Here is a 56,667-nt window from a genome sequence, read left to right on the forward strand (position 1 = left end):
GGCCGGCCGGGTCGGCGGCGGGGGTGGCGCGAGCGGTTCCTCGGGCACGTCGATGATCGGTGTCGCGAATTCCGCGGTGTCCTCGACGTCGACAGCCGTGATGCGACTGCTCTGCACCCGCCCGGGCGCGGCCGGCATCGCCACCGCGACCCGCTCCGACCCCAGAGCCGGGCGGTCAGCGAATTCGGTTCCCAACACGGCTTCCAGGCTGGACCGCAACGACGCGAGTTCGGTGCGCAGGGCGGCCATCTCGTCGGCAGCCTCGGCGCGCAGCTCCCAGGACAGTTGCCGGCGCAGATACGCCTCCACGGACAACTCGTACTCGCGGCGCGCCGCGATCTCCCGGCCGAGTTGAAGGTCGTAGACAAGCTTGAGGTCGCGGGCGCGGACCTCTTCGAATTCACCCTGGCGGCGATAACTCAGCGAGGCGAAGGCCGCGATCACCACCGCCCACAGCGACACGATGACCGCCAGCCGCAGCAACTCCACGCGGTCGGTGAAGACGAGCGTCGAGCTCGCCACGACAGCCAGCACCAGCAATGCCGTCAGCAGACGCCAGCCCGGTCTGCGGCCGCGGCGATTCCTGCCACCGCGCGACACCGTCATGGGCCGACTGTACCGCGTGGTGAGCCCGGTCCCGCCGTGACAAGCTGCGCGGCGGCGGGACTCCAGACGGGGTCGTCAACCCGGCGCCGGCTCGGAGTCGTCGGTCGGTGCCTCGGGAGATTTACAGCAATTCTCCAGCCACAGAGCGGCGACGACGAGCGCCAACGCACTCACAGCCGCGACCGCGACGCCGGGAGTGTCGGCGGCGGCGACCCGAAGTTCGGCCCGGCGAGGCAGCAGGTAGGCCAGCACGGCCAGCCACCAGCCGAGCATCAGCGCGCCGGCCCACGCCGAGGCCTTGGCCACCGCCACGCTGCGCGCCACGGCCAGCGGATCAAGGCGGCCTGCCCCGACTCCGATCTGGCCGTTGCGAATCCGGCTGCGCACCGACACCGCCCAGCCCGCCTCGACAGCCGCCACTGCCAGCAGCCACAGGCCGGTCCAGAGGGTGACCGCCGGGAATTGCCGGTACAGCACGGGTATCAGCACGTAGCCGAGCGCCGCCATGGCGGCCGTCGCCGCGGCCAGTTGCCACCTGGAGGTCGGTCCCATCGCTGCCAAGCCCTGCCCCTAGTCGGTGTTCGTTTCCGAGGTTCGCGCCGGCGGGCTGAGCGACAGCCCGGTCGGTCGAACACCCGCGCGTTCGTCCGGCGCGATGCCGTCGAGCAGATCACGCACCGGCCTGCGGCGGCCCTCGACGCTCAACGCGGCATCCGGCTCGGCGTCGAGCCACGGCACCAGCACGAAGGCGCGCAGATGCGCGAGCGGGTGCGGCAGCGTGAGATCGGTGTCACGGCAGAAGATCTCCCTGCTGTCGTCGAAACAGCAGACCAGGTCGACGTCGAGGGTTCGCGGTCCCCACTTCTGCGTGCGCTCCCTGTGGTTGGCGCTCTCCAGGGATTGCGCCAGCCGCAGCCACCCCCGGGCGTCGATCTTCGGATCGTCGGCGACCACCACCGCGTTGAGGAACGGCCCCTGCTCGACACCGCCCCAGGCGTCGGTCTCGAACACCGCCGACACCGCACGGGTCGCCGGCCCCACCCCGTCCACGACCGCCTGCAGTCGAGCGAGCCGGTCGCCCAGATTGGATCCGATCGACAGCACGACCCTGCTCACGCACGCCCGCCCCGGCGTGAGCGGCGCGCGACGACGGCCACATCGGCGAACTCCAGCGGGATGGGGGCCTGCGGCTTGTGCACCACGACCTCGACGGCGTGCACGCGTTCGTCGTTCATCACGTCCTCGGCGATCTCGGCGGCAACCGTCTCGATCAGGTTGCGGGCGGGCCCGCCGACGATGTCGGCGGCGCGGCGGGCCAGCACGCCGTAGTCGTAGGTGTCGGCGAGGTCGTCACTGGCAGCGGCGCCGGCGAGGTCGATCCAGACGGTGATGTCGACGACGAAGTCCTGACCGTCGCGCCGTTCGTGGCTGAACACGCCATGGTTACCGCGAACCGTCAGGCCGCGCAGATGGATACGGTCGGTCACCGGCACCCCCAGGCCTCGACGACTTTGAGTGCGTCGACGCTGGCGCGCACGTCGTGCACGCGCACACCCCAGGTGCCGCACTGCGCGGCCAGTGCCGAGAGGACCGCGGTGGCCGTCTCACGACCGTCCGGTGGTCTCGGCACGCCGTCGCCGTCGGCGAGCAGGGATCCGAGGAATCGTTTGCGCGACGCGCCCACCAGAACCGGAATCCCGGTCGCGACAAGGGCGGGCAGCGCGCGCAGCAACGCCCAGTTGTGCTGGGCGGTCTTGGCGAAGCCCAGACCGGGATCGATGATCAGATTCTCCGGCCGGACTCCGGCCGCCACCGCGGCGTCGACGCCGGCCATCAGTTCGTCGCGGACCTCGGCCACCACGTCGTGATAGTCGGGCACGTCGTGGGTCTGCCCGGCGCCGATCGAGCGCCAGTGCATCAGCACCCAGGGCACCCCGGCCTCGGCGATCAGGGACGCCATGGCCGGATCGGCGCGGCCGCCGCTGACGTCGTTGACGATGCCCGCCCCGTTCTCCAGTGCCGCCCCGGCCACCGCGGCGTGCATGGTGTCGATGCTGACGGTGATCCCTTGAGCGGCCAGGCCCTTGACCACGGGCACCACCCGCGACATCTCCTCGGCCGCGTCGACGCGGGTGGCACCGGGCCGGGTGGACTCACCACCCACGTCGATGATCGCCGCGCCCTCAGCGGCCAGGGTGGTCCCGTGCTCGACGGCGCGCGCCGGATCAGCGAAACGCCCGCCGTCGGAGAACGAGTCCGGAGTCACGTTGACCACGCCCATCACCAGGGTTCGCGATCGAGGTGAGGGTGTCACTTGCGCAGCATGAGTTCCAGCGCTTCGGCCCGGGAAGCCTCGTCGGTCTTGAACTGCCCCCGTACCGCAGACGTCGTGGTGATCGCACCCGGTTTGCGCACACCGCGCATCGCCATGCACAGATGTTCGGCCTCGATGACGACGATCACCCCGCGCGGGTTGAGTTTGCGCACCATCGCATCGGCGATCTGTGCGGTCAGACGCTCCTGGACCTGCGGGCGCTTGGCGTAGAGGTCGATCAGGCGGGCCAGCTTGGACAGGCCCGTCACCCGGCCGTCGGCACCGGGAATGTAGCCCAGGTGCGCCACACCGTGGAACGCCACCAGATGGTGCTCGCAGGTGGAGTACATCGGGATCTGTTTGACCAGGATCAGTTCGTTGTGCTGTTCGTCGAAGGTGGTGTCCAGCACCGCATCGGGGTCGGTGTAGAGCCCCGCGAACATCTCCCGGAACGCCCGCGCGACCCGCGCCGGGGTCTCCCTGAGCCCGCTGCGGTCGGGGTCCTCGCCGACCGCCAGCAGCAGTTCCCGCACCGCCGCCTCAGCGCGGGTCTGATCGAATTCCGGGGTGTCGAGCGTGATCGAATCGCGCCGCGCCATCGAAGCTCCGTCCGCCTGTCAGCCGTTGGTCGGCGGGGTGGGGCGCCCGCCGTCGCCGGAGTCCTCGTGCGGCGCCGGTGCGGGCTGGGGGCGGTAGCCCGGCTGGGGCGGCGGCTGGTGCTGTTGCGGCCAGCCGGCCGGCGGGGGATACCAGTGGCCCTGCTGATGCGGCGACGGCGGCCAACCGGGCGCGCGCCAGCCGGCAGGCGCACCGTAGTCGGGCTGCATCGGGCCGTTGGGCGCATGGTGGCGCCCCGGCTGGCCCTCGGTGTGCGCGCCGTTGCCCCGGCCGGTGCCGGGGCCGGCCTGCGCGGAGTGCGCCGCGGAGGCTTGCGCGATCGCCTTCTTGAACGCCGGCTCGGGCATCGGCCGGGGCCACGGCTCGCCGCGCTCCACGGCGAGTTCACCCGGAGTCTTGATCGGCGGCTTGTCGGAGGGGGTCCGCCCGCCGAAGTCGTCGAACATCTTCAGCCGCGGACGTTTCTTGACGTCGGTGAAGATGGCTTCGAGCTCCGCGCGGTGCAGCGTCTCCTTCTCCAGAAGCTCACCGGCCAGGACGTCGAGCACGTCGCGGTACTCGCTGAGGATCGCCCACGCCTCGTTGTGCGCGGCCTCGATCAGCTTGCGGATCTCGTCGTCGATGTCCCGCGCCACCTCGTGGCTGTAGTCCGCCTGCAGACCCATCGTGCGCCCCAGGAACGGATCGCCGTGCTCGCTGCCGTAGCGCACCGCGCCCAGTTTGGCGCTCATGCCGTACTCGGTGACCATCGCGCGGGCGATCTTGGTCGCCTGCTCGATGTCGGAGACCGCCCCGGTGGTCGGCTCGCGGAACACGAGCTCCTCGGCGGCACGCCCGCCCATCGCGAAGACCAGCCGCGAGATCATCTCCGAGCGGGTCATCAGGCCCTTGTCGTCCTCGGGCACCGAGACGGCGTGACCGCCGGTACGCCCGCGGGCCAGGATGGTGACCTTATAGATGGGTTCGATGTCGGGCATCGCCCAGGCCGCCAGGGTGTGGCCGCCCTCGTGGTAGGCGGTGATCTTCTTCTCGGTCTCGCTGATCACCCGGCCCTTGCGCCGCGGGCCGCCGATCACCCGGTCGACCGCCTCCTCCAGCGCCGCACCGGTGATCACCGTGCCGTTCTCCCGGGCGGTCAGCAGGGCCGCCTCGTTGATCACGTTGGCCAGGTCGGCGCCGGACATCCCGACGGTGCGTTTGGCCAACCCGTCCAGATCGGCGTCGGGGGCCATCGGCTTGCCCTGCGAATGCACCCGCAGCACCGCGCGCCGGCCGGCCAGGTCGGGCGAGGACACCGGGATCTGGCGGTCGAACCGGCCGGGTCGCAGCAGCGCCGGGTCGAGGATGTCGGGACGGTTCGTCGCGGCGATCAGGATCACGCCCTGCCGCTCGCCGAAACCGTCCATCTCGACCAGCAACTGGTTGAGGGTCTGCTCGCGTTCGTCGTGCCCGCCACCGAGGCCCGCTCCGCGCTGGCGGCCGACGGCGTCGATCTCGTCGACGAAGATGATGCACGGCGAGTTCTGCTTGGCCTGCTCGAAAAGGTCGCGCACCCGCGAGGCACCCACGCCGACGAACATCTCCACGAAGTCCGACCCGGAGATCGTGAAGAACGGCACCCCCGCCTCGCCGGCGACGGCCCGGGCCAGCAGGGTCTTGCCGGTGCCCGGCGGCCCGTAGAGCAGCACGCCCTTGGGGATCTTGGCGCCCAGCGCCTGGTAGCGGCCGGGATTCTGCAGGAAGTCCTTGATCTCGTAGAGCTCCTCGACCGCCTCGTCGGCGCCGGCGACGTCGGCGAAGGTGGTCTTGGGCATGTCCTTGGAGAGCTGCTTGGCCCGCGACTTGCCGAAGCCGAAGCCCATCCGTCCGCCGGTCTGCATCCGGGAGAACAGCACGAACAACCCGACCAGAAGCAGCAGCGGGAGCATGTAGATCAGCAGCGTCCCCAGGATGCTGGGCTGATTGACCACGGTGTTGGTCTTCACGCCCTTGGCGTTCAGCGAGTCGAAGAGCTGGACGGCGTACCCGGTGGGATATTTCGCGATGACCTTGTTCGATTCGGCGGTTTCGCTCTTGGCGTCTTTCAGCTCAAGGCGAAGCTGCTGCTCGCGATCGTCGATCTGCGCGCTCTTGACGTTGTCGGCGCTGATCTGGGCGACCGCCACCGAGGTGTCGATCGGCTTGAACCCGCGGGTGTCGTCGTTGAAATAGAAGAACAGCCAGCCGAGCAGCAACACGAAGGCGATCACCGTCAGCGTACGGACCAGGGATTTCCGGTTCATCGAGCATCGGCCGCGCGCGGCCCGTCCTTCCGATCTGCGCTGCATCTGAGCTGCATGGGCACTGCAGTGGTGTTCCAGGCTACCGCTACCCCAACGTCGGACGTGCCGCTGTAGGTTTCCGTCAGCGTTTAGTTCGGTTTGCGGGCCGCCGCCGCTGTGTTTGGCTGGGGGTGTGGTCCGGGTCGCCGAGCGGTCAGTCGACCTCAGGGACGTCCGGTTGCGGGTGCTCGAGGCCGGCCCGCCGGACGCCCCGGTGGTCCTCCTGGCGCACGGCTTCCCCGAGTTGGCCTACTCGTGGCGCCACCAGATCCCGGTCCTGGCGGCGGCCGGCTACCACGTGGTGGCCCCCGACCAGCGCGGCTACGGCGGATCGACGCGCCCGCAGGCGGTCGGGGCCTACGACATCGCGGCGCTGACCGGTGATCTGGTCGGGCTGCTCGACGTCGTCGGAGCCGAGCGGGCCGCGGTGGTCGGTCACGACTGGGGGGCGGTGGTGGCCTGGAGCACCCCCCTGCTGCACCCCGGGCGGGTTGCCGCGGTGGCCGGCCTGAGCGTGCCGCCGGTGCCGCGCCCGCTGACCCCGCCGACACAGGCGTTCCGCCGGATCTTCGGGGAGAACTTCTTCTACATCCTGTACTTCCAGCAGCCCGGGATCGCCGACGCGGAGATGGGCGCCGATCCGGAGCGTGCCCTGCGCCGGATGCTGGGCGGAATGCGGGTTCCCGCCGACGAGGCCGCCGCGCTGCGGATGCTCGCTCCCGGCCGGCAGGGTTTCATCGACCGGCTGCCGGAACCCGACCGGCTGCCCGACTGGTTGTCGGCCGAGGAGCTCGAGCACTACGTCGGCGAGTTCCGCCGCACCGGATTCACCGGCGCGCTGAACTGGTATCGCAATTTCGACCGCAACTGGCAGGTCATGGCCACTCCGGCGGCCGCGACGATCGACGTTCCGGCGCTGTTCGTCGGCGGCACCGACGATCCGGTGCTCAACTTCACCAGGGCCGACCGCGCGCGCGAGGTGGTGATCGGCCCCTACCGCGAGCGGCTGCTGGAGGGCGCGGGTCACTGGATCCAGCAGGAGCGACCCGAAGAGATCAACGCCGAACTGCTCGACTGGCTGTCCACGGTGCGCTGGGCCTGAGCCCGCCGGGCACCTGACGGCGGCACCGTTCCGGGATACCGGCGCGATACGGTGAGTCCGTGCGCAGCGGCCCAGGAGTGTCGATCGGTGCCGGCATGGCCGCCGCGGTGCTTCTCGCGGTCGCGCTCACCGGGTGTGACAGCCGCCCCTCGGGCGGCCCCGCCGGCGGTTCCTCGGCGGGGGTGAACGCCCGCCAGGTGACGGTGGTCGGCACCGGCGAGGTGCAGGGCGTGCCCGACACGCTGACCGCCGACGCGGCGATCGAGGTCATCGCACCGGACGTCACGGCCGCGATGAACCAGGCCAGTCAGCGCCAGCAGGCGGTGATCGACGCACTCACCGCGCGCGGATTCGACGAGCAAGACATCAGCACCACCGACGTGAGCCTGCAGCCGCAGTACGCGGACAACTCGGTGATCACCGGCTACCGCGCGGGCAACTCGATCCGCGTCACGATCCGCGAACTCGACGCCGCGTCGGCAGCACTGACGACGATCCTCAACGCGGGCGGTAACGCGACGCGGATCAACTCGGTGAGCTATTCGATCGAGGACGACTCGACGCTGGTCCGCGACGCGCGGGCGCGGGCTTTCGGGGACGCCCGAAGCAGAGCCGAGCAGTACGCCGAACTGTCCGGCCTGTCGCTGGGACCGGTGATCTCGATCTCCGAGGCCACCGGCGGTTCGCCGCCGCCACCGCCGATGCCGATGCCCCGGGGTGCGATGGCCGCCGACGTTCCGCTTCAGCCGGGCAAGCAGACGGTGAACTTCTCGGTGACGGTGGTCTGGGAGCTCAACTAGGGCCCGTTGAGGGCCCCGTTGAGAGCCCCGTTGAGGGCTTACGTCTCGTGCTGATACACCCTCGGGTCGAGGGTGCCGATGTAGGGCAGGTCGCGGTAGCGCTCGGCGTAGTCGAGTCCGTAACCGACGACGAACTCGTTGGGGATGTCGAATCCGACGTAGGTGATGTCGACGTCGGCGCGGATCGCCTCGGGTTTGCGCAGCAGCGCGCACACCCGCAGCGAACGCGGGTGCCGGTGGGCGAGGTTGCGACGCAGCCACGACAGCGTCAGGCCGGAGTCGACGATGTCCTCGACGATGAGCACGTGCCGGTCGGTGATGTCGCGGTCGAGATCCTTGAGGATGCGCACCACCCCGGAGGACGACGTCGCCGAGCCGTAGGAACTGACGGCCATGAACTCCAGCTGGGTGGGCACCGGCAGGGCGCGCGCCAGATCGGTGACGAACATCACCGCACCTTTGAGCACCGTGACCAGCAACAGGTCCTCGCCGTCGAGCACGTCGCGGTAGTCCTCGCCCACCTGGTGACCGAGTTCGACGGTCCGGGCCTGAATCTGCTCTCCGGACAACAGGACCGACTTGATGTCCCCGGGATACAGCTCATGCTCCGGCACGCCCCACAGCGTGCCATGCCGGAACCGCCGGTGAAAGACGATCACACCGGTTCGGGGCGCAACGTCAACATCCCGTCGCGCCGCTGGGCGAACAGGCGCGTCCGCGGCCGGTCACAGCCGACCGCCACTCCCCCCTGGCCCCGCCAACGGGTGATCAGGTCGTCGACGGCCCGGATCTGGGTGTCGGTCAGGCCGCTGGCGCCGCCGGCGAGCAGCCATCCGCGCAGCACCCGCCGGCGCAGCGCGGCCGGAAGATCCGCGACGTCGGCTGCGCTCAGACCGCCGCCGGGCCCGGACCGGGCCGCCCGCAACTGCTGCTCGGCCTGCGAGTCCAGCACGTCGGTGTCCTCCCGCAGGGCCGCGGCGGTGCGGGCCAGTGCCTCGGCGACGCCGCCGCCGAGGACGTCTTCGAGCAGTGGCAGCACCTCGGTGCGCAGCCGGACCCGGGTGAACCGGCGGTCGCTGTTGTGCGGATCGTCCCAGGGCTGCAGCCCCAGTTCGGCGCAGGCCGCCCGGGTCTGGGTGCGTCGGACACCCAGCATCGGCCGAAACCAGGGCTCGTCGGCCGCGCACATCCCGGCGATCGAGCGCGGGCCCGAGCCGCGGCCCAGGCCGAGCAGAACAGTCTCGGCCTGATCATCGAGGGTGTGCCCGAGCAGCACCGGCGACCCGGCCCGGGCCGAGTCCAGGGCGGCGTAGCGGGCCGACCGGGCCGCGGCCTCCGGTCCCCCGGCCGTGCCGACCTCGACCCGCAGCACCCGGGCCTCGACGCAGCCCAGGTCGTGGGCCCGGGCGCGTGCGGTTTCGGCCACCGCGGCGGAGTCGCGCTGCAGTCCGTGATCGACGATCAGCGCCGTGGTGGGCAGGATCGGCGCCGCCGCCGCGGTCAGCGCCAGCGAGTCAGGCCCGCCGGAAAGCCCGACGCACCACGACCGTGCCGCCGGGAGGTGTTCGGCGGCGAAGCCGGCCAGCGTCTGGCGCAGCCGGTCTAGAGCACCCGGGTGATCCACTGCTCCGGGTTCCCGATCTCCTCCGAGCGCGGCAGTGTGTCCGGACCGGACCAGACCGCGTTGAACCGCTCCATCCCGACCCGCTTGACCACCGCGTCGACAAACGCCCGCCCGCGGGTGTACTGGCTGAGTTTGGCGTCGACCCCGAGCAGTGCGCGCAGCAGCCGCTGCGGCGCAGACAGCTGTCGCTGCCTGCGGTCGTTGAAGCGCCGCCGGATCTGGTCGACGCTCGGCACAACCGCGGGCCCGACCGCGTCCATCACATAGTCGGCGTGGCCCTCCAATAACGTGCCCAGTGCCATCAGCTGGTCCAGCGCGGCACGCTGCGGCTCGGACTGCAACGCCCGCATGAACCCGACGAGGCCCGGGGTGTGGCTCGTCCGCCGGTCCCTGATCAGTTCGGTGAGCCGGCCCACGACGTCGGTGAGGCCCGGGCCGCCGCCGGAGGTGAGCACGCCGACGCTGCGCGACATGTGTTGGGCCAGCCAGGGATTGGCGGTGAACTGCACGCGGTGAGTTACCTCGTGCAGACACACCCACAACCGGAAGTCGCGGGGCACGACCCGCAACTGGCGTTCCACGGCGAGCACGTTCGGGTAGACGAGCAGCAGCCGACCGCTCCCGGCGGCACCCCCGCCGAAGGGATCGTATTGACCCAGAATCCCCGACGAGACGAACGCGAGGATCGCACCGGTCTGCGCTCCGGTGATGCGGCCGGTGATGAGACTGCCCGAGGCCCCGGCTCCCCCGGCTCCCCCGGTCAGCACCCGCATCGAATCCGATGCCGCCCTGACCCACTCCTGTCGGTCGACGATGCGGGCGTCGGCCACCGGCCCACCGCCGGACAGTCCGGTGACGTCGCGCACGGGACTCTCGGCGGCGTGCGCGGCCTCGGCGAGATCGTCGACGACCTGACGCAGCGTGTACTCGGTCGCGGGCGGGCCGGGCCGGGCCAGCCGCGCCCCGACCGATCCCGCGAAGGCCCAGTCCACCGCGGGCGGGGTCGGTTTCGGGGATGCGCTCACCGCGGGCAGCCGGGCCGACCGGGGCTCACGGGCCGCAGCCGCAGGAGCGCAGTGTGCTGGCCAGCGCGTCGAGCGCGGTGCGGCCCTCCATCCCGGCGTTGTTGGAGATGAAGGCGAAGGTCAGCACCCGGCCGCTGAGATCGGTGACGATCCCGGCCAGCGAGTTGATCCGGGTCAGCGACCCCGTTTTGGCCCGCAGCCAGCCGGCCGGGGATCGGGGGTCGCTGCTGATGAATCGATCGGAGAGCGTGCCGCTGCCCCCGGCGATCGGCAGCAGATCCACCAGCGGGCGCAGTTCGGGGTGGCCGGGGCCGGCGGCGAAGTTCACCACCTCGTCCAGTGTCAGGGCGGTCAGCAGGTTGGCCACCGACAGCCCGCTGCTGTCCACCAGCGACGCCCCGCGGACGTCGATCCCGGCGGCGGCCAGCTTGCTGATCACCGCGTCGACGCCGCCGGCGAAACTCCGCGGGCGACCGGTCGCGGCGGCGATCTCGCGACCGATCGTCTCGGCCATCACGTTGTCGGAGGCGTTCATCATCTGGCGCAGCCGCTCGATCAGCGGCGCGGACTGCACCGAGGCGAGTTGCCTGCCGCCGGCCGGGCCCGGGGCGAACGTCACCCGGGCGGGATCGACCCCGAGCGCGACCGCCAGCGCCCGGCCCGCGTCGAGGGCGGGCGTCGGGGATCGACGCGACTCGAAGGTCGTCGGCTGGATGCGACCGGCGTCGAGCATCACCGACTGAATCGGCGCGATGTCGCCGCCCTCGATGTCGGCGGGATCCCAACCCGGAGCCATGTCCGGCCCGGAGAACAACGAGGTGTCGACCTGAACGGCGGTTGGCGTCACCCCGCTCTGGCGCACCTGGTCGGCCAGATCGGAGATCCGCGCCGCGCCGCGATACCAGGTCTCCTGCCCGGGTGCGGCCGCGGACAGCACCGGGTCGCCCCCGCCGACGAGCACGACGACTCCCGGCAGCAGGGTCTGGTCGGCGGCCTGCACGGTGGTGGTGATGCGGGCGTCGCGATCGAGGGTCAGCAGGGCGGCGGCTGCGGTCAGCACCTTGTTCGTCGAGGCCGGTTGCATCTGCGCATCGGCGCGCTGCTCCCAGACCTGCTGGCCGGTCGCCGCGTCGGTCACCCGGCCGCCCAGGGTGCCGAGGTTGGGGTTGGCGACGGCGGCCGCCAGGGCGGCGGTCATGCCGGCCGTGGTCGGGGCTGCCGCTGACTCGGCCACCGGAACGACCCCGGGCTTGGCGCTGGCGGGCGGGCGCGGGGGCGGAACCTGGGCGTTGCTACTGCTCCCGGCCGTCAGGAAGGCCGCCACCGCGACGACGACGGCGACCACTGCGATCACCGACGCCGCCAACAGCACATGCGAGCGGCTTCGCGAACTGCCCATTCGGGTTACCGCCCCCTTCGGCGTCTGCTGCGTTGTTCGGGCCTCGGCCAGCTTCCATTGTGCCCAACGCGGCCCCAGCGAAGGTTATCGCTCCGTTAGGGTTGACCCCTCGGCGCCACCGGGCGAAGGACAGCGAGAAGGAGTCGCGGGATGCAATTCGACGTCACGATCGAGATCCCGAAGGGCCAGCGCAACAAGTACGAAGTCGATCACGACACCGGGCGGGTGCGACTGGACCGCTACCTGTACACCCCGATGGGATACCCGGCGGACTACGGATTCATCGAAGACACCCTCGGTGAGGACGGCGACCCGCTGGACGCCCTGGTGCTGCTGCCGCAGTCGGTCTTCCCCGGCGTGATCGTCTCCGCCCGCCCGGTGGGGATGTTCCAAATGGTCGACGAGGCGGGCGGCGACGACAAGGTGCTGTGCGTGCCCGCCGGGGATCCGCGCTGGGACCACGTCACCGACATCGGCGATGTGTCCGATTTCGAACTCGAGGCGATCAAACACTTCTTCGTGCACTACAAGGACCTCGAGCCGGGCAAGCACGTCGAGGCGGCGGACTTCGTCGGGCGCGCCGAGGCGGAGGCCGAGGTCGAGCGGTCCCGGCAGCGCTTCGCCGTCGAGGGCCACTAGCCGGGAATTTTCCTGGCCGTAACGTCTCTTAACGCGGCGGTGTTCTTTGGTTTCCCATGATGGGGGCCATGTTGATGCACCAGGGCATCGGCCTGGCGGCCTTCAACCGGCTGCCGACGCGCCGGGCCGTTCACGCGCTCTACGAGTGCTGTAACAGCGTGGCAATGGCCGCCGACCTGGCCCGCGGCCGCCCCTACCCCGACCGCGGCGAGCTCTACCGCCGCGCCGACGGACTGCTCTTCGCGCTGTCGGAGGAGTCCGTCGACGACATCATGCAGGCCTACCCCAAGATCGGCAGCCGGCCGGGCAGCGCGCACTCGCGGGCCGAGCCTTGCTCGATCACCCACGAGCACCCCGAGGTGATGCGGCGCCTGACCTCCGCCGCGCGCGGCTACGCGGAGCGCTTCGGCTTCGAGTTCGTGATGTACCTGGGCCAGCGATGCTCGGCCGCGGAGGTGATCGCCGCGATCGGGGACCGGATGCACCACGACGCCGACACCGAACGCAAGATCGTGCGCAATGAGATCGCCAAACTCAACCGCAGCCGCCTCGAGCGCATGCTCGGGCCTGAGGGCGGTTACGACAACTGGACGTGACGTCGATCCGGATGCTCATCCGGCCGGGGGCTGGGTCATCCGGGTCTTGATCAGGCTGGCCACCATCGTCAGGAACAGGGTCAGCACGATCACCGCGAGGCTGAACAGGGTGGGGATCTCCGGCACGTTGACTTTCTGGCCCCCGTTGATGAACGGCAGCTCGTTCTCGTGCAGGGCGTGCAGCAGCAGCTTGACGCCGATGAAGAACAGGATGACGGCCAGACCCTGGGACAGGTAGACCAGCCGGTTGAGCAGGTCGCCCAGCAGGAAGTACAGCTGCCGAAGTCCCATCAGCGCGAAGACATTGGCGGTGAACACCAGATAGGGCTCTTTGGTCAGTCCGTAGATCGCCGGAATCGAGTCCACCGCGAATAGCAGATCGGTGGTCGCCAGTGCGACGATCACCAGGAACATCGGGGTCATCAACCGCTTGCCGTCGCGTTTGACGTAGAGCTTGAGTCCGTGCCAGGCGTCGGTGGTCTTCAGATGGGCCTTGGCGAAACGCACCACCGCGTTGTCGGCGTCGTCGCTGTGGTCGGTGTCGCGCACCAGTTGAATCGCGGTGTACACCAAAAAGGCGCCGAAAAGGTAGAAGATCCACGAGAACTGCTCGATCGCAACGGCTCCCAGCGCGATGAAGATGCCGCGGAAGACCAGGGCCAGCACGATGCCGACGAAGAGCGCCTGCTGCTGGTGCTTCTTCGGGACCTTGAAGCTGCCCATGATGATGATGAAGATGAACAGGTTGTCGATCGACAGGCTGTACTCGGTGAGCCACCCGGCGTAGAACTCCAGGCCGAATTGGCTGCCGTGGTAGTTCCAGACCCACAGACCGAACAGCACCGCCATCCCGACGTAGAGGGTCAGCGCGATGATGCAGTCGCGGGTGGTGGGTTCCTGAGGACGGCGGGCGAAGGCCAGGATGTCGACGAGCAGGACTGCGAGGGTCACCGCCAGGGTGATCGCCCATTCCAGGGCTGATACGTCCACGCAGCTGGCCTCCGGCCGTCATCGGCGCGGGGTCCCACACGCCCGCGGAACAGACCCCTGTGCGGAGTGTCTCAGGTCCAGGTGGCTCAGGCCACACGGGGGGCTGCGGCGCCGTCGGCACCCTAGGATTCACGGCGTGGCAGTTGCGGTCCCCTCCCAATATCTGCGCTCGGCGCAGGCACCACCGCCTCGAACCCTCCTCGACATCCTCCATGCCACCGCGACCCGCTTCCCCGAGGCTCCGGCCATCGACGACGGTTCGGTTCAGCTGACCTACGCCGAGGTGGTCGCCGACATCGAGGACGGGGCGCGCTGGCTGGCCGAGCGCGGGATCGGGCGGGGCGACCGGATCGGGATCCGGATGCCGTCCGGCAGTTACTCGCTCTACCTGGCGATCCTGTCCACGCTGGCCGCCGGGGCGGCTTACGTGCCGGTGGACGCCGACGATCCCGAGGAGCGGGCCGAGCTGGTCTTCACCGAGGCGGCGGTCGCGGCGATGATCACCCCGGCCGGACTGCTCCGCGGCCCGGGCGCGTCTAGGGGAGCGGGCGCGGGCAGACCGCAACCCGGGGATGACGCATGGATCATCTTCACCTCGGGCTCCACCGGTGTGCCCAAAGGCGTGGCCGTCACCCACCGCAATGCGGCGGCGTTCATCGACGCCGAGGCGCGGATGTTTCTGCAGGACAACCCGATTGGCCCGGAGGACCGGGTGCTGGCGGGTCTTTCGGTGGCTTTCGACGCGTCCTGCGAGGAGATGTGGCTGGCGTGGCGCAACGGAGCCTGCCTGGTTCCGGCGCCGAGGGCGCTGGTGCGCAGCGGGATGGACCTGGGGCCGTGGCTGGTCTCCCGGGACATCACCGTGGTGTCGACGGTGCCGACGCTGGCCGCGCTGTGGCCGGTGGAAGCCCTCGAGGCGGTGCGGCTGCTGATCTTCGGCGGCGAGGCGTGCCCACCGGAGCTGGGCGAGCGACTGGCGTCCGGAGAGGACGGGGCCGCGCGCGAGGTCTGGAACACCTACGGACCCACCGAGGCCACCGTCGTCTCCTGCGCGGCCAGGCTCGGCGACGGGCCGGTCAGCATCGGACTCCCGCTCGAGGGGTGGGACCTGGCCGTCGTCAACGCCGCCGACGGCTCCCCGGTCGCGCCGGGAGAGATCGGCGAACTGGTGATCGGCGGGGTCGGTCTGGCGCGCTACCTCGATCCCGACAAGGACGCCGAGAAGTACGCGCCGCTGCCCTCGCTGGGCTGGGAGCGTGCCTACCGCAGCGGGGACCTGGTTCGCCTGGAGCCCGAGGGCCTGTACTTCCAGGGGCGCGCGGACGATCAGGTCAAGGTCGGGGGTCGGCGCATCGAACTCGGCGAGATCGATTCCGCGCTGCAGCATCTGCCCGGAGTCAGCGGCGCCGCGGCGGCGGTGCGCCGCACGGCGGGCGGCACCGCGATCCTGGTGGGCTACCTGGCCTCGGCGGATCCCGACTTCGACCTCGCCGCCGCGCGCGCCCACCTCGCCGACACGCTCCCGGCGGCGCTGGTGCCGCGGCTGGTGCGACTCGACGACCTGCCCACCCGGACCTCCGGCAAGGTCGACCGCGACGCTCTGCCCTGGCCCCCGCCGGGCTACACCGAGGAGCAGGGACCCGAACTCGCCGGCACCCTGGGCTGGCTGGCCGGGCTGTGGAGTGATCTGCTCGGCACTGCGATCGAGGGGCCCGAGGCGGACTTCTTCGCCCTGGGCGGCGGATCGCTGGCGGCCGCCCAGCTGGTGGTCGCGCTGCGCACCCGCTACCCCACGATGACGGTGGCGCTGCTCTACGACCATCCCCGGCTCGGTTCCCTCGCGGAGTTCCTCGACGAGACCGGGGAACCGGACGCCGCGCCGCAGGCCGGCCCGCCCCGGGTGGTCGCGCCGACCCCGCGCACCACCCGGCTCGTCCAGGTGTTGCTGTCGGTGCCACTGGCCACCCTGACCGCCCTGCAGTGGCTGACCTGGCTGGCGCTGATCAACAACCTCGCCGCCCCCCGGTTCGGCCTGCCGTGGCTGGTGACGCTCGACTGGTGGGTGGTCGCCGCCGCGTTCGTCGTGTTCGTCACCCCACTGGGGCGGATGGGCACCGCCGTCCTGGGCGCCCGGCTGCTGCTCTCGGGACTCAAGCCCGGAACCTACCGCCGCGGCGGGCCCGAGCACATGCGGGTCTGGCTGGCCGAACGGCTGGCCGAGGCCAGCGGCGCGGAGAACCTCGCCGGCGCGCCATGGCTGGTGTACTACGCGCGGGCGCTGGGCAACACCGTGGGCACCGGTGTCGACCTGCACTCGGCACCGCCGGTGACCGGCATGCTCACCCTGGGCCACCGCTGCTCGATTGAGCCCGAGGTCGACCTCACCGGGCACTGGATCGACGGCGACCGCTTCCACGTCGGTCCGATCGCCGTCGGCGACGACGCGACCGTCGGGGCGCGCAGCATGCTGCTTCCCGGCGCGACCGTCGGCAGCGACGCCGACGTCGCACCCGCGTCGGCGGTGACCGGCAAGGTCAAAAGCGGTCAGTACTGGAAGGGCTCGCCGGCGGTCAAGTCCGGCAAGGCCCGCCACCCGTGGCCCGAGCACCGGCCGCCGCGGGCCACCCAGTGGCTGGCGGTCTACGGGCTGTCCTCGCTGCTGCTCGGCGCGCTGCCCCTCGCCGGGCTGGGCGCCGGACTGGCGATGCTGGCCTGGGCCGCGCGCGACGCGGGCACGCTTTCCGACGCGGTCGTCGCTGCGCTGCCGTGGATCCCGGTGGCCACGCTGGCCGCCCTGATCGTCTACGCGGCCCTGACGGTGATCGGGGTGCGGACGCTGGCGATCGGACTGCGCGAGGGCTATCACCCGGTCCGCAGCCGCATCGGCTGGCAGATGTGGGCCACCGAGCGGCTGATGGATGCCGCCCGCAACTACCTCTTCCCGCTCTACGCCAGCCTGCTGACCCCGCTCTGGCTGCGCATCCTCGGTGCCCGGGTGGGCCGCAACACCGAGATCTCCACCGCACTGCTGACCCCGAAATTCACCGTCGTCGAGGACGGCGCCTTCCTCGCCGACGACACCATGGTCGGCTCCTACGAACTGGGCGGCGGCTGGATCCACGTCGCCACGGCGACCGTCGGCAAGCGGGCGTTCCTGGGCAACTCCGGTATCACCCAGCCCGGCCGGCGGGTTCCCGACGACGGTCTGGTCGCGGTGCTGTCCGCCACGCCCACCAAAGCCAAGAAGGGTTCGTCGTGGCTGGGCAGCCCGCCGATCCGGTTGCGCCGCAAGGCCGATGCGGCCGACGTCGCTCTCACCTTCAATCCGCCGTTCCGGCTCAAAGTCATGCGCGCGGTCGTCGAGACCTGCCGGCTGATCCCGGTGATGGTGACCTTCACCATCGGGGTCGGAATGCTGACCGCCCTGCAGGCGCTGGTGCTGCGGTGGGGGTACGGACCGGCCGCGGCGCTGTGCGGTCTGGTTCTGCTGGCCGTGGGCGCGGTCGCCGGCGCCACGGCGGTCGCGGCGAAATGGGTTGTGGTCGGACGGATCCGGGCGGGGGAACGACCGCTGTGGTCATCCTTCGTCTGGCGTAACGAGGTCGCCGACGCCTTCGTCGAGACCGTCGCGGCGCCGTGGTTCGCGCGGGCGGCCGGCGGCACCGCGCTGATGAACCTGTGGCTGCGCGCACTCGGCGCGAAGATCGGGCCGGGCGTCTGGTGTGAGACCTACTGGCTGCCCGAGGCCGACCTGGTCACCCTCGGTGCGGGCAGCACGGTCAACCGCGGCTGCGTGGTCCAGACGCACCTGTTCCACGACCGCATCATGCGGATGGACACCGTCGTGCTGGAGGACGGCGCCACCCTGGGCCCGCACTGCGTCGCCCTGCCCGCCTCCCGCGTCGGCGCCGGGACGGTGATCGGCCCGGTGTCGCTGGTGATGCGCGGCGACGAGGTCCCCGCCTCCACGCGCTGGCAGGGCAATCCCATCGCCCCCTGGCAGGTTCGCCGCACGAGGGATCGCCCCGAGGGCAAGTCGGCTGCGTGAAGCACATGAAAAACGGCAAGGATGCCCTCAAGAAAAGCGCGTCCCCTCCGGTCATCGATCCGTATCTGCCCCACAACGGCAATTTCGGCTACCGGGTGTCCCGCTACGAGCTGGATCTGGAATACAAGATGGCCAGCAACCGGCTCGCCGGTGCCGCAACGATCACGGCCGTGACCCTGGCCTCTCTGCAGTCCTTCACCCTGGATCTCGCCGACAATCTGACGGTCGCCAAAGTGGCGGTCAACGGGCGCAGGCCGCTGCGCTACTCCACCGGCGACGGCAAGCTGCGGATCCGGCTGGCGACCGCTCTGCCGGCCGGCTCGGTGCTGTCGATCGCCATCCGCTACGGCGGGACACCCCGTCCGGTCCCGTCCCCGTGGGGCCAAGTCGGATTCGAAGAGCTGGCCAACGGTGTGCTGGTCGCCGGCCAGCCCAACGGTTCACCGTCGTGGTTCCCCTGCGACGACCATCCCAGTGCCAAGGCCAGCTACCGGATCCGCATCACCACCGACAGCCCCTACCGAGCGGTGTCCAACGGGGAGCTGATCGCGCGGCGGGTGCGCGCGGCGCAGACCGAGTGGACCTACGAACAATCCGAGCCGACGTCGCCGTACCTGATCACGCTGCAGATCGGCCTCTACGAGAGCCACCAGCTGCCCAAGGCGCCGGTGGCCATGCGGGCCGTTCTGCCCCAACGGCTGCGGGCCAACTTCTCCCACGACTTCGCCCGCCAGCCGCAGATGATGAAGGTCTTCATCAAGCTCTTCGGGCCCTACCCGCTGGCCAACGGCTACACGGTCGTGGTCACCGACGACGTGCTGGACATCCCCCTGGAGGCGCAGGGCATCTCCATCTTCGGGGCCAACCACTGCGACGGCAGCCGCGGCTCGGAGCGGCTGGTCGCCCACGAGTTGGCTCATCAGTGGTTCGGCAACAGCGTCACCGTTCGCCGCTGGCGCGACATCTGGCTGCACGAGGGATTCGCCTGCTACGCGGAGTGGCTGTGGTCGGAGAACTCCGGGGGGCCCACTGCCGCGGATCTCGCCCGCCAGCACCATCAGCGGCTGGTGGCCGCGCCGCCGGCCCTGCTGCTCTCCGACCCGGGTCCCCGGCACATGTTCGACGACTGGGTGTACAAACGCGGCGCACTGACCCTGCATGCCCTGCGCGGCCTCATCGGCGACACGAGTTTCTTCGCGCTGCTGCGCGAGTGGACCACCCGCTACCGGCACTCCACGGTCGTCACGGACGACTTCACCGGCCTGGCCGCGAAGTTCGCCGAGGTGCCGTTGCGTCCGCTGTGGGATGCCTGGCTGTATTCGACCGGGGTCCCGCCGCTGTGACCGACGCCGGCGTCCCCGGGCTGAGCCCCGACGACGCCGCCGCCGGTCCGGCGACGCGGGGCAGCGTCGCCCGGGTCGGTCTGGCCACCGTCGTCACCGCGGTGTGCGGCTACGCGGTGCTCTATCTGGCCGCCCGGCAACTCGAGCCGGCCGGATTCGCGGTGTTCGCGGTGTTCTGGGGCGCTTTCGGTCTGGTCACCGGTGCGGCCAACGGATTGCTGCAGGAGGCCGCCCGCGAGGTCAGGCTGGGTGACCGGATCGCCGCCGACGCGCCCCGGCGGACCCGCCCGATGGCGGTGGCCGCCGGGGTCGGGCTGGCGGCGGCGGTGTTCATCGCCGCCACATCCGGCATGTGGGCGCACTACGTCTTCGCCGATGCGCGGTCGCTGTCGGTCGGACTGCTCTCGGCGGGACTTGCCGGATTCTGTTTTCACGCAACGCTTCTGGGAATGCTCGCCGGCACCGGACGCTGGACGTCGTACGGATCGCTGATGGTGACCGACGCGGTCATCAGGTTGACCCTGGCGGCGGTGGCCTACCGCGCGGGCTGGGGTCTGGCCGGATTCCTCTGGGCGACCGTCGGGGGTGCGGTGGCCTGGATCCTGCTGCTGGCGGTGTCGGCCGGGGCGCGGCAGGCGGCGCGGCTGTCGACACCCGTCACGCCTTCGGCGTATCTTCGCGGCGCGTCGCATTCGATCGCCGCCGCCGGCGCGAGCGCGATCCTGGTGATGGGATTCCCGGTTCTGCTCAAGGCGACTTCGGCCCAACTGGGTGCCGCCGGCGGCGTGGTGATCCTGGCGGTCACGCTGACCCGGGCACCCCTGCTGGTGCCGCTGACCGCCATGCAGGGCAACCTGATCGTGTACTTCGTCGATCACCGCCGCGCGCGGGTGCGGGCGCTGCTTCCCCCGGCCGGGGTGATCCTGGCGATCGGGGTGGCCGGTGTGGTCGCGGCCGCACTGATCGGGCCCTGGCTGCTGCGGGTCGGCTTCGGCGCGGACTACTCCGCAGACAGCGCCCTGCTGGCATGGCTCACCGCCGGTGCGGTGTCGATCGCCCTCCTGACGCTGACCGGAGCGGCGACCGTGGCAGCCGCGCTGCATCGGGCCTACGCGCTGGGCTGGGTCGGGGCGACGGTGGCCGCCACCCTGCTGCTGACGCTGCCCGCCGACCTACAGACCAGGACCGTCGTCGCCCTGCTGTGCGGGCCGATGGTGGGAATGGGCGTGCATCTGGCCGCCCTGGCCCGCACTGGCTGAGCAGGGAGATCCGCCGGGACGGGGAACCCGGCGTGTAGTTTGTGGGCATCGACACGGCCAGCGTCTGGATCATCGTCCCGGCTTTCAACGAGTCACAGATCATCGGCGACGTCGTCGGCGAGTTGCGATCGGTCTACCCGCACGTGGTGTGCGTTGACGACGGCAGCACCGACGACACCGCCGACGTCGCGCTGCGTGCGGGTGCCCACGTCGTGATCCATCCGGTGAACCTGGGCCAGGGTGCGGCGATTCAGACCGGCGTCGAGTATGCCCGCGGCCAAGCGGGCGCGGCGGTGTTCGCGACCTTCGACGCCGACGGGCAGCACCGGACGGCCGACCTCACCGCGATGCTCGGCCGGCTGGCACGGGGCGACGTCGACATCGTGATCGGGACCCGCTTCGCCGGGCCGACCGCCGGTGCCACACCGCCGCTCAAGCGGATCCTGCTGCGCGCGGCCGCGGCCTTGAGTGCGAGCAGTCGCCGACTCGGCCTGACCGACGCGCACAACGGGCTGCGGGTGTTCAACCGCACCGTCGCCGATCACCTCAATCTGGCGATGGCGGGGATGAGCCATGCCGGCGAGTTCGTCAAACTCATCGACGAAAACCACTGGCGGGTGGCCGAGGAACCGGTCGAGATCCTCTACACCGACTATTCGCTCGCCAAGGGCCAACCCCTGCTCAACGGAGTCAACATCGTTTTCGACGGATTGTTGCGAAGGAGGATGCGCCGGTGAACTGGATTCAGGTGCTGCTCATCACCGCCGTCGTCACCCTGCTGGTCTACCTGCTGCGGTCGCGCACCGACGCCAAGGCGAAGGCGTGGGTGAAGGTCGGCTATCTGCTGTTCGTCATCGCAGCGATCTACGCCATCCTGCGTCCGGACGACACCACCGTGGTCGCCAACTGGCTGGGCGTCGACCGTGGGACCGATCTGTTGTTCTACGCGCTGATCATCGCCTTCGTGTTCACCACGCTGAGCACCTATCTGCGCTTCAAGGAGTTGGAGTTGCGCTACGCCCGGCTCGCGCGGGCGGTGGCGTTGCAGAGCGCCCGCGTCCCGGAACGCTGAGGTCGGCTGGTCAGCAATCCGCGGTGCGGAAGTACTCGGCGGTGCTGCGCAACCCCTCGGCGAGGCGGATCCGGGGACGCCAGCCCAGCACCATCTCGGCCTTGCGCACGTCCAGGCAGGATCGCCTGAGGTCGCCCAGCCGGGGCGGGGCGAACTCCGGTTCGTCGGCGGCGCCGACGGCCGCGGCCACCGCGGTGTGCAGATCGCGGTCGCTGGTCTCCACCGCGGTGCCGACGTTGAACCGCTGACCGGCCCCGGCCGATCCGGAGGCCCGCACGAACGCGTCGACGACGTCGTCGACGTAGACGTAGTCGCGCGTGTTGCCGCCGTCGCCGAACACGGTGGTGGGTCTGCCGGCCAGCAGGGCCTGGGTGAAGATCGCGACGACACCCGCTTCGCCGTGCGGATCCTGCCGGGGTCCATAGACATTCGCCGGCGCGATATGCGAGCAGTCCAGGCCGTAGAGGTGGCGAAAGGCGTTGAGATACGTCTCGGCGGCGACCTTGCCCGCCGCGTACGGTGATGCCGGGTCGGGCGGAACCGACTCGCTGGTCGGGTAGTTGCGCGGGACGCCGTAGATGGAGCCGCCCGAGGACGTGTTCACCACCTTGCGCACCCCGGCCCGCCGCGCCGCCTCGGCCAGCCGGATGGTGCCCACCACGTTGACCGTCGCATCCAACTCCGGATCGGCCACCGAGCGCCGCACATCGATCTGTGCGGCAAGGTGGTAGACCACCTCGGGCTTGACCTCGGCCAGCAGACCGATCAGATCAACGGTGACGATGTCGGCCTGCGTGAAACTGAAGCCGTCATGGGTGCGGGCGTGGCCGAGGTTCGCCTCCCGGCCAGAGCTCAGGTCGTCCACTCCGACCACCGAGTGCCCGTCGGCCAGCAGGCGGTCGACCAGGGTGGAGCCGATGAAGCCGGCCGCGCCGGTGACCAGGGTCCGCATCCGCTCCACCATACGCAGCGCCGATCACCGCCCGTACAGTCGTGGCGATGGCCGTCCGCACCGCCGCGCGCGTACCCCCGGTCGCCGCGGTCGCGCTGACCGCGATCGGGCTGCAGACGATTCTCCGGGCGTGGCTGGCGTTCGGCGGATACTTCTACTGGGATGACCTGATCCTGGTGGGCCGGGCCGGAACGCACCCGCTGCTGTCGCTGCCGTATCTGTTCGACGACCACGACGGTCACGTGATGCCGGGGGGATTCCTGCTCGGCGGACTGATCATCCGTGCGGCCCCGCTGGTGTGGACCTGGCCGGCGGTGAGCATGGTGGTGCTCGGGCTCGCGGCATCGCTGGCGCTGCTGCGCGCGCTGTACGTGATCCTCGGCTGGCGGCCGGCGCTGCTGGCGCCGCTGTGCTTTGCGCTGTTCACCCCGCTGGGCGTGCCGGGGTTCGCGTGGTGGGCCGCCGCGCTGAACAGTCTGCCCATGCTGGCGGCGATGGCATGGGCATCCGCGGATGCGGTGCTGCTCGTTCGCACCGGCAACCAGCGCTACGCCGCGACGGCCCTGCTGGCCTACCTGGTCGGGTTGCTGTTCTTCGAGAAGTCGGCGGTGATCCCCGTGGTGGCCTTCGGGGTGGCGGTACTGCTGAGCCACGTGCGGGGCGACCCGCACTGCGTGCGGACGGTGTGGCGCCGGGGCCTGCGGCTGTGGGTGGGCGCCCTGGGTGTGACGGCGGCATGGCTGGTGCTCTACCTCGTCGTGGTCGACCAACGCCGGTGGAGCTTCGACCTGCCGATGACGTGGGACCTGCTGAGCCGCTCGGTGACCCACGGGATCGTGCCGGGCCTGATCGGCGGACCGTGGCAGTGGCAGCGGTGGGCGCCGGCTTCGCCCTGGGCGGTGCCGCCGCCGGCCGCGATGATCCTGGGCTGGGCGGCGCTGCTGGCGGCGGTGGTCGTCTCGATGGCGGTCAAACGGCGCATCGGGGTGCTGTGGCTGGCTGCCGTCGGCTACGTCGCGCTCTGCCAGGTTCCGATCTACCTGATGCGATCCTCGGCCTTCACCGCGCTGGAACTCGCCCAGACGCTGCGCTACCTGCCCGATCTCGTTGTGGTGCTCGCGCTGCTGGCCGCGGTCGGCATGTGTGCGCCGTATCGCACTCGGGCGCAACGGTTTTCGTCTCGACAGCGCACCTTTGCCGTCGCGGGCCTTACCGCGGCTTTCGTGGCCAGCAGCCTGGTTTCCACCCGGACCTTTCTGGCCAGCTGGCAGGACAACCCGACCAAGGCCTACCTGACCAACGCGGTCGACAGCCTCGCCGCCGCCGCGCGGCAGCAGGAGTCCCCGCTGCTCGACCAGGAGGTCGACCCGCTGATCCTGGCGCGGGTGGTCCGGCCGGAGAACCTGGCCAGCCATCTGTTCGCACTGCTGGCCGAGCGGCCCCCGTTCGCCGACCACACCGACAGGTTGCGGATGCTCGACTCGGCGGGCGGGCTTCTCGACGCCGACGTGACCTGGGTGCGCCGGATCCTGCCCGGGCCCGCGCCGCAGTGCGGATACCTGATCCAACCGGACGCCCCGGCACGCATGCCTCTGGATGGTCCGCTGCTGCCGGCCGACTGGACCGCCGAGATCAACTACCTGGCCAACACCGACGGCAGCGTGCTGATGGCGCTGGCGACGGGCGCGGAGTCCAAGGTGCCGGTCAAGCCGGGGCTGAACCGGGTGTACGTGCGCCTGTCCGGGGCGGGCGAGGCGGTCGGCGTGCGGGCGGCGACCGACGGGCTGTCGGTGTGTGTGGCCGCGGGCCCGGTGGGCTTCCTCGCACCGCGCTGATCCGCCACGCGGCGCCGGACCCGGTCGTCTGCGTTCAGTCCCGGCTCTCGGCGATGATCTCCGCGAGCAGGGTCCGCACGTCGCGGCCCGCCACCGTGGCCGCGATCGCGATCAACTGGATGGCCGCGTCCCGGCCCCGGTCGAGGAGGTTGGCCACCGCGATCTCGACGACCAACCCGAACTGCTCGCGCAGCGCCTCCTCGGCACGGGCCAGTGCGCGGGCGGCGTGCGGCAGCGGCACACACCGGCTGAACTGGGAGAAAACCTCAGGGTCCATGCGGCGGTAAAACCGCTGGACCAGGAGCCTGTTCATCAGCGCGGTGCCGCCGGGCTGGCGCAGCGTCACCTCCCGCGCGGCAAGTTCACCGACCATCGGTTCCGCCCAGCTCAAACAAAGCCGCACGAACAGTCGCGACAGATCCACGGCGACGACAGCGCCGACCGGGTCGGCGAGATCGGCGAGATCGGAGGAGTCGGCAGGCAGGGGCGGGGTTGAGTCATACACAGTCGCCATGATGCCCGCGGGGTCTGACATGTTGCCGTTTACCCAGATCAGCCCGACCGGCGGCACCGCTCCCCGCAGTAGCGCACGTTCTCCCAGTCCCGCGCCCACTTGCGCCGCCACTCGAACGGCCGCCCGCAGGTCACGCACACCTTCGGTGCGTGACCGTTCTTATCGCGCGCTGCCCGGGGCACGACCCGAGCCTACGGCCCGCCCCGCGGTTCGGGCATGGACAGCAACACCGACAGCAACACCGACAGCAAGACGCCCCCCTTCGGCGGAAGGGGGGCGCCTTGGTCTAAGGGGCCGGTCTAGTGGGCCGGTCTAAGGGGCCGGTCTAGTGGGCCGGCCTGTCGGACCCGGGGACTCAGCGCGCCGAGCGCGTCGCCCCGGCCTTGGCCTTGGCCTTCGACGAACCGCCCGCGGGGGCAGCCGCCGACTCCGAGCCACCGGCCGAACCGGCATCCGAAGCCGCCGGCGCATCCGCGCCACCGGAGGCCGCGCCGTCACCGGCACCGCCGGAGTCGGCAGCCGCCGCCTCCGAAGCACCGCTGTCGGCAGCCACGGTCGCCGGACCGGCGTCCACCGCGACCTTGACCTCAGCCGCAGTCGGAGCCGCAGCCGCCGGTGCCGCCTCGACCGCCGACGGCGGCGGCAGCGGAGCAGTTCCCGACTCCAGGGCGTAGGCCACCGCGTAGCTGGCGGCCTGGCCCTCGGTGCGGATGCTCGGGATGAACTGCGTCAGCGGGTTGGGGCCGACCTGCACGCCGGCACCGGCGGTCAGATTCAGCACATCGCCGGGCAGCCCCGCCACGCTGAGGAAGTCGACGACCACCGTGTTCCAGACCGCCTCCACATCGAAGGAGGAGACCGCCGTGACCACGTTGTTGATGTAGGTCTGCACCTTGGTGAACAGGTACCCGACCTGCGCGGTGGTCGCGGTCACCAGGGTCGGAGCCACCTCGACGATCGTGTCGAGAACCGCGGTGGCGTTGTTGATGACCGAGGCCACCAGGTTGTTCGCGGCGGTGATGACCGTGTTGACGGCGCTGTTGACCGAGGCCACCGCCGCCGAGACCGCCCCGGTGATGGCGGCGATCGCCGCGTTGATGTCCAGCGAGAGCAGGTCCAGCACCACGGTCACCGCGGTGGCCGGGATGCTCCACAGGATGTCGGAGAAGTCACCCGCCACCGACAGCCCGGCCGCCAGCAGCGAGTTGCCGTACCCGACCAGGTTGTCGACGAACTGCCGCGCCACCGGCAGCGGGTCGGCAAGAAGCTGACCCACGATGCCGACCGCCTGGTAGCCCGGCGCCCCGGCGGGGATCAGAGCACTCGGAGTCAGCGGCAGGATGGTGTCGTTGAGCACCGCGCCGATGCCCGACGCCGGCCAGTTCAACGCGGCGCCCCCTGCGCCGGAGCCGTAAGCGGTGGACAGCAGGTACTGGCCGGTCACCCCCACGACGCCGAGCAGGGCGTCGATCGGGTTTGCGAACGCCGACAGAGAAACAGCCGGCGAGGCCGACAGCACCGGCAAGCCGGCACCGTTGGCCATTACGGGGGTCATCGCGACGGCGCTGGCGCCGACCACGGCGACGGCGCCCGCGATCATCTGCGAACGAAGTGAGATCTGCATGGTCTCGTCCTTCCGAGGTAGTACCCGGCGCGGGTCGCGCTGAGCGATTTCTGAAAGTTACCTGAGTGAAACCTGAGTGTCTAGGGGTTTGGGCAAGAAAGTTGAAAAAAGTTTGCCGGGCCCTTCCTGGCTGAAACCTCTGGTCAGACCCGCTCGGCTCGGCAGGCCGGGCCTAACGGGGGTCTCGGGGCGTCTGAGAAAACCTGAGACCGGACCAGACTCTAGCGGAGAGCGGGCCTCATTGCTGAAAGAAACGCCGCAGCGGCGTGACAGATCACAAGCGAGCCGCCTGGGGGAATCGAACCCCCGACCTATTCATTACGAGTGAATCGCTCTGCCGACTGAGCTAAGGCGGCCTGGCACACAGCAAAGGGCAGTTTATACCCCGATCCCGCTCAGCCCGCGGGCTCGAGGGCTTCGCCCACCGCGGCGACCAGTGCGTGGACGGCGAACTTGGGCTTGACGTTGGCCGCCAGCGCCTCCCGGCAGACAAGCACGGCCTCGATGCAGCGCAGCAGCCGCTGCGGCGACGCCGCCGCGGCCAGCGCGGCGGTCCGCTCCGCCATGTCGGGATGGTTGGCCGCCACCCCCGGCTGGCCCCGGCCCTCGGCGCCGGCGGCCGCGGCGATCAGCGCGTCCCGGAAAAAGGAGGCCAGGTCGATCAGCGCCCGGTCCAGGGCGTCCCGCGAGGCCCGGGTCTGCCGGGATTTCTGGCGGCGCTCCAGATCCTTGAGGGCGCCGGCGGCGCCCCGCAGCGCCCCGGCGGTCCCCTTGCCAGTGCCCCCGGCACCCAGCGCGGTGCGCAGCTCCTCGGTCTCGGCTTCGTCGCGTCCGGAGGTCAGCGCGCGGGCCTCCGCCTCGGCAGCCGCGACCAGTTCCTCGGCGGCCGCGTAGGCGCGCTGCGGCGTCGCCGCGTCGCGGGCCAGATCCAGCGCGCCGGCCCGGCGCGCGCGGGCGTCGGGGTCCGTCGCCAGCCGTCGCGCCCGGCCGACGTGGCCGCCGCTGACCACCGCCGCCCAGCGCGCCTCCTGCTCGCCGATGCCGTCGACGTCGACGAGGACCCGCGCGATCGCCGCCGGCGTCGGGGTCACCAGGGGCACATGGCGGCACCGCGAGCGCAGCGTGACCGCCACGTCGGCGGGGTCCACCGAGGGGGCGCACAGCAGGAACACGGTCAGCGGAGGCGGTTCCTCGACGACCTTCAGCAGCGCGTTCGCCGCACCTTCGGTCAACCGGTCGGCGTCCTCGATGACGACGACCTGCCAGCGGCCGGTGCTGGGCCGGCGTGCCGCCGTCGCCACCACCGACCGCATCTCGTCGACCCCGATAGACAGACCCTCCGGGACGATCCGGCGGACGTCGGCGTGGGTGCCGGCCAAAGTCGAGGTGCAGGCCCGGCAGCGCCCGCAGCCGGGTTCGCCGTCGGCGGTGCACTGCAGCGCGGCGGCGAAGCACAGCGCGGCGACCGAGCGGCCCGACCCGGGCGGCCCGGTGAACAGCCAGGCGTGGGTCATGGCGCCGGGCGCCGCCGTGCCGTCGCCGTGCTGACCGCGGGTATCGCGCGCCGCGGTGGCCGCGGCCACCAACTCCGCCGCGACCGCGCCCTGTCCCAGCAGCCGCGCGAAAACCTCTGCCATCGCTATCGACAGTACTGCGCCACCCCGACCTCGCGACGGGGCCGCTACGGTGAGCGGGTGAACAGCGCGCCGGCCACGCGCAAGCGGATCCGGGACTTCGTTCGCTGGCTCGCGCGCACACCCTGGCCGGTGTTTTCGCTGGGCATCCTGCAGGCCGACATCATCGGCGCCCTGCTGGTACTCGGCTTCCTCCGATTCGGTCTGCCCCCCGCCGACCGGCTCCGGCTTCAGGACCTGCCGACAACGAATCTGGTGGTCCTGCTCGGCTACATCCTCGCGGCCTTCACCGCCGGCACCGTCATCAGCCTGCGCCTGCTGGTGCCGGTATTCCGTTGGCAACGGCAGGACGAGCAACTGACCGACGACGACCCGGCCGTCTTCGAGCAGGCCCGGCTGCGGGCGCTGCGAATGCCCGCCTACCGGGTGCTGATCAGCATGGTCAACTGGGTGATCGGTTCGGTGGTGTTCATCGGGCTGAGCTGGCCGGTCGCCAGCCACGTCGCACCGGTACTGGCCGCGGCGACCCTGCTGGGCGCGACCGCGACGGCGATCATCGGATACCTGCAGTCCGAGCGGGTGCTGCGGCCGGTGGCCGTCGCGGCGCTGCGCGGCGGAACGCCCGTGGGTTTCCGCCGCCCGGGGGTCGTGCTGCGGCTGGTGCTGACCTGGATGCTGTCCACCGGGGTGCCGCTGCTGATGATCGTGCTCTCCATTTCCGCCGCCAAGTTCTCCCTGCTGGAGGTGTCGGCGGACAGCCTGTTCGGGCCGGTGCTGCTGATGGCCGTCGCGGCGTTGCTGGTCGGCCTGTTCGGCAACGTGCTGTCGTCGATGGCGATCGCCGACCCGCTGCGCCAGCTGCGGTGGGCCCTCGGTGAGGTCCAGCGCGGGAACTACAACGCCCACATGCAGATCTACGACGCCACCGAACTGGGCTTGCTGCAGGCCGGCTTCAACGACATGGTTCGCGAACTCAGCGAGCGCCAGCGGCTGCGGGACCTGTTCGGGCGCTACGTCGGCGAGGACGTCGCCCGGCGCGCCCTCGAACGCGGCACCGAGTTGGGCGGTCAGGAGCGCGACGTCGCGGTGCTGTTCATCGACCTCGTCGGCTCGACGCAATTGGCCGCGACCCGCCCGCCGGGTGAGGTCGTCGGACTGCTCAACGACTTCTTCCGGATCGTCGTCGAGACCGTGCAGCGCCACGGCGGGTTCGTCAACAAGTTCCAGGGCGACGCCGCGCTGTGCATTTTCGGCGCCCCGCTGGAGCATCCCGACGCCGCCGGGGCGGCGCTGGCGGCCTCCCGGGAGCTGCACGACGAGCTGATCGGGGCGCTGGGCCAGACCGAGTTCGGCATCGGCGTCTCGGCCGGGCGGGCGATCGCCGGCCACGTGGGGGCGCAGGCCCGATTCGAGTACACCGTGATCGGCGACCCGGTCAACGAGGCCGCCCGGTTGACCGAACTGGCCAAACTCGAGCACGGCCATGTGCTCGCGTCGGCGATCACCGTCAGCGGCGCACCGGATGCCGAGGCACTGTGCTGGGAGGTCGGCGAAGTCGTCGAACTGCGCGGCCGCACCGCGCCCACCCAACTTGCCCGACCGCTGACGATGGCGACCGTCGACGAGAGGGTCTGAACGGGCGACCCGGTCAGCGCTTCTTGGCCGGGGCCTTCTTGCGGGCTGTCTTCTTGGCGGTCCGCGTGACCGGGCCGCGGGCGCGCCGGTCGGCCAGCAGTTCGGACGCGCGCTCGTCGGTGATGGTCGCCACGTCGTCGCCCTTGCGCAGACTCGCATTGGTCTCACCGTCGGTGACGTACGGCCCGAACCTGCCGTTCTTCACCACCATCGGCCGGCCCGAGGCCTGGTCCACGCCGAGTTCGCGCAACGGCGGCGCGGCCGCACCCCGGGCGCCCCGGCGCTTGGGTTCGGCGTAGATCCGCAGCGCTTCGGACAGGTCGATCTCGAAGATCTGATCCTCGGTGGCCAGTGACCGGGAGTCGGTGCCGCGCTTGAGGTATGGACCGTATCGCCCGTTCTGGGCGGTGATCTCCTCGCCGGTCTGCGGATCGGTGCCCACCACACGCGGCAGTGACAGCAGTTTGAGCGCGTCCTGCAGGGTGACCGATTCCAGGTCCATGGACCGGAGCAGTGACCCGGTGCGGGGTTTGGGACCGGTGGGCTTCTTGGACTTCTTCGGCGCCGCGTCACCGTCGTCCGGCGGCTCCGGCAGCGGGGGCAGCACCTCGGTCACGTACGGTCCGTAGCGGCCGTCGCGGGCGACGATCTCGTGACCGGTCGCCGGGTCGACGCCGAGTACGCGGCCCTCCTGCGGCGTGGCGAAGAGGGTCTCGGCGAGTTCCAGGGTCAACTCGTCGGGGGTGATCGCGTCGTTGAGGTTCGCCCGCTGCGGGGTCGGTTCGCCGTCCTCGCCGGGGATCATCCGCTCGAGGTACGGGCCGTTCTTGCCGACCCGCACATAGATCGGTCTGCCGTCGGCGTCGTCGAACAGCGCGATGGAGTTGACCTCCCGCGCGTCGATGCCCTCGAGGTTGACCCCGACCAGTTTCTTGAGTCCGCCGGCCCGGGCGATCGAATGCGGAACGCCGTGCTCGCCGCCGAAGTAGAAGTTGTGCAGCCAGTTGGTCCGCTGCTCGTGGCCGTTGGCGATCTCGTCGAGTTCGTCCTCCATGGCGGCGGTGAAGTCGTAGTCGACCAGGCGCCCGAAGTGCTGCTCGAGCAGTCCGGTCACGGCGAACGCCACCCAGGACGGCACCAGCGCGCTGCCCTTCTTGTTCACATAGCCGCGGTCCTGGATCGTCTTGATGATCGAGGAGTAGGTCGAGGGGCGGCCGATGCCCAGCTCCTCGAGCGCCTTGATCAGCGACGCCTCGGTGAACCGGGCGGGCGGAGTGGTGGTGTGGCCGTCGGGGGTCAGCCTCGTCGCCGCCACGCTCTGGCCCTGCCGCAGCTGCGGCAGCCGGCTCTCGGCATCGTCGGCCTCGCCGCCGGCGAGTTCATCGACGGTCTCGACGTAGGCCTTGAGGAACCCCGCGAAGGTGATGGTGCGGCCGCTGGCGGCGAAGGTGGCCTGCCGGCCCTCGGCGGTCTGGCCGGCGATCCGCAGGCTCAGCGTGGTGCCGCGGGCGTCGGCCATCTGCGAGGCGACCGTGCGCTGCCAGATCAGCTCGTAGAGCCGGAACCCGTCGGAATCGAGTTCGGCGTGCAGCGCACCGGGGGTGGCGAAGGTGTCTCCGGCGGGCCGGATCGCCTCGTGCGCCTCCTGGGCGTTCTTGACCTTGCGGGTGTACTGCCGCGGCGAGGGGTGCACGTACTCGTCGCCGTAGAGCTGGCGGGCCTGATTGCGGGCGGCATCGATCGCGGTCGGCGACAGCGTCGTGGAGTCGGTCCGCATGTAGGTGATGTAGCCGTTCTCGTAGAGCCGCTGGGCGACGCTCATGGTGCGCTCCGAGCTGAAGCGAAGCTTGCGGCCGGCCTCCTGCTGCAGGGTGGAGGTGATGAACGGCGGATAGGGGCGGCGGGTGTAGGGCTTCTCCTCCACCGAGGCCACCGCCAGGCTGACCCCCTCCAAGCCGGCCGCCAGCGACGTGGCCGCCTGCTCGTCGAGCACGACCACCTCGCCGGGTTTGCGCACCGCCCCCTGGGGGTCGAAGTCGCGTCCGGTCGCGACCCGCTTGCCGTCGACGGCGACGAGCCGGGCGGTGAACCGGGGCGGGCTGGCGTCGGGGTCGGATACGCTGGCGTCCAGTTCGGCCAGCACGTCCCAGTAGCCGGCGCTGCGAAACGCCATCCGCTCCCGTTCGCGCTGGACGATGATGCGCGTCGCCACCGACTGGACCCGGCCGGCGGAAAGCTTCGGCGCGACCTTCTTCCACAGCACCGGGCTGACTTCGTAGCCGTAGAGCCGGTCCAGGATCCGGCGGGTCTCCTGGGCGTCGACCAGGTCGCTGTCCAGCTCGCGCGGGGATTCCGCCGCCGCACGGATCGCCGGGCCGGTGATCTCGTGGAACACCATCCGCCGGACCGGAATGCGCGGCTTGAGCGTCTCCAGCAGGTGCCAGGCGATGGCCTCGCCCTCCCGGTCGCCGTCGGTGGCCAGGTAGAGCTCGTCGACGTCCTTGAGCAGACTCTTCAGTTCGCTGACGGTCGCCTTCTTCTCCGGGCTGACGACGTAGAGCGGCTCGAAGTCGTGGTCGACGTTGACCCCCAGCCGTGCCCACGGCTCGGACTTGAACTTGGCCGGCACGTCGGCGGCAACCCGGGGCAGGTCGCGGATGTGCCCGCGGGAGGACTCCACGACGTAGTTGGGGCCCAGGTAGCCGGCGATTTTGCGCGCTTTGGTGGGCGACTCGACGATGACGAGCCGCCGGACATTGCCGTTGTCGCGCCCGCTGCCCTCTGCCTCGGGCCGATCGTCGTCAGCCAACTGCGCCTGAGCTCCCGTTCTGTGCTTTCGTCCCGTTCGGCCTGCGCTGCACCCAGGCATCTGACAATCTCGCACCCCCGTACCGGCGCGCGCAAACCGACTCCCCGGGACGCGCGATTCAGACGCGGGGCCAGGCCGCCTCCGCCTCGGGGCCCTCGGGGGGGTCGCCGACGTTCTCCACCAGCCGCGATAGCCGCCGCCGGCCGCTGATCCGCAGCGCGGGCCGGGCCCCCCGGGTGCCGATCAGGGTCGGTGCGATGCCCACCCGCATCAGGGCCGACGCCAGCGGCGAGTGGGTGTCCGGGGCGTGTGGGTCCAGGCCCAGCAGGTAGCGGTCGGCGTCGGGTTCGCCGGCCGCGAGGGTCCAGGCCCGCAGCTCCCGGGGGCCCGGCAGCCAGCGCGGTGGCACGGTTTTGACCGCACCGCGGGTCCATTCCGCGGCGATCCCGACCAGCCGCGGGTCGACGGCGGTGCGCACCAGTGGGGTGTGCTCGTCGGTGCGGGTGATCTCCGCCTGCAGACCGACCGCGGTCATCATCTCGGCCAGCGCGGCCGCCCGCCAGACGGCGGCGACGACCACCGACAGCCGGGCTCCCCCGCCGACCGTGACGACCTGACCGGCCGCTGCCAGCACCCCGGTGAGATCGGTGACCGCGGGCGGCACCGACTCGGCGGAGAAGAAGGAGAGCTGGCTCACAGCTTGACAGTAGGCCAGCGCGGGCGCCCGCCCCGTTCGGCGAGCCGCCGTCGCCCTACGAAAACACCCCCGCGCTGCCCGAAGGGAGTGCGGGGGTGTTTTGCTTGCGTGGACTCAGATGGAGCGCACGCCCATGGCCTGGGGCCCCTTGGGGCTCTGACCTACCTCGAACTCGACCCGCTGATTCTCTTCAAGGGTTCGGAATCCCGATCCCTGGATTTCCGTGTAGTGGACAAACACGTCGGCGGATCCATCCTCTGGCGCGATGAAGCCGAAGCCCTTCTCCGCGTTGAACCACTTCACAGTCCCCTGTGGCATTTTTCGTACTTTCCTTCTCTTTCCCGGGGGCGGCGCTCCGATGTTCCGGAGCGTCGGGCCGGTTCCGACCGCAATCCTTCGTGGATTAGCCGGATCAATCCGACCTACAGACCCTCGCAGGAACCGCGACCGCAACGTCGATCCTGCGAGTGACGAGCACGAGCACAGAAGCTGCGACCACCTCTATCCAACCACGTCCGGTGCCGCCAGGGACAGTCCGGGGGACAATTGGTTCCCGACAGAGGTGCGGATCTCGGAGGGTTCCCGGTGGCTGTGAGTTTCGGCGGTGCGCTGCTGGCCGGCATCTGCGATGGCCCGGGGACCGCGGCCGAGGGTCCGCTGCGCCACGTCGCGGAGATCCCCGCCCGGCAGGCCCGGCCCGCCCCGTGGTCGCCGTGGGTCGCCGCGGAGGTGCGCGGGGCGCTGGCCGACCTGGGGATCACCACCGCCTGGTCGCATCAGCTCGCCGCGGCCGACCTGGCGCACTCCGGGCAGGACGTGGTGATCAGCACGGGCACCGCGTCGGGCAAGTCGCTCGCCTTCCAGCTGCCCATCCTCGACGCGCTGGCGCGTGACCCGCGGGCGCGGGCGCTCTACCTCTCGCCGACCAAGGCTCTGGGCCACGACCAGCTGCGCGCCGCCCACGCTCTGTGTGCGTCGGTGCCGGGTCTGGCCGACGCGGCCCCGACACCCTTCGACGGCGACACCTCCCCCGAGGTTCGCGCCTTCGCCCGGGAGCGGTCGCGCTGGGTGTTCTCCAATCCCGACATGGTGCATGTGGCACTGCTTGCCCGGCACGCCCGGTGGGCCGTGTTCCTGCGCGGGCTTCGGTTCATCGTGGTCGACGAATGCCATTGCTACCGAGGGGTTTTCGGCTCCCATGTGGCTTTGGTACTGCGACGTCTGCTGCGGCTGTGCCGACGCTACGCCCCGAGCGGCAGCCCCGGCCCGACGGTGATTTTCGCCAGCGCCACGACTGCCTGCCCCGGTGCGGCGGCGTCCCGGCTGATAGGCCGGCCGGTCGCCGAGATCACCGAGGACGGTTCGCCGCACGGTGCCCGCACGGTCGCGCTGTGGGAACCGGAACTGCTGGCCGACCTCGTCGGCGAGAACGGTGCGCCGGTGCGGCGCTCCGCCGGCGCGGAGGCCGCCCGCATGATGGCCGATCTGGTCGCCGAGGGCGCCCGCACCCTCACCTTCGTCCGGTCGCGTCGGGGCGCTGAACTGACCGCGATGCGGACCCGCTCCCGGCTTGAGGACATCGCCCCGCACCTGGCCGACACTGTCGCCTCCTACCGCGCCGGCTACCTGGCCGAGGACCGCCGGCTGCTGGAGCGGGCACTGGCTGACGGCGAGCTGCGGGGCGTGGCCACCACCAACGCCCTGGAACTCGGTATCGACATCGCCGGGCTGGACGCGGTGCTGCTGGCCGGCTTTCCGGGCACCGTCGCGTCCTTCTGGCAGCAGGCCGGGCGCTCGGGCCGACGCGGGCAGGGGGCGCTGGTGGTGCTGATCGCGCGCGACGATCCGCTGGACACCTACCTGGTGCACCACCCGCAGGCCCTGCTGGAACGACCGGTCGAGCACGTCGTCATCGACCCGTCCAATCCCTACGTGCTGGGGCCGCATCTGCTCTGCGCCGCCGCCGAGTTGCCGGTCGGCGTCGACGAGCTGCGCGACGGGGCGGCCCAAGCGGTGGCCGAGGCGCTGGTGGCCGAGGGCCTGCTGCGCCGACGCGGCGGACAGTACTTCCCCGCCCCCGGTGTCGACCCGCACCGGGCGGTGGACATCCGCGGCGCGGTGGGGGGCACGGTCGCGATCGTCGAGGCCGACACCGGCCGGCTGCTGGGCAGCACCGAAGCCGGGCGCGCGCCCGCGACGGTGCATCCCGGCGCGGTCTATCTGCACCAGGGCGAGAGCTACGTCGTCGACTCCCTCGACCTCGAGCGGTCCGTCGCTCTGGTCAGAGCCGAGGATCCCGGCTACTCGACCTTCGCCCGGGAGGTCACCGACATCACCGTCACCGCCGACGGGGAGCGGACCGACTTCGGCGCCGTGACGCTGGGGCTGGTGCCGGTGTCGGTCACCCGGCAGGTGATCGGGTACCTGCGCCGGGGATCCTCCGGTGAGGTGATCGACTTCGTCGAACTCGACATGCCCGCCCAGAATCTGGCGACCACCGCCGTGATGTACACGGTCACCGCGGAGGCGTTGCAGCGCAACGGTGTTGGGCCCGAACGCGTCGCAGGCTCGCTGCACGCCGCCGAGCATGCCGCGATCGGACTGCTGCCGCTGGTGGCCAGTTGCGATCGCGGCGACATCGGCGGGGTGTCGACGGCGGCCGGTGAGGACGGACTTCCCACCGTATTCGTCTACGACGGGCATCCCGGCGGGGCGGGTTTCGCCGAACGCGGGTACCGCACGGCGGCGGTGTGGCTCGGCGCGACGGCCGACGCGATCGGGGCGTGCGAGTGCCCGAGGGGCTGCCCGTCGTGTGTCCAGTCACCCAAGTGCGGCAACGGCAACGACCCCCTCGACAAAGACGGGGCGCTCGCCGTGCTGCGGCTGGTGCTCGCCGCGCTGGGAAGCGCCAGCCCTGACACGCGGCCGCCGACCGACCCCTCGACAACGGTCGACAGCCGCGACGCAGGAGACAACTGAGACGAACGGTCGGACAACGCGATCCGTCGGCAAGCCCGGGGGCGTGACCGTAAGTTACGCCGACGCGGGGTGGCCCCGCAACAACGACGGCGAAAGCGACTCGGCCGGACCGCTGCCGCGCGAGGGCTAAGCTGACGGCCGTGACCCAGGAGTGGCTGCTGGTCGAGACCCTGGGCGAGCAACCTGAGGTCGTCGCCCAGGGCCGGCAGATGAAGAACTTCGTTCCGATCGCCGTCTTCCTGCGGCGCAGCCCCAACCTCGCGGCGATCCAGACCGCGATCACCGAGACCGTCGCCGCCGGGGCCGGGCTGGCCAGCATCACCCCGAAGAACAAGCGGGTGATCCGCACCGAACCGGTCCAGATGCCCGACGGCAGCATCCACGGCGTGCACGTGTGGTGCGGGACCCCCGACGCCGAGCCACCCGACCGCCCGATGCCCGGTCCGCTGAAGACCTACCTGACCCTCGGCACGAGCACCGCCACCGTCGAGTTCCTGGAGAACGTCGGGATGGATCCGTCGGTGGAGCCACTGACCGACCGTCCGCTGGCCGACGACATCCCGAGCGGCAGTGTCAACCCGGGCGAGGCCAAGACCCTCGCCGGGACAATCGACTTCGCGCCGGGCCGGACCTATGCCACGACGTGGGGGTTCACCGACAAACAGGGGAAGTTCCGCCGCGTCGGGTGGTGCAGCCGCACGATGTTGGAGCAGGCCGAGGACGGCAGCGAGCATCTGATCGCCCGGTCGATGAACATCGTCGAGCAGGTCGGCGAAACACCGCTTCCCCCCGACCATCTGGCCCAGCGCATCCTCGACGGGCTGGCCCAGCCAGGGGCCTACCGGGCCATCGTCAACCTCGCGAACTGGACGCTGCTGAAGTGGGTCGATGACCCCTGCCCCCTGTTCGACTGGCGAAACCCGGTCAAGATGCATCCCGAGGACCGCGACCACTACGCGGATCGGATGAGGGCCGACCTGGAGACCGGGATGACCACCGCGGTGTTGCGGCTGCCCGGAAACGACGGCGGCTGGGTGCCGATCCACGCCACCATCAACCGCATCGAACTCGAAGACGGCGTCTACGGCGGGTTGGTGACGCTGCGCTCGCCCACCGCGGTGGAACTCGCCGACGCTGGTTTGGAGTCCGACGGGGAACAGCCGGGCTAGCCGGCGGTCACTCGAGGTCGGCCGGACCGGCTCGCGCCGAGGCCAGGGCCCGCCCGCCGATTCGGCCCGGCTGGACCGACACGCGCACCACGACGTCGAGCCGGTCGATGTCACAACCCTCCAGCGCCGAGCGCATCGCCACCGCCACCGCAAGCGCTTCGCGGCAGGCGAGGAGCGGTCCGCCCGGGAGTTTTCCCGCCGCGGCCACCGCGGCCAGGTCGGCGGCCGCCTGAGCGCGGTGCCGAGCGACCACGGCGGAGCCGACCGCCAGTCCCCCGGCGGTCACCGACACCAGCGCGGCGACGAGGGCGGCCGCGAGCACCGACGCCGAGCCGGCGTCAGCGCTCGAGAGCGGCGACGGCCTCGGCGGCGACGACAAACCCGGGAAACAGGGCAAGCCCGGGTGAGCGGGTGCTGACCCGGGCCCGCACGTAGGGACCGTCGCGGCGAAGGTCCACCGCCGCCCCCGGCGCCACGGCGCGGGCCGCGATGACCGCCCGACCGTCACCGCGCGCGGCGAGCCGGGCCGCCTCGCGGGCGGCGTCGATGCAGCGCACCTGCGTCGACAGCGCCGCCAGACCGGCGAGGCACACCAGCAGCACCGCCACCAGGCTGGCGATCGCCAGCGCGGCCTCCACGGTGCTGAACCCGCCATCGCCTACACCCCGGTGTTGAGTGCGCGAGTGATGATCGCGGTCAGCGCGCCGACGATCGAGTCGCCGGTGACGACCTGGTAGAGGATCGCGCCGAACGCCGCGGCGGCGATGGTGCCGATGGCGTACTCCACGGTGGACATGCCCGACTCGTCGGCCGCCAACCCGGATAGCCGGATCCGCAGCGCTGCAACGACTCTCGTCGCCTTCTTGTTTTCTGACATGTGTTTTTCTGACACCGTCTGTTTGTCTGACACCGTCGTTCCTCTCGTGAATGCGCCGGCCTCGGTTGTCGGGGCGGCGGGTGAACAGCTCCGCGGTCACAGCAGTCCCGCGGTGAAGACGTCTGCGGCCAACCCGGCGACCACGGGGACCACCCCCACACAGACGAAGGCCGGAAGGAAGCACAGACCCAGCGGGCCGGCGATGAGGACCCCGGCCCGCTCGGAGGCGGCCGCGGCGGCGTGGGCGGCGTCCTGCCGGGAGCGCTCGGCCAGTTCGGCGACGGCGCCCGCCAGGGCGCTGCCGGACAACGCCGACCGGCGCGCCAGCCGGGCCAGCGCCTCGCAGTGGTGGTCGACCGGGGCGGCGTCCACCGACCAGGCGGTCTCCGGGTCGGCGCCCAACCGCAGCAGGTCGGCCGCCCGTTGCAGCAGTGCGCCCAACTCGGGCGGCGCCGAGGGCGCGGTTGCGGCGGCCGCCGCCGAAACCGCCATGCCCGCCGACAGGCACACCGCCAGGACGTCGAGAGCGGAGGCGGCGGCCAGCGGGTCGGCGGCGGCGGCGGCCCGGTGGGCGCCGGCCGCGACGGACTCCTCGCCCGCGACGCCCGCCCGCAGTCGCGCCCCGGGCCGTCGGTCCGCGATCAGCACCGCGACGGCCAGCAGCAGCGCCGCCGCGATCATGGTGCGTGCCTGTCGATGATCCGGTCCGACCAGAGGATCCCGGCCCCGAGCAGGACGGCCCCGACGAGCAGCAGCCAGCCCCCCAGCCCGCCGCCGAGCAGGAAACCGACCGGATCGGCACCGACGAGTTGACCCAGCAGCACCCCGAGGACGGGCAACCCGGCGAGGATGGTGGCCGTGGCCCGGGCCCCGGCCAGTCCGGCCTCGACCCGGTCGGTGAACCTCTGCCGGTCGACGATGTCGCGCCGGGCGGCGCGCATCAGCGCCGACATCGCCAGGCCGTGCTCGCCCGCCAACTGCCAGCAGACCGCGAGCCGGTCCCAGTACACCGGTACCGGGGAGGTGGCGGCGGCGCAGCGCAGACCCGCCGCCACGTCGGCACCCAACCGGGCCCGGGTGGCGACCCCCTGCAGCGAGAGCCGCACCGCGCCGGCGGACTCGGCCGCGGCGGTGGCGAACGCGTGCACCGGATGGGCGCCCGCCCGCAACTCGCCGACGAGCACCTCCAGCGCGGTCGTCATCGCCTCGCCCTCGGCCCGCCGGTGCTGTCGTCGCCGGCGCCGGCGGCGACGCAGCCAGAGCACCGACGACCCGCTGACGGCGACCGCGCCCACTGCCGGTGAGACCAGCACCGCGAGCAGCAGACCGGTGGCCGGGAGGATCGCCGCGACGTAGCGCTCCGGTGGCCGGCCCGCCCGCCGGCGCCGCGCGGTGGGCGGCAGTCCGCGAGCCGGGCGCGTCGGCAGCACCAGCAGCGCGGCCGCCAGCAGCAGTCCCGGCAGCGATCCCAGCACGAAGTGCGGCGTCCCCGTCACCGGCCGCGCCGTTCGGCGATCAGCCGGCGCAGGGGCTCGATGCCGGCGCGCACACCGCGACCCGCCTGCCAGACCGGCAGGGCGCGCACCCGGCCGCCCTCATCGGGGCGCAACAGTGCGATCTCGTCCAGCCGGCGGCCGTCGGGACCCCGCCGGACGTGCAGCACGACCTGGACGGCCGCCGCCAGTTGACTGTGCAGCGCGCCGCGGTCCAGCCCGCCCAGTGCCGCCAGTGCCTCCAGGCGGGCCGGCACCTCGGCGGGACTGTTGGCGTGCACGGTTCCGGCCCCTCCGTCGTGGCCGGTGTTGAGGGCCGCGAGCAGATCGGCGACCTCCGCGCCCCGAACCTCCCCGACGACCAGGCGGTCCGGACGCATCCGCAGCGCTTGGCGAACCAACTGCCGGAGCGTGATCTCGCCGGCCCCCTCGACGTTGGCGTTGCGGGCGACCAGTCGGACCAGGTGCGGGTGCCGCGGCGCCAACTCCGGGGCGTCCTCGACGCAGATGATCCGTTCGCCGGCGGCGACCGCGCCCAGGGCGGCCGCCAGCAGGGTCGTCTTGCCCGCGCCGGTGCCACCGGACACCAGGAAGGCCAGCCGCGCCTCGATGACGGCGGTGAGCAGCCGGGCGGCCTCGGGTGCGATGGCGCCCGCCGCGACCAGAGCGGGCAAGTCCTGGTCGGCGGGTCGCAGTACCCGCAGCGACAGGCACGTCCCCGCTGCCGACACCGGCGGCAACACCGCGTGCAGCCGCACGGTCTGCCGCGGGCCCCCCATACCCTCGAGCTGTCCGTCGACCCAGGGCTGCGCGTCGTCGAGTCGTCGTCCGGCCGCGACGGCCAGCCGCTGAGCGAGCCTTCGCACCGAGGCCTCGTCGGGGAAGCGGATCTCACTGCGCCGCAACCCATTCCCATCGTCCACCCAGACGGCGTCGGGGGCGGTCACCAGAACGTCGGTGGTGCCCGGCGCGCGAAGCAGCGGTTCCAACGGCCCGGCGCCGGTCAGTTCGGTCTCGAGCAGTCGCAGATTGCTGAGCACCGCGGTGTCGCCGAGGACGCCCCCGGACTCGGCCCTGATCGCGGCCGCGACAACGGTGGGGCGAAGCGGTGCCGACTCGGCGGCGAGGCGTTCCCGGACCCGGTCGATGAGCGATCCGCTCATGCCGCTCGGATCCCGGTTGCGGGCCGCACGCCGAGCACCCGACGGGCCGCGCCGGCGAGGGGCGAGCGACGACCGAGGCGCAGGCCGCCGGTTTCCAGCCGACGGTCGAGCAGCGGTTCGGGCCGCATCGCGGCCAGTACCGGAGCCGCCGTCGCGTCAGCGGCCTCGCGCGGCCCCAGCCCGCCCGGCGAGGGTCCGCGCAGCACCAGTCCGACATTGGGGTTGGCCGAGCGCAGCACCCCCAGCGTCGCGGCGGCGGCGGCGATTCCCCGGACGTCGCAACTGGTGACCACGACGACGAGGTCGGCGGCCTCCAGCGCGCAGAGTGCGGCCGGCGCCGGCTGGCGGGGGACGTCGCAGACCACGACCGCGCCGCCGCGCCGGCCCGCTTCCACGACCGCTGCGACCGGTTCGGGATCGATGTGGTGATAGCCGCGCGCGGACGAGAGCACGCTGACCCGCCCCCGGCGCGGCAAGACCTCGCGCACCGCGTGCCAACCCAGCCGGCCGCCCTGCAGATTGAGGTCCGGCCACCGCAGTCCCGGTGCGGATTCCCCGCCGAGCAGCAGGTCGATACCGCCCCCGCAGGGGTCGAGGTCGATCAGCAGCGATTCGCCGGCGGTCTGCGCCAGGGCGGTGGCGAACACCGACGCCCCGCCGCCGCCGCGCCCGGCCGTGACGGCGATGACCCCTCCCCGCCGCGCGCTCGCGGCTCCGGTCTCGGCCGCCTCGGACACCCGGCCGACCAGTTCGGCTTCCTGTTCGGGCAGGGTGCACAGCCGCTGCGCGCCGACGTCGAGCGCGGCGGCCCACGCCGCGGCGGACGGCTCGCCCGCGCCCACCAGGAACACCCCGTCGCGGCGGGGCAGTCCGGCGCGGGCACACCGGCGGGCGGCGTCCTCATCGACGAGGACCGCGGCAGCGGTCCGCCACGTCCTGCCGCCGGGGGTGCGCGTGCGGACGCTGCGCGCGCCCGCCGCAGCCGCCACCCGGTCGGCGCTCTGCGACAACTCGAAACCGGTGAGCAGCACGAGCACCACCGGCGCACTGGAGGTCATGTGCCCACGGTGACCGCGCTCGCCCGCAGGCGCCAGCAGCCGGCGCCGCGACTGTGGATGGCGGGCGGTCCGGGGATAACTGGAGTACCCCGAAAAAGGACGACCCTCGCCAGGGGGGGAGGAGGCGAGGGTCGTCGTACATCAGCCCCGGGGGGTCGGGCTGATGCACACTCAGCTTACGCGGAGTAAAAGCGAATATACACAGACCAACGGGGCCGAAAAAGACCCTCGGAGGTACTCAAGCCACGAGTTCGCTGTGAAACTTCAGGAACCGACAGGTGGCGGGTTCTGCCATTTCGGGCGGGCTGTGCCATCTCGCACACCCCTATCCTGGGGAGGTGAGCCAGCCCACCGGGGTGCCGGCGGAGCCCGGACGTACCGCCGCGTTCTTCGACCTGGACAAGACCGTGATCGCGAAGTCCAGCGCGCTGGCGTTCAGCAAGCCCTTCTTCAGCCAGGGGTTGCTCAATCGGCGGGCCGTCCTCAAGGCGAGCTACGCCCAATTCCTGCTTGTCATGTCTGGTGCCGATGGTGATCAGATGGACCGGATGCGCTCGAACGTGACCAGCATGTGCGCCGGCTGGGATGTCGAACAGGTCAGGGCGATCGTCAACGAAACGCTGCACGAAATCGTCGACCCGCTGATCTTCGCCGAGGCGGCCGAGTTGATCGCCGATCACCGGCTCTGCGGACGCGACGTGGTGATCGTCTCGGCGTCAGGCCAGGAGATCGTCGCGCCCATCGCGCGTGCGCTGGGCGCCACTCACGCCATGGCCACGCGCATGGTGGTCGAGGACGGCAAGTACACCGGCGAGGTCGAATTTTACTGTCACGGTGAGGCGAAAGCCGCCGCGGTGCGCGAGCTGGCAGCACTTGAGGGCTATCCGCTGGAGCACTGCTACGCCTACTCCGACTCGGTGACCGACCTGGCGATGCTGGAGGCGGTCGGTCACCCCACGGCGGTCAACGCCGACCGCGCGCTGAGAAAAGAGGCCGCCGCGCGGGGCTGGCCCAGCCTGACCTTCTCCCGGCCGGTGCCGCTGCGCAGTCGTATCCCAGCACCCTCGGGTGCCGCGGTGGCCACCACCGCCGCGGTGGGACTGACCGCGCTCGCCGCCGGCGCGCTGACCTACTCGCTGACGTCGTCAGTGCTGCGCCGGCTGTCGCCGTGACACGAACCGAACTGTTATCGATTGACCCTTGCTGTGACGGCCGTCACGGAGTAGAAAAGAAGCACGGACGCTTGGTGAGGCCAAGGCAGGACCGGAAGAGAAGGTTCTTCCTCCCGATCCAAGTGACCCAGCACGGTTCCGGGCACCCACGCGGAGCACGCCGCGATGATGGCAAAAGTGTTGCGGGCCTGCGAAATCGCGGGAAGCGATCGGATCGCTTGGCTTCTTGGGCGAAGTCACTTCCGAAGCGCACCGCGATGTCGCCGAGGCCGTCCCACGCAACCCACAGAGCACGCCTGGTAACCACGAAACCGTGCTAGCGGGCGGCGAGCCGAACTCGATTCGGAGCGCCGCCCGCTTCATGTTCTCTGGAATGTTCTCTTGGGACGGTCCCGGGTCTGCTCGATCATCCCGACGCGGCCTCGGCGATGGACAACGCCTCTCGCGCACCATCTTCCAGCGCCCGACAGCACAGCAGCAGCCATCGCCCGACGTTGTCGGGGCCGCCGGCGGCGAAAGCCTCCGCCGCGGCGCGATACTCGTCGGCGCGACGCAGCCAGAACACCTCGGGAACACCCAGCCCGTGCGGATCGAGGCCGCTGGTCATCGTGATCACACGCGAAACCGCCCGCGCCACCACACCATCGGCGCTTCCGAAGGGGACCAGGGTGAGTATCTCGCCGTGCGCGACGCCGGCCAGGACCGGCGCGGGCACGCTGCGGTCCGCGATCACCACCGCGGTCAGCAGTTCCAGGCGGTCGGCAACCCCGGAGTCGCGGCGGGGCCGACCCAGGTCGTCACCGCCGACCAGATCGGCGGCCGCGAGCGCGTGCAGTCGGGCCAGCGCCTGCAGGGGGGCACGCCGCCACACGCCCACCACGCTGGTCGTCCCGCCTTCGAGCGCCTGGCCGACGCGCAGCGCGCCGGCCAGTACCGGATCACCGGCGACACCATCCAGCCGCGTCCCGCCGCCGTCGAGTGCCGCCGACGCCCGCGCGCCGCGCACCGCCGACTCGGTTGAGGTCACCGGCCAGTTGCGCAGATTGGCGCGGTGCCGGTGCGCCTTGCCCAGCGCGACCCGCGCCGCCTCGGCCGCCTCGGCCACACCCGCAAGATCCATCAGCCCGGCGAGCGCTCCTGATCCACTTCCGCCGGCGCCGCTCATATCCCGTCACGCTAGTAGCCGAGGCCGATTCAACCGACCCTGCCCGACCCGGGGAGCGTTCTATGCTCGGCGCATGGTCCCCGAGAACGCCGCCCCGACAAGCGCCGCCCCGTCTGGTTACGCCCCTCCGGGCGCGTTCGCCGCCAACGCCAATGCGACCGCCGATCTCTACGACGAGGCCGAGGCGGATCGGCTGGAGTTCTGGGCCGAGCAGGCCCGCCGGCTGTCCTGGCAGACCCCGTTCACCGAGGTCCTGGACTGGTCTGATGCGCCGGTGGCGAAGTGGTTCGTCGGCGGGCGGCTCAACGTCGCCTACAACTGCGTCGACCGGCACGTCGAGGCCGGCAACGGGCAGCGGGTGGCCATCCACTGGGAGGGCGAACCCGTCGGTGACTCCCGCACCATCACCTACCGCGAGCTCAAGGACAGCGTGTGCCGGGCGGCCAACACGCTGACCGAACTCGGGCTGGTCGCCGGCGACCGGGTGGCGATCTACATGCCCATGGTTCCCGAGGCGATCGTCGCGATGCTCGCCTGTGCGCGACTGGGCATCATGCACTCGGTGGTCTTCGCCGGATTCTCGGCCGCCGCACTGCGGGCCCGCATCGAGGACGCCGAAGCCAAACTGGTCATCACCACCGACGGCCAGTACCGGCGCGGGAGCGCGGCCCCGCTCAAGACCGCCGTCGACGAGGCGGTCGAGGGACAGCGCTGCGTGCAGCACGTCCTGGTGGTGCGCCGCACCGGCATGGACGTGCCGTGGACGGACGGGCGCGACCTGTGGTGGCACGACACCGTCGAAAAGGCCGCCGCCGAGCACAGCCCGGAGGCGTTCGACTCCGAACAGCTTCTGTTCCTGCTCTACACCTCGGGCACCACCGGCAAACCCAAAGGCATCATGCACACCTCGGGGGGCTATCTCACCCAGGCGTCCTACACCCACTACAACGTCTTCGACATCAAGCCGGAGACCGACGTGTACTGGTGCACGGCCGACATCGGCTGGGTGACCGGGCACAGCTACATCGTGTACGGCCCGCTGTCCAACGGATCCACCATGGTCGTCTACGAGGGCACGCCAAACTCACCCGACGAGCACCGGCACTTCCAGATCATCGAGAAGTACGGCGTGACGATCTACTACACCGCCCCCACGCTCGTCCGGACCTTCATGAAGTGGGGCCGGGGTATCGCCTTCGAACACGATCTGTCCAGTCTTCGTCTGCTGGGTTCGGTGGGTGAGCCGATCAACCCCGAAGCCTGGCGCTGGTATCGCCTGGTGTTCGGCGCAGACCGCACCCCGGTAGTCGACACCTGGTGGCAGACCGAGACCGGCGCGGTGATGATCTCTCCGCTGCCCGGGGTGACCACCTGCAAGCCGGGTTCGGCGATGCGGCCCCTTCCGGGCATCTCGGCCAAGATCGTCGACGACGACGGCACCGAGTTGCCGCCCTCCCCCGAGCACGGCGAACAGGTCAACGGCTACCTGGTGCTCGACAAGCCCTGGCCGTCGATGCTGCGGGGACTCTGGCGGGATCCGGACCGCTACCGGGAGACCTACTGGTCGCGGTTCGCCGAGCAGGGCTGGTACTTCGCCGGCGACGGCGCCCGGTACGGCAGCGACGGGGAGATCTGGGTGCTCGGCCGCATCGACGACGTGATGAATGTCTCCGGACATCGCATCTCGACCGCCGAGGTGGAATCCGCTCTGGTCGGCCACGCCGGCGTCGCCGAGGCGGCGGTGGTCGGTGCCACCGACGCGCACACCGGTCAGGCGATCTGCGCCTTCGTCATCCTCAAGGCTCACCACGCCGACATGGATCCCCGCGACATGGTCGAGGAGTTGCGCGCGCAGGTGTCCCGGGAGATCTCGCCGATCGCCAGACCCCGCGAGATTCACGTGGTTCCGGAGTTGCCGAAGACCCGCAGCGGCAAGATCATGCGCCGGTTGCTGCGCGACGTCGCCGAGGGCCGCGAACTCGGGGACACCTCGACGCTGGTGGATCCGACGGTGTTCGAGGCCATCCGGGCCAGCAAGGCCCAGACCTGATCTCAGGTCTGGCCGGCAGGCGGCGGCGCCGTCGGGACGAACCCGGCTCCGGGCCGGTTCTTGGCGGCAAGATCGGCCAGGATGGCGTTGACCGACATCGTGACCGCCGGCGTGTGCAGCGGGATGAACTTGATGATGCAGGTGGGCAGACCCTCGCTGAACGCGCCGTGGATCATCCCGACGAGTTTGTTGTTCACCGTCACCGGAGCGCCGGAGTCCCCCGGCTGACCGCAGGCCTGATTGATGATGGTGCCCGGCTCCTGGCCCGGGCCCCAGGTCACTCCGCAGGAGTAGCCGGTGGTGCGGCCGAGTTTGCAGGCGACCTGACCGAACACCGGGTCGGGGCCGATCCCGTCGATGACGAAGCCGTTCCAGTCAGACACCGGCGCGACCTTGCCCGGATCGAACCGGATCACCGCGTAGTCGAGGGCGTCGTTGCCGGCCACCATGGTGCCGATGACGCCGCTGTCGCGGGCGTTCTCGGCGGCCACCTGCGCCCCCGGCCCGCCGCAGTGCGCCGAGGTGAAGCCGATCAGTGATCCCGTCCGGTCGGTGCCGATGGCGGTCAGGGTGCAGAACGCCTCGCCGTCGATGATGATCCCGGCGCCGCCGCCGAGGGGGATCTTCTCGTCGTCGGCGGCGGCCCGCCCGCCGGCGGGCAGCAGGGCGGCGAGCGCCAGCGCCACCGCCAGCGTCGTCCGCCACCTGGTTCGCACCGCCACGACCGACACCTCCGAGTCAATTCACACCCGACTGGCCAGTCTAGCTGAGTCACATTAGTCACTTGCGTAACAACGCGACCGGTATCCGGCCGGGCCGCCCGCGTGGCAACATGAACCGCGACCAGACCCAACCCCGGGAGGAACAGCCGTGAGCAAGGATCGCAAGCACGGGGTGCCCACGACGGCGACGTCGATCCCGCTGGTCGACCCCCAGGCGGTACCGGACAACCCGTCCTTCGGCGACCTGGTCAAAGACGCCTCCCTGCAGGTCTCGACCCTGGTACGGGCCGAAGTCGAACTGGCCCGCGCCGAGATCACCCGCGACGTCAAGAAGGGTCTGACCGGCAGCGTGTTCTTCATCGCCGCCCTGGTGGTGCTGGCCTATTCGACCTTCTTCCTGTTCTTCTTCCTCGCCGAGCTGCTGGACAACTGGCTGGCCCGCTGGGCCGCCTTCCTGATCGTGTTCGTGCTGATGCTGGTGGCGACGGTGGCACTGGCCCTGCTGGGCTATCTCAAGGTGCGCCGGATCCGCGGGCCGCAGCAGACCATCGAGTCGGTCAAGGAGACCGCCGCCGCCCTGACCCCGGCACTCGGTGGCGGCGGCAGATCAGCCGGTGACTCCGCACCCGCGGTCGCGGCACGTCCCCCCGATCCCGCGCCGGCCGACCCGTCGGGCTGGTGATGGCCGGGCCGGATCCCTCGGTCACCCGCATCCCCGGACCGTGGCGACACCACGACGTCCACGCCAACGGAATCCGGTTCCACTGTGTCGAGGCCCTGCCGGGTGACCCCGACAGCCCGGCAACCGCGCGGCCCCTGGTGATCCTGCTGCACGGTTTCGGATCGTTCTGGTGGTCGTGGCGACACCAGCTGCGGAACCTGACAGGTGCCCGCGTGGTCGCGGTCGATCTGCGCGGCTACGGCGGCAGCGACAAACCGCCCCGCGGCTACGACGGCTGGACCCTGGCCGGGGACACCGCGGGTCTGGTCCGCGCTCTCGGGCATACCTCGGCAACCCTGGTCGGCCACGCCGACGGCGGTCTGGTGTGCTGGGCCACGGCCGTGCTGCACCCCCGGGCGGTCAGCGCGATCGGACTGATCAGCTCGCCCCACCCGGCTGCTCTGCGGGCATCGGCACTCACCCGCCGCGACCAGGGACGCGCCCTGTTGCCGGATCTGTTGCGCTATCAGCTGCCGCGCTGGCCCGAGCACGTGCTGACCCGCCGTGACGGCGAGGAGTTGGAGCGGCTCGTGCGCAAGCGCGCGTCGAGCCGGTGGACCGCCTCGGCGGACTTCGCCGAGACGATCGCCCATCTGCGTGCGGCCGTCCAGATACCGTCGGCGGCGCATTCGGCCCTGGAATACCAGCGCTGGGCGGTGCGCAGCCAACTGCGCGGCGAGGGACGGCGTTTCATGGGCCTGATGGACCGCCGCCTGGACATCCCGCTGCTGCACCTTCGCGGCGCCGAGGACCCCTACGTGCTCGCCGACCCGGTCGACCGCAGCCGCCGCTACGCGCCGCGCGGCCGGTTCCTGACGGTCACCGACGCCGGCCACTTCGCCCACGAGGAGCAGCCGCTGAAGGTCAGCGGGCTGCTGCAGGATTTTCTCGGCGGGTAGCTCTCAGCCGCCGACGCAGGTTCCGGTGGCCACCTTCGCGGTGTTGCCGATCCTGGCCAGTTGACGGGACACCTCGTTGGTGGTCATCACGAACCCGGTGTCCTTGTCGTCGACCGCGGCACCGAACACGACCCCGATCACCTGCCCGGCCCGGTTGATCATCGGCCCGCCGGAGTTGCCCTGCCGGACCACTCCCCTGATGGTGTAGACCTCGCGGTTGACCGTCTTGGTCTTGTAGATGTCCGGGCCGCTGAGTTCGATGATCTCGCGCACGCGGGCCGGCGTGGCCACGAAGTCACCGCCGCCGGGAAAGCCCATCACCACGGCGTCGGTCCCGGTCTTGGCGGGCTGATCGGCGAAGACGAGGGGCTGCTGCGGAAGGTTCGGCACGTCGAGGATCGAGATGTCGGCATCGGGGTCGTAGGAGACCACCGTCGCGTCGTAGGTCTGGCCCTCCGCCTCGACGGTGACGCTCTCCGAGCCGGCGACCACGTGCGCGTTGGACATCACCCGGTTGGGCGCGATGATGAACCCGGTGCCCTCGAGCACCTTCTTGCAGGCGGGCGCCACGCCGCGGATCTTGATCACGCTGGGCCGCGCGCTGGCGACCACCAGGCTGCCGGCCAGTGATTCGTCCGGCGGTTCGACCGCCTCCACCGGCGTGCGCCCGGAGGGCTCGAGCACATCGGGCAGACCCGAGGTGCTCAGCAGCGCGGAGATCCGCTTCGGCACAGTCCGCAAAAAGTCGGGGGCGTACTTGTCGACTTCGGAGATCACCCTCGACCCACTGGCGGCCGACGCCAAAGCGGGTTGGTTCGACGACGTCAACGGGCTGCCCAGCAGCCAGGCGGCCACCAGGACGACGACCAGTTGCAGGGCGACACCCACGACCGAGTCGGCAAGACGCACCGGTCCGCTGCGAATCGATCCGCGCACCGCGCGTCCGAGCACCACGCCGGCGATCTCGCCGACCACCACCAGCGCCAGAATCAGGAACAGCGCCGCGAACAACTTGGTGCGGGGGGTGTGCAGGTGGCTGACGATGTGCGGGGCCAGCATCACCCCGGCGATCGCGCCGAGGATCACGCCGACGAAGGACATCAGCGAACCCAGCGCCCCGGAGCGCCAGCCGGAGACCGCCGCGATCAGCGCGACCGCGATCACGGCGATGTCGAGCCACTGCGAGCCGGTCACCGCGGATTCCCGGTGCAGTGTCCGACCAGCGCCATCGCCGCGTCCATCTCGCGGGTGTCCGCGGTGTTCCACGGCTGCGCCCAGCCGGCGACGTCGAGCATCGCCGCGATCACGTGTCCGGTGAAACCCCAGACCAGCATCTCGTTGAGCAGGAAGGCGGGTCCGGCATGGCGGGGGTCACCGCCGCTGCGGTAGACCCTGAGGCGGTTGCGCGGATTGATGAACGCCCGCAGCGGAACCCGCGCCACCGCGGCCGTTTCGGCCTCGCTGACCACCGTGACCGGACCCGGATCGGGCGAGTAGGCCAGGACCGGCACCACGTGGAAACCCGACGGCGGGATGAACATCCGCTCCATGGTGGCCAGCGGGTGCAGTCGCCCCGGTTCGATGCCGGTCTCCTCGCGGGCTTCCCGCAGCGCGGTCTCGACCGGGCCGGCATCGCCGGGGTCGGCGGCGCCGCCGGGGAAGGCGGCCTGCCCCGCGTGGTGACGCAGCGTGTGCGAGCGAACGGTCAGCAGCAGATCGGCGTCGTCGGGAACCCGCCCGTCGGAGGTGTCCGCGTGCGGTCCGCAGAACAGCACCAGCACCGCCGCCTCCCGGGACGGTGCGGAGGCACCCGCGCCGGTCAGGGCGGTGAGCAACTCGGGGGGCACGCGGCGCCGGTAGGCCTCCGGCATCCGGTCGATGTTGTCCACCAGGGGGCCCAGCCAGGGCGGGCCGGCCGCCGGGTTCAGCGTCACCGCAGCGCCGAATCCACAGCGGTGGCGATCTCGTCGGCGCTGGTGAAGGCCCGCGGCAACACGCCGGCAACGCTACCGTCTCGACGCAGCACCACCGTGGTCGGCATGACGTTCGGCATGTTGAGGGCGGCGGCGATCGCGCGCCGCCCGTCCTGCAGCACCGGCAGCCGCACCTTCAGGTCGGCCATCCGGGCGAGCGCGGCCGCCTCGTCGGGGTCCTGGTGGACGGTCACCACGGTGATGTCCGCGCCGACGCGTCGCTGGTAGTCGGCCATCGCGGGCAGCTCCTCGGCGCACGGGCCGCACCAGTACGCCCACATGTTGAGCACCGACACCCGGCCCGCCAGCGCGGGGGCGACCTGCACCGCCGACCCGTCAGCCGCGCAGCCGACGGTCACCTCCCGCAGCGCCGCCGGACCCGGGCCCCCGGCGGGGCCCGGGCAGGGCGCCAGATCGGCGCGCCGGCGCAGTTCGGTCAGCGCTTCGGGGTCGTCCGCCACGGGTTGCGCCCGCTCGCCGGGGGAACCGCGTCGGTCAGTCCCCGGCGGCGCGCCGGTCAGCTGCGCGGCCAGCGCGACAATCAGGGCGCCGAGCACCGCCAGGCCCAGCAGCGTCCACCCGGTCTGCGCCCTCATCGGCTCACAACCCCGCCAGTTCCAGCAGGTGCGCCGTCTCGGGACCCCGGACCAGTGCGGCGGCGGTCGGGGGGTCGGTCGGACCGCAGCCGAAGGACGGGCAGTCCGCCGCCAGCACGCAGACCCCGCACGCCGGTTTGCGGGCGTGACAGACCCTGCGGCCGTGGAAGATCACCCGGTGACTGAGCAGGGTCCACTCCCGGCGCTCGATCAGCGTGGCGACGGCGAACTCGACTTTGACCGGGTCCGTCTCGGCGGTCCAGCGCCACCGCCGGACCAGCCGGCCGAAGTGGGTGTCCACGGTGATGCCCGGGATCCCGAAGGCGTTGCCCAGGATCACGTTGGCGGTTTTGCGCCCGACCCCGGGCAGGGTCACCAGTTCCTCCAGCGTGGCGGGGACCTCGCCGTCGAAGCGCTCGACGAGCTCGGCGCCCAAACGAATCAGCGAGTTGGCCTTGTTCCGGTAGAAGCCGGTCGGCCGGATCATCTGCTCGAGCTCGGCACGATCGGCCCCGGCGTAGTCGCGCGCGCAGCGGTACCGGGCGAACAGGGCGGGCGTGGTCAGGTTCACCCGCTTGTCGGTGCTCTGCGCCGAAAGGATCGTCGCGACCGTCAATTCCAGGGGGCTGGTGAAGTCGAGCTCGCAGTAGACGTGCGGGAAGGCGACCGCCAGGGCGCGGTTCATCCGGCGGGCCCGGCGCACCAGGCCCAGCGGGGTCTCGGCGTCCCACTTCGACGCCTTCTTCGCCGGGCCCGGGCCCGCCTTCGCCGACACGGTGCAAGGGTACTGGCGCGCCCGCGCCGAATGCCGACGGACCGGTGGCGATTCGTGACCCCGACGAGACGTCCGGCCGGTTTACTCGCCGCACATGTCCTGCTTGTTGGCGGCGTGCGTGCCGGTTCTGCTGATGTTCTCGGCGCTGGGCCTGCAGCGGATCGAGGGCCTGCTGGGCAGCCGGCCGACCGCCGCGCCGCCGTCGCCGGCCGGGCCCGCGGGCCCCGGCGCAATCGAGGATTTCGGCCAACCGGTTGAGGGAATCGTGTGTAGCGTGGGCCGCGTCTGTGCGTCCGGTCACGGCGAGCGGGAAGGGGCCACGTGGACGAGATCCTGGCGAGGGCTGGAATCTTCCAGGGAGTCGACCCCAACGCTGTCGCCGCGCTGACCAAGCAGCTGCAACCGGTCGACTTCCCGCGCGGCCACACCGTCTTCGCCGAGGGCGAACCCGGCGACCGGCTCTACATCATCATGTCCGGGAAGGTGAAGATCGGCCGTCGCTCGCCCGACGGACGCGAGAATCTGCTGACCATCATGGGGCCCTCGGACATGTTCGGCGAGCTGTCGATCTTCGACCCCGGACCGCGCACCTCCAGTGCCACCACGATCACCGAGGTGCGCGCGGTGTCGATGGACCGCGACGCCCTGCGGGCCTGGATCGGCGACCGCCCCGAGATCGCCGAGCAACTGCTGCGGGTTCTGGCCAGGCGGCTGCGGCGCACCAACAACAACCTCGCCGACCTGATCTTCACCGACGTGCCCGGCCGGGTCGCCAAGCAGCTGCTGCAGCTGGCCCAGCGTTTCGGCACCCAGGAGGGCGGCGCGATGCGGGTGACCCACGACCTGACCCAGGAGGAGATCGCCCAACTCGTCGGCGCCTCGCGGGAGACGGTGAACAAGGCGCTGGCCGACTTCGCCCAGCGCGGCTGGATCAAGCTCGAGGGCAAGAGCGTGCTGATCTGCGACTCCGAGCGGTTGGCCCGCCGCGCCCGCTGAGTGCCCCGGTCAGCCGCCGGGCTGATCGCGCAGGAACGCCAGCTGGCAGCGCACCGACTTCTCCGCGGCGTCCCAGAGCTTCTCGTCGACGTCGGCGTAGACATGCTCGACCACCTGCCGCGCGGAGACGTCCTCGCCCAGCGCCCGGACCGCCTCGGCCACTTGGGCGAGCCGGTCGCGCCGGTGCGCCAGGTACGCCGAGGCGACCTCGGCCAGATCGGGGTGCTCGGGTCCGTGCCCGGGCAGCACCAGCCGGTGGCCGAGCCCGCGCAGCCGGTGCAGCGAGTCCAGATAGTCGGCCAGCGAGCCGTCCTCGTCGTCGAGGACGGCCGTGCCCCGGCCCAGAATCGTGTCCGCGGTCAGCACCGCGTCCTGCAGCACGAAGCTCACCGAGTCGCCGGTGTGGCCGGGTGTGGCGAGCACGGTGATGCGCAGACCGGCGGCGTCGATCACCTCGCGGTCGGTCAGCGGGCCGCCGAGGCCGCGCTGGAATCCGCTGCCGACCGAGCGCACCGTCGCACCGGATGCGGCGACAAGTGCGTCGATGCCGCCGGTGTGATCGCCGTGGCGGTGGCTGATCAGCACCAGCGGGATCGGCCCGACGTCGGCCAGGCGGGCGAGGTGTTCGTGGTCGTCGGGGCCGGGATCGACGACCACGCTCTCGGTGCTGCCCGGCCCGCGCAGCACCCAGGTGTTGGTGCCCTCCAGGGTCAGCGGGCCGGGGTTGTCGCACACCAGGACCGAGGCGGTCTCGGTGACCGGGCGCAGCGTGCCGTAGGCGGGGTGGGTCACGGCCGGCGCAGGGTCATGCCGCCCCACCTCACCTCACCCCTCCTCACCCCACCTCGACGATGAGTTCGACCTCGACCGGGGCGTCCAGGGGCAACTCGGCCACCCCGACCGCCGAGCGGGCGTGCGCCCCGCTCGCACCGAAGACCTCGGCGAGCAACTCCGAGGCGCCGTTGACCACCGCGGGCTGGCCGCTGAACCCGGGAGCCGAGGCGACGAAGCCCACCACTTTGACCACCCGGGTGACCGAGTCGATCCCGACCAGCGCGTCGATGGCCGCCAGCGCGTTGAGGGCGCAGGTGCGGGCGGCCAGCGTCGCCTCCGCCGATCCGACCTCCGCTCCCACCTTCCCGGTGTGCGACAGCGCACCGCCCTGCAGCGGCAGCTGCCCGGAGGTGTAGACCAGGTTCCCGGTGCGCACCGCCGGTACGTAGGCCGCCAGCGGGCGGGCCACCTCGGGCAGCGTGATGCCGAGTTCGGCCAGCCGCGCAGAGGTGCTCACCGGGCACTCACCGGTCGGCCTCGAGCGGCCGCTTGAGGTAGGCGACGTGCTGCTCGCCGGTCGGGCCCGGAAGCACCGCGACCAGCTCCCAGCCGTCGGCACCCCACTGGTCGAGGATCTGCTTGGTCGCGTGGGTCAGCAGCGGGATCGTCGCGTACTCCCACCGTGTTGATTGGCTCATGGCCGAAGCCTAACGCCGAGTCGCCGGCCGGCTGCGCCGCCTCGATCGGCGGGCGGACTTGGCTAGCATGGGGCGGTGGCGACGAAACCAGGCCGACGCGGCACGGGTAGCGCGGTCGGCTGGCCGTCGCGCCTGACCGAGGCGCGACTGCACTTCGTCACCGGCAAAGGCGGCACCGGCAAGACCACCGTCGCCGCGGCGCTGGCGCTGACCCTGGCGGCCGGCGGGCGCCGGGTGCTGCTGGTGGAAGTCGAAGGGCGTCAAGGCATCGCGCAACTCTTCGACGTCCCGCCGCTGCCCTACGAGGAGACGAAGGTCGCCACCGCCGAGGGCGGCGGGCACGTCAACGCCCTGGCCATCGAGCTGGAGGCCGCATTCCTGGAATACCTCGAGATGTTCTACAACCTCGGCCTGGCAGGCCGCGCGATGAAGCGGATCGGCGTGGTGGAGTTCGCCACCACCATCGCACCGGGCCTGCGCGACATCCTGCTCACCGGCAAGATCAAGGAGTCCGTCGTGCGGGTCGACGGCTCCCGCCGTCCGGTCTACGACGCGGTGGTGGTGGACTCCCCACCCACCGGACGGATCGGCCGGTTCCTCGACGTGACCAAGGCCCTCACCCAGATCTCCAAGGGCGGTCCGGTTCACGGCCAGGCCGAGAGCGTGGTGCAACTTCTGCACTCGGAGACCACCGCGATCCATCTGGTCACCCTGCTGGAGTCCCTGCCCATTCAGGAGACGATGGAGGCCATCGAGGAACTCGAGAGGCTCGAACTCCCCGTCGGCAGCGTCATCATCAATCGGACGATCCCCGCATTTCTGCCGCCCGACGATCTGAGCAAGGCGGCCGAGGGGCACATCGACGCGGACGCGGTGCGAACCGGCTTGAAGAAGGCCGGCATCACACTCGACGACGCTGATTTCGCGGGTCTGCTCACCGAGACCATCGAACACGCGAACCGGGTCCGTGCCCGTTCGGAGAGCGAGGCGATGCTGGAGAAGCTGCGCACCCCGCTGCTGGAGTTGCCCACCATCTCCGACGGGGTGGATCTGGGCAGCCTCTACGAGCTGGCCGAGATCCTCGCCGAGCAGGGCGTCCGGTGAGCGGCTTCAGACGATGAGCGCCACCCCTCCGGCCCTGGACATGAAGGCCATCCTGTCCGACCGGTCCAACCGGGTGGTGGTCTGCTGTGGCGCCGGTGGTGTCGGCAAGACCACCACCGCCGCGGCGATGGCGGTGCGGGCCGCCGAGTACGGGCGCACCGTCGTCGTGCTGACCATCGACCCCGCCAAGCGACTGGCACAGGCACTCGGCATCAAGGAACTCGGCAACACCCCGCAACAGGTGCCTCTCGACGCTGATGTGACCGGTGAACTGCACGCGATGATGCTCGATATGCGGCGCACCTTCGACGAGATGATCGTCGGTTACTCCGATCCGCAACGGGCACAGGAGATTCTGAACAACCAGGTTTATCAGACCCTGGCCACCTCCCTGGCCGGCACGCAGGAATACATGGCGATGGAGAAGCTCGGCCAGTTGCTCGCCGAGGACCGCTGGGACCTGGTTGTCGTCGACACCCCGCCGTCGCGCAACGCATTGGATTTTCTCGACGCCCCCAAGCGCCTCGGCAGCTTCATGGACGGCCGGATGTGGCGACTGCTGCTGAGCCCGGGTCGCGGTATCGGCCGGCTGGTCACCGGCGTCATGGGGCTGGCGATGAAGGCCATGTCGACGATCCTCGGTTCGCAGTTGCTCTCGGACGCGTCGTCGTTCATCCAGTCACTGGACACCACCCTGGGCGGCTTCCGGGAACGCGCCGACCGGACCTATGAACTCCTCAAGCGGCGCGGCACACAGTTCGTGGTGGTGTCGGCGCCCGAACCGGATGCGCTGCGGGAGGCGACGTTCTTCGTCGACCGGCTCTCCG

The 56,667-nt window shown here is 71.1% G+C and carries 56 protein-coding genes and 1 tRNA gene (1 of these 57 only partly in view); 20 read left to right on the plus strand and 37 right to left on the minus strand.

Annotated features, from left to right (window positions below; genetic code table 11):
• The 7 genes from ACKOB8_RS09450 to ftsH all read right to left on the minus strand — a co-directional run.
• The coding region (locus ACKOB8_RS09450) for a DUF6779 domain-containing protein (protein WP_526376955.1) at positions 1-606 on the minus strand (606 nt) is incomplete at its 3' end.
• A gap of 75 nt (positions 607-681) precedes the next feature.
• Positions 682-1,158 (minus strand): DUF3180 family protein, encoded by a 477-nt coding sequence (locus ACKOB8_RS09455; protein ID WP_526376956.1) that lies wholly within the window; start codon positions 1,156-1,158, stop codon positions 682-684.
• Positions 1,159-1,176: 18 nt separating this feature from the next.
• Positions 1,177-1,722, minus strand: a complete 546-nt coding sequence (gene folK, locus ACKOB8_RS09460) for a 2-amino-4-hydroxy-6-hydroxymethyldihydropteridine diphosphokinase (RefSeq protein WP_526376957.1) — start codon at positions 1,720-1,722, stop codon at positions 1,177-1,179.
• Positions 1,719-2,093: a dihydroneopterin aldolase gene (gene folB / locus ACKOB8_RS09465; protein WP_526376958.1), complete on the minus strand. Its 375-nt coding sequence runs from the start codon at positions 2,091-2,093 to the stop codon at positions 1,719-1,721. The genes folK and folB overlap by 4 nt, the downstream gene beginning before the upstream one ends.
• A complete protein-coding gene (gene folP, locus ACKOB8_RS09470) occupies positions 2,090-2,887 on the minus strand; it encodes a dihydropteroate synthase (protein ID WP_526377005.1) in 798 nt (265 codons plus the stop codon). Before folP ends, folB begins: the two co-directional genes overlap by 4 nt.
• Positions 2,888-2,916: 29 nt before the next feature.
• On the minus strand, positions 2,917-3,519 hold the full coding sequence (folE, locus tag ACKOB8_RS09475) for a GTP cyclohydrolase I FolE (protein WP_526376959.1): 603 nt from the start codon (positions 3,517-3,519) through the stop codon (positions 2,917-2,919).
• Between the two features lie 18 nt (positions 3,520-3,537).
• Positions 3,538-5,820: an ATP-dependent zinc metalloprotease FtsH gene (gene ftsH, locus ACKOB8_RS09480; protein ID WP_526376960.1), complete on the minus strand. Its 2,283-nt coding sequence runs from the start codon at positions 5,818-5,820 to the stop codon at positions 3,538-3,540.
• 172 nt (positions 5,821-5,992) lie between these two features.
• Between ftsH and ACKOB8_RS09485 the strand changes: the two genes are divergently transcribed.
• Together ACKOB8_RS09485 and ACKOB8_RS09490 are read left to right on the plus strand one after the other, a co-directional pair.
• Positions 5,993-6,961, plus strand: a complete 969-nt coding sequence (locus ACKOB8_RS09485; RefSeq protein ID WP_526376961.1) for an alpha/beta fold hydrolase — start codon at positions 5,993-5,995, stop codon at positions 6,959-6,961.
• 95 nt (positions 6,962-7,056) lie between these two features.
• Entirely contained in the window at positions 7,057-7,761 is a 705-nt protein-coding gene (locus ACKOB8_RS09490) for an SIMPL domain-containing protein (RefSeq protein WP_526377006.1), read from the plus strand.
• Positions 7,762-7,799: 38 nt separating this feature from the next.
• On the opposite strand, the gene hpt is transcribed toward ACKOB8_RS09490, so the two are convergent.
• Genes hpt through dacB form a run of 4 tightly spaced genes read right to left on the minus strand, consistent with a single transcriptional unit; the run spans position 7,800 to position 11,809 of the window.
• The gene (gene hpt, locus ACKOB8_RS09495; protein WP_526376962.1) at positions 7,800-8,420 is read right to left on the minus strand and encodes a hypoxanthine phosphoribosyltransferase; all 621 of its coding nucleotides are present in this window, start codon (positions 8,418-8,420) and stop codon (positions 7,800-7,802) included.
• Complete coding sequence (tilS, locus tag ACKOB8_RS09500) at positions 8,417-9,385, minus strand: tRNA lysidine(34) synthetase TilS (RefSeq protein ID WP_526376963.1); 969 nt, start codon at positions 9,383-9,385, stop codon at positions 8,417-8,419. Before tilS ends, hpt begins: the two co-directional genes overlap by 4 nt.
• The gene (locus tag ACKOB8_RS09505; RefSeq protein WP_526377007.1) at positions 9,364-10,419 is read right to left on the minus strand and encodes an Rv3626c family coenzyme F420 biosynthesis-associated protein; all 1,056 of its coding nucleotides are present in this window, start codon (positions 10,417-10,419) and stop codon (positions 9,364-9,366) included. The genes tilS and ACKOB8_RS09505 overlap by 22 nt, the downstream gene beginning before the upstream one ends.
• Positions 10,420-10,435: 16 nt before the next feature.
• On the minus strand, positions 10,436-11,809 hold the full coding sequence (dacB, locus tag ACKOB8_RS09510) for a D-alanyl-D-alanine carboxypeptidase/D-alanyl-D-alanine endopeptidase (RefSeq protein ID WP_526376964.1): 1,374 nt from the start codon (positions 11,807-11,809) through the stop codon (positions 10,436-10,438).
• Between the two features lie 150 nt (positions 11,810-11,959).
• On the opposite strand from dacB, the gene ACKOB8_RS09515 reads away from it, so the two are divergent.
• Both ACKOB8_RS09515 and ACKOB8_RS09520 read left to right on the plus strand, forming a co-directional pair.
• On the plus strand, positions 11,960-12,448 hold the full coding sequence (locus ACKOB8_RS09515; RefSeq protein ID WP_526376965.1) for an inorganic diphosphatase: 489 nt from the start codon (positions 11,960-11,962) through the stop codon (positions 12,446-12,448).
• Positions 12,449-12,516: 68 nt separating this feature from the next.
• Positions 12,517-13,044, plus strand: coding sequence for a 2-oxo-4-hydroxy-4-carboxy-5-ureidoimidazoline decarboxylase (locus tag ACKOB8_RS09520; protein WP_526376966.1), 528 nt, complete (start codon positions 12,517-12,519; stop codon positions 13,042-13,044).
• A 15-nt stretch (positions 13,045-13,059) separates the two neighbouring features.
• Here ACKOB8_RS09520 and ACKOB8_RS09525 read toward each other — a convergent pair whose 3' ends face one another.
• Positions 13,060-14,034 (minus strand): TerC family protein, encoded by a 975-nt coding sequence (locus tag ACKOB8_RS09525; RefSeq protein WP_526376967.1) that lies wholly within the window; start codon positions 14,032-14,034, stop codon positions 13,060-13,062.
• A gap of 136 nt (positions 14,035-14,170) precedes the next feature.
• Here ACKOB8_RS09525 and ACKOB8_RS09530 point away from each other — a divergent pair, with 136 nt between their 5' ends.
• From ACKOB8_RS09530 to ACKOB8_RS09550, 5 genes are read left to right on the plus strand one after another with little or no spacing between them, the layout of a single operon-like run.
• Entirely contained in the window at positions 14,171-18,082 is a 3,912-nt protein-coding gene (locus ACKOB8_RS09530) for a Pls/PosA family non-ribosomal peptide synthetase (protein ID WP_526376968.1), read from the plus strand.
• Between the two features lie 5 nt (positions 18,083-18,087).
• Complete coding sequence (locus ACKOB8_RS09535) at positions 18,088-19,425, plus strand: M1 family metallopeptidase (RefSeq protein ID WP_526377008.1); 1,338 nt, start codon at positions 18,088-18,090, stop codon at positions 19,423-19,425.
• Positions 19,422-20,684 carry a hypothetical protein gene (locus tag ACKOB8_RS09540; protein ID WP_526376969.1) on the plus strand — a complete coding sequence of 421 codons (1,263 nt, stop codon included), beginning with the start codon at positions 19,422-19,424 and terminating at the stop codon, positions 20,682-20,684. The genes ACKOB8_RS09535 and ACKOB8_RS09540 overlap by 4 nt, the downstream gene beginning before the upstream one ends.
• A gap of 41 nt (positions 20,685-20,725) precedes the next feature.
• Entirely contained in the window at positions 20,726-21,421 is a 696-nt protein-coding gene (gene ppgS, locus ACKOB8_RS09545; RefSeq protein WP_526376970.1) for a polyprenyl-phospho-N-acetylgalactosaminyl synthase PpgS, read from the plus strand.
• Positions 21,418-21,756 (plus strand): DUF2304 domain-containing protein, encoded by a 339-nt coding sequence (locus ACKOB8_RS09550; RefSeq protein ID WP_526376971.1) that lies wholly within the window; start codon positions 21,418-21,420, stop codon positions 21,754-21,756. The genes ppgS and ACKOB8_RS09550 overlap by 4 nt, the downstream gene beginning before the upstream one ends.
• A 10-nt stretch (positions 21,757-21,766) precedes the next feature.
• Here the strand turns inward: ACKOB8_RS09550 and ACKOB8_RS09555 are convergent, their stop codons facing one another.
• Positions 21,767-22,708, minus strand: a complete 942-nt coding sequence (locus ACKOB8_RS09555) for an NAD-dependent epimerase/dehydratase family protein (RefSeq protein ID WP_526376972.1) — start codon at positions 22,706-22,708, stop codon at positions 21,767-21,769.
• Positions 22,709-22,755: 47 nt separating this feature from the next.
• Between ACKOB8_RS09555 and ACKOB8_RS09560 the strand changes: the two genes are divergently transcribed.
• Positions 22,756-24,543 carry a hypothetical protein gene (locus tag ACKOB8_RS09560; RefSeq protein WP_526376973.1) on the plus strand — a complete coding sequence of 596 codons (1,788 nt, stop codon included), beginning with the start codon at positions 22,756-22,758 and terminating at the stop codon, positions 24,541-24,543.
• A 34-nt stretch (positions 24,544-24,577) separates the two neighbouring features.
• Here the strand turns inward: ACKOB8_RS09560 and ACKOB8_RS09565 are convergent, their stop codons facing one another.
• From ACKOB8_RS09565 to ACKOB8_RS09585, 5 genes are all read right to left on the minus strand, one after another.
• The gene (locus tag ACKOB8_RS09565) at positions 24,578-25,048 is read right to left on the minus strand and encodes a hypothetical protein (protein WP_526376974.1); all 471 of its coding nucleotides are present in this window, start codon (positions 25,046-25,048) and stop codon (positions 24,578-24,580) included.
• Between the two features lie 47 nt (positions 25,049-25,095).
• Positions 25,096-25,239, minus strand: a complete 144-nt coding sequence (locus ACKOB8_RS09570; protein WP_526376975.1) for a DUF2256 domain-containing protein — start codon at positions 25,237-25,239, stop codon at positions 25,096-25,098.
• A 173-nt stretch (positions 25,240-25,412) separates the two neighbouring features.
• Positions 25,413-26,681, minus strand: a complete 1,269-nt coding sequence (locus tag ACKOB8_RS09575) for a hypothetical protein (RefSeq protein ID WP_526376976.1) — start codon at positions 26,679-26,681, stop codon at positions 25,413-25,415.
• Between the two features lie 283 nt (positions 26,682-26,964).
• Positions 26,965-27,037: transfer RNA gene (locus tag ACKOB8_RS09580), tRNA-Thr, on the minus strand.
• A 39-nt stretch (positions 27,038-27,076) separates the two neighbouring features.
• Positions 27,077-28,318 carry a DNA polymerase III subunit delta' gene (locus ACKOB8_RS09585; protein WP_526376977.1) on the minus strand — a complete coding sequence of 414 codons (1,242 nt, stop codon included), beginning with the start codon at positions 28,316-28,318 and terminating at the stop codon, positions 27,077-27,079.
• Between the two features lie 57 nt (positions 28,319-28,375).
• Here ACKOB8_RS09585 and ACKOB8_RS09590 point away from each other — a divergent pair, with 57 nt between their 5' ends.
• On the plus strand, positions 28,376-29,950 hold the full coding sequence (locus ACKOB8_RS09590; RefSeq protein WP_526376978.1) for an adenylate/guanylate cyclase domain-containing protein: 1,575 nt from the start codon (positions 28,376-28,378) through the stop codon (positions 29,948-29,950).
• 13 nt (positions 29,951-29,963) lie between these two features.
• Here the strand turns inward: ACKOB8_RS09590 and topA are convergent, their stop codons facing one another.
• From topA to ACKOB8_RS09605, 3 genes are all read right to left on the minus strand, one after another.
• Entirely contained in the window at positions 29,964-32,759 is a 2,796-nt protein-coding gene (gene topA / locus ACKOB8_RS09595) for a type I DNA topoisomerase (RefSeq protein ID WP_526376979.1), read from the minus strand.
• A 118-nt stretch (positions 32,760-32,877) separates the two neighbouring features.
• On the minus strand, positions 32,878-33,456 hold the full coding sequence (locus tag ACKOB8_RS09600; protein ID WP_526376980.1) for a hypothetical protein: 579 nt from the start codon (positions 33,454-33,456) through the stop codon (positions 32,878-32,880).
• 114 nt (positions 33,457-33,570) lie between these two features.
• Entirely contained in the window at positions 33,571-33,774 is a 204-nt protein-coding gene (locus tag ACKOB8_RS09605) for a cold-shock protein (protein ID WP_526376981.1), read from the minus strand.
• Positions 33,775-34,047: 273 nt separating this feature from the next.
• Here ACKOB8_RS09605 and sftH point away from each other — a divergent pair, with 273 nt between their 5' ends.
• Together sftH and ACKOB8_RS09615 are read left to right on the plus strand one after the other, a co-directional pair.
• Positions 34,048-36,435, plus strand: coding sequence for a DNA 3'-5' helicase SftH (gene sftH, locus ACKOB8_RS09610; protein WP_526377009.1), 2,388 nt, complete (start codon positions 34,048-34,050; stop codon positions 36,433-36,435).
• A 140-nt stretch (positions 36,436-36,575) separates the two neighbouring features.
• Complete coding sequence (locus ACKOB8_RS09615) at positions 36,576-37,604, plus strand: PAS domain-containing protein (RefSeq protein WP_526376982.1); 1,029 nt, start codon at positions 36,576-36,578, stop codon at positions 37,602-37,604.
• Positions 37,605-37,611: 7 nt separating this feature from the next.
• On the opposite strand, the gene ACKOB8_RS09620 is transcribed toward ACKOB8_RS09615, so the two are convergent.
• The 7 genes from ACKOB8_RS09620 to ssd form a co-directional block, all read right to left on the minus strand.
• Positions 37,612-38,001 carry an Rv3654c family TadE-like protein gene (locus ACKOB8_RS09620; RefSeq protein ID WP_526376983.1) on the minus strand — a complete coding sequence of 130 codons (390 nt, stop codon included), beginning with the start codon at positions 37,999-38,001 and terminating at the stop codon, positions 37,612-37,614.
• Positions 37,943-38,242, minus strand: coding sequence for a TadE family type IV pilus minor pilin (locus ACKOB8_RS09625; RefSeq protein ID WP_526376984.1), 300 nt, complete (start codon positions 38,240-38,242; stop codon positions 37,943-37,945). Before ACKOB8_RS09625 ends, ACKOB8_RS09620 begins: the two co-directional genes overlap by 59 nt.
• A 20-nt stretch (positions 38,243-38,262) precedes the next feature.
• Positions 38,263-38,481: a DUF4244 domain-containing protein gene (locus ACKOB8_RS09630; protein WP_526376985.1), complete on the minus strand. Its 219-nt coding sequence runs from the start codon at positions 38,479-38,481 to the stop codon at positions 38,263-38,265.
• Positions 38,482-38,577: 96 nt separating this feature from the next.
• Positions 38,578-39,162, minus strand: coding sequence for a type II secretion system F family protein (locus tag ACKOB8_RS09635; RefSeq protein ID WP_526376986.1), 585 nt, complete (start codon positions 39,160-39,162; stop codon positions 38,578-38,580).
• The gene (locus tag ACKOB8_RS09640; RefSeq protein ID WP_526377010.1) at positions 39,159-39,956 is read right to left on the minus strand and encodes a type II secretion system F family protein; all 798 of its coding nucleotides are present in this window, start codon (positions 39,954-39,956) and stop codon (positions 39,159-39,161) included. Before ACKOB8_RS09640 ends, ACKOB8_RS09635 begins: the two co-directional genes overlap by 4 nt.
• Positions 39,957-39,973: 17 nt before the next feature.
• Positions 39,974-41,137 (minus strand): TadA family conjugal transfer-associated ATPase, encoded by a 1,164-nt coding sequence (locus tag ACKOB8_RS09645; protein WP_526376987.1) that lies wholly within the window; start codon positions 41,135-41,137, stop codon positions 39,974-39,976.
• Positions 41,134-42,195: a septum site-determining protein Ssd gene (gene ssd / locus ACKOB8_RS09650; protein WP_526376988.1), complete on the minus strand. Its 1,062-nt coding sequence runs from the start codon at positions 42,193-42,195 to the stop codon at positions 41,134-41,136. Before ssd ends, ACKOB8_RS09645 begins: the two co-directional genes overlap by 4 nt.
• Positions 42,196-42,533: 338 nt before the next feature.
• Between ssd and ACKOB8_RS09655 the strand changes: the two genes are divergently transcribed.
• Positions 42,534-43,367, plus strand: coding sequence for an HAD-IB family hydrolase (locus ACKOB8_RS09655; RefSeq protein ID WP_526376989.1), 834 nt, complete (start codon positions 42,534-42,536; stop codon positions 43,365-43,367).
• Positions 43,368-43,773: 406 nt separating this feature from the next.
• Here ACKOB8_RS09655 and ACKOB8_RS09660 read toward each other — a convergent pair whose 3' ends face one another.
• A complete protein-coding gene (locus ACKOB8_RS09660) occupies positions 43,774-44,532 on the minus strand; it encodes a Fic family protein (protein ID WP_526376990.1) in 759 nt (252 codons plus the stop codon).
• A 73-nt stretch (positions 44,533-44,605) separates the two neighbouring features.
• Between ACKOB8_RS09660 and acs the strand changes: the two genes are divergently transcribed.
• Positions 44,606-46,582, plus strand: coding sequence for an acetate--CoA ligase (acs, locus tag ACKOB8_RS09665; RefSeq protein ID WP_526376991.1), 1,977 nt, complete (start codon positions 44,606-44,608; stop codon positions 46,580-46,582).
• A gap of 2 nt (positions 46,583-46,584) precedes the next feature.
• On the opposite strand, the gene ACKOB8_RS09670 is transcribed toward acs, so the two are convergent.
• Positions 46,585-47,262 carry a S1 family peptidase gene (locus ACKOB8_RS09670; protein WP_526377011.1) on the minus strand — a complete coding sequence of 226 codons (678 nt, stop codon included), beginning with the start codon at positions 47,260-47,262 and terminating at the stop codon, positions 46,585-46,587.
• A 190-nt stretch (positions 47,263-47,452) separates the two neighbouring features.
• On the opposite strand from ACKOB8_RS09670, the gene ACKOB8_RS09675 reads away from it, so the two are divergent.
• Both ACKOB8_RS09675 and ACKOB8_RS09680 read left to right on the plus strand, forming a co-directional pair.
• Positions 47,453-47,986, plus strand: coding sequence for a phage holin family protein (locus ACKOB8_RS09675; RefSeq protein WP_526376992.1), 534 nt, complete (start codon positions 47,453-47,455; stop codon positions 47,984-47,986).
• Positions 47,986-48,924 carry an alpha/beta fold hydrolase gene (locus ACKOB8_RS09680; RefSeq protein ID WP_526376993.1) on the plus strand — a complete coding sequence of 313 codons (939 nt, stop codon included), beginning with the start codon at positions 47,986-47,988 and terminating at the stop codon, positions 48,922-48,924. Before ACKOB8_RS09675 ends, ACKOB8_RS09680 begins: the two co-directional genes overlap by 1 nt.
• 3 nt (positions 48,925-48,927) lie before the next feature.
• Here ACKOB8_RS09680 and marP read toward each other — a convergent pair whose 3' ends face one another.
• The 4 genes from marP to nth are packed head-to-tail and all read right to left on the minus strand — an operon-like array spanning position 48,928 to position 52,178.
• The gene (gene marP / locus ACKOB8_RS09685) at positions 48,928-50,118 is read right to left on the minus strand and encodes an acid resistance serine protease MarP (protein WP_526376994.1); all 1,191 of its coding nucleotides are present in this window, start codon (positions 50,116-50,118) and stop codon (positions 48,928-48,930) included.
• A complete protein-coding gene (locus tag ACKOB8_RS09690; RefSeq protein ID WP_526376995.1) occupies positions 50,115-50,858 on the minus strand; it encodes an NUDIX hydrolase in 744 nt (247 codons plus the stop codon). Before ACKOB8_RS09690 ends, marP begins: the two co-directional genes overlap by 4 nt.
• Positions 50,855-51,493, minus strand: coding sequence for a TlpA family protein disulfide reductase (locus ACKOB8_RS09695; RefSeq protein ID WP_526376996.1), 639 nt, complete (start codon positions 51,491-51,493; stop codon positions 50,855-50,857). Before ACKOB8_RS09695 ends, ACKOB8_RS09690 begins: the two co-directional genes overlap by 4 nt.
• A 4-nt stretch (positions 51,494-51,497) precedes the next feature.
• Positions 51,498-52,178: an endonuclease III gene (gene nth, locus ACKOB8_RS09700; RefSeq protein ID WP_526377012.1), complete on the minus strand. Its 681-nt coding sequence runs from the start codon at positions 52,176-52,178 to the stop codon at positions 51,498-51,500.
• A 411-nt stretch (positions 52,179-52,589) separates the two neighbouring features.
• On the opposite strand from nth, the gene crp reads away from it, so the two are divergent.
• The gene (crp, locus tag ACKOB8_RS09705; RefSeq protein WP_526376997.1) at positions 52,590-53,264 is read left to right on the plus strand and encodes a cAMP-activated global transcriptional regulator CRP; all 675 of its coding nucleotides are present in this window, start codon (positions 52,590-52,592) and stop codon (positions 53,262-53,264) included.
• Between the two features lie 9 nt (positions 53,265-53,273).
• On the opposite strand, the gene ACKOB8_RS09710 is transcribed toward crp, so the two are convergent.
• The 3 genes from ACKOB8_RS09710 to sp36 are packed head-to-tail and all read right to left on the minus strand — an operon-like array spanning position 53,274 to position 54,736.
• Positions 53,274-54,056: an MBL fold metallo-hydrolase gene (locus ACKOB8_RS09710; RefSeq protein WP_526376998.1), complete on the minus strand. Its 783-nt coding sequence runs from the start codon at positions 54,054-54,056 to the stop codon at positions 53,274-53,276.
• Positions 54,057-54,099: 43 nt separating this feature from the next.
• Positions 54,100-54,555: a RidA family protein gene (locus ACKOB8_RS09715; protein WP_526376999.1), complete on the minus strand. Its 456-nt coding sequence runs from the start codon at positions 54,553-54,555 to the stop codon at positions 54,100-54,102.
• Between the two features lie 7 nt (positions 54,556-54,562).
• Positions 54,563-54,736 carry a Sp36 family protein gene (gene sp36 / locus ACKOB8_RS09720; RefSeq protein WP_526377000.1) on the minus strand — a complete coding sequence of 58 codons (174 nt, stop codon included), beginning with the start codon at positions 54,734-54,736 and terminating at the stop codon, positions 54,563-54,565.
• Between the two features lie 75 nt (positions 54,737-54,811).
• Here sp36 and bagA point away from each other — a divergent pair, with 75 nt between their 5' ends.
• Positions 54,812-55,840 carry an ATPase BagA gene (gene bagA, locus ACKOB8_RS09725; RefSeq protein ID WP_526377001.1) on the plus strand — a complete coding sequence of 343 codons (1,029 nt, stop codon included), beginning with the start codon at positions 54,812-54,814 and terminating at the stop codon, positions 55,838-55,840.
• Between the two features lie 13 nt (positions 55,841-55,853).
• A protein-coding gene (gene bagB, locus ACKOB8_RS09730) for an ATPase BagB (protein WP_526377002.1) crosses the window boundary here: on the plus strand, positions 55,854-56,667 show its 5' portion. Its footprint extends 317 nt past the window's final position; only the first 814 of its 1,131 coding nucleotides appear in the window; it begins with the start codon at positions 55,854-55,856; the stop codon falls past the right edge of the window.

The organism is Mycobacterium sp. (assembly GCF_046091765.1).
Lineage (GTDB): Bacteria > Actinomycetota > Actinomycetes > Mycobacteriales > Mycobacteriaceae > Mycobacterium.

Coding starts and splice junctions, on each gene's coding strand:
- ACKOB8_RS09455 (WP_526376956.1), bottom strand. CDS start 1,158: ATGGGACCGACCTCCAGGTGGCAACTGGCCGCGGCGACGGCCGCCATG.
- folP (WP_526377005.1), bottom strand. CDS start 2,887: ATGGGCGTGGTCAACGTGACTCCGGACTCGTTCTCCGACGGCGGGCGT.
- folE (WP_526376959.1), bottom strand. CDS start 3,519: ATGGCGCGGCGCGATTCGATCACGCTCGACACCCCGGAATTCGATCAG.
- ftsH (WP_526376960.1), bottom strand. CDS start 5,820: ATGAACCGGAAATCCCTGGTCCGTACGCTGACGGTGATCGCCTTCGTG.
- ACKOB8_RS09490 (WP_526377006.1), top strand. CDS start 7,057: ATGGCCGCCGCGGTGCTTCTCGCGGTCGCGCTCACCGGGTGTGACAGC.
- dacB (WP_526376964.1), bottom strand. CDS start 11,809: ATGGGCAGTTCGCGAAGCCGCTCGCATGTGCTGTTGGCGGCGTCGGTG.
- ACKOB8_RS09515 (WP_526376965.1), top strand. CDS start 11,960: ATGCAATTCGACGTCACGATCGAGATCCCGAAGGGCCAGCGCAACAAG.
- ACKOB8_RS09520 (WP_526376966.1), top strand. CDS start 12,517: ATGTTGATGCACCAGGGCATCGGCCTGGCGGCCTTCAACCGGCTGCCG.
- ACKOB8_RS09535 (WP_526377008.1), top strand. CDS start 18,088: ATGAAAAACGGCAAGGATGCCCTCAAGAAAAGCGCGTCCCCTCCGGTC.
- ACKOB8_RS09555 (WP_526376972.1), bottom strand. CDS start 22,708: ATGCGGACCCTGGTCACCGGCGCGGCCGGCTTCATCGGCTCCACCCTG.
- ACKOB8_RS09560 (WP_526376973.1), top strand. CDS start 22,756: ATGGCCGTCCGCACCGCCGCGCGCGTACCCCCGGTCGCCGCGGTCGCG.
- ACKOB8_RS09575 (WP_526376976.1), bottom strand. CDS start 26,681: ATGCAGATCTCACTTCGTTCGCAGATGATCGCGGGCGCCGTCGCCGTG.
- ACKOB8_RS09585 (WP_526376977.1), bottom strand. CDS start 28,318: ATGGCAGAGGTTTTCGCGCGGCTGCTGGGACAGGGCGCGGTCGCGGCG.
- ACKOB8_RS09605 (WP_526376981.1), bottom strand. CDS start 33,774: ATGCCACAGGGGACTGTGAAGTGGTTCAACGCGGAGAAGGGCTTCGGC.
- ACKOB8_RS09630 (WP_526376985.1), bottom strand. CDS start 38,481: ATGTCAGAAAACAAGAAGGCGACGAGAGTCGTTGCAGCGCTGCGGATC.
- ACKOB8_RS09635 (WP_526376986.1), bottom strand. CDS start 39,162: ATGATCGCGGCGGCGCTGCTGCTGGCCGTCGCGGTGCTGATCGCGGAC.
- ACKOB8_RS09645 (WP_526376987.1), bottom strand. CDS start 41,137: ATGAGCGGATCGCTCATCGACCGGGTCCGGGAACGCCTCGCCGCCGAG.
- ssd (WP_526376988.1), bottom strand. CDS start 42,195: ATGACCTCCAGTGCGCCGGTGGTGCTCGTGCTGCTCACCGGTTTCGAG.
- ACKOB8_RS09660 (WP_526376990.1), bottom strand. CDS start 44,532: ATGAGCGGCGCCGGCGGAAGTGGATCAGGAGCGCTCGCCGGGCTGATG.
- acs (WP_526376991.1), top strand. CDS start 44,606: ATGGTCCCCGAGAACGCCGCCCCGACAAGCGCCGCCCCGTCTGGTTAC.
- ACKOB8_RS09680 (WP_526376993.1), top strand. CDS start 47,986: ATGGCCGGGCCGGATCCCTCGGTCACCCGCATCCCCGGACCGTGGCGA.
- ACKOB8_RS09695 (WP_526376996.1), bottom strand. CDS start 51,493: ATGAGGGCGCAGACCGGGTGGACGCTGCTGGGCCTGGCGGTGCTCGGC.
- nth (WP_526377012.1), bottom strand. CDS start 52,178: ATGAACCGCGCCCTGGCGGTCGCCTTCCCGCACGTCTACTGCGAGCTC.
- sp36 (WP_526377000.1), bottom strand. CDS start 54,736: ATGAGCCAATCAACACGGTGGGAGTACGCGACGATCCCGCTGCTGACC.